Consider the following 56,768-nt stretch of genomic DNA (forward strand, 5'->3'; position numbering starts at 1 on the left):
GTTCACTGCCGCACAGGCAGCTTAGAAAACCTTCGAGACGGTATTTTTTACCCGTGCTTTGTTCACTGCCGCACAGGCAGCTTAGAAAATAACAGGCGCAACAAAAACAAAAATAACTTAGTTCACTGCCGCACAGGCAGCTTAGAAAACACAAAGCGGCGTTGAGCGCGAGCCCAAACGGTTCACTGCCGCACAGGCAGCTTAGAAAGCTAAGATCAATTCTTTAAACGGTATGTGGATTGTTCACTGCCGCACAGGCAGCTTAGAAATGATGAAAACTTCGCCGACCCGTTCCTAGCTTGTTCACTGCCGCACAGGCAGCTTAGAAATAATGTTTGCAGCAAATGCCGTGGCGATTTGCGTTCACTGCCGCACAGGCAGCTTAGAAACAAGACGGTATGGCAACCGGTTTGGCTTCAATGTTCACTGCCGCACAGGCAGCTTAGAAAAGTCGCGCTTACAACGCCAGCGGCGCGGGTTAGTTCACTGCCGCACAGGCAGCTTAGAAACTGAATCATCCCTGCCGGAGTATTTTTCAGGCGTTCACTGCCGCACAGGCAGCCTAGAAAGTTTGGATGCCAAGACACGCTAAGGCGGTTAAAGCACAAACTGTTTGCACTTCGTTGGGCAATAAAAAACCCGCTAAGCCTTACAGCTTGCGGGTTTTTGTACTGCTTTGCATCTTGGCGGATGCTTAATTGGCGGAGAAAGAGGGATTCGAACCCTCGATACGTTGCCGTATACACACTTTCCAGGCGTGCGCCTTCGACCGCTCGGCCATCTCTCCTACTATTAGTTCCGCTGGGCTGCGGAAAGCCGGTAAGGATAATAGACTTTGCCTTCTGTTGCAATGGATTTATCGGCTTGGCTTAAGGGTTGGCGGTTAATTTAGACCGTTTGGGGTCTGGGTTTTAGGCTTCCCTGCCCTTTTCCGCATCGCCTTTAAGCGTGCAAACCCAATGCTTATTGCAGGGCTTCCAGTTCGTCCCAGCGCAGGAAAACGGCTTCCAGACGTTCTTCGGTGGCTTGCAGGTCGGCTAGGGTTTTGCCGACCAGGTCTTGATCCTTTTTGTAAAAATCGGCGGCGCTGGCTTGTTTGTTCAAGTCCGCCAGTTTGGCTTCCAGTTCTTCGATCAGTTTGGGCAGGTTGTCGAGTTCTTGCTGTTCTTTGAAGCTGAGTTTTTTCTTTTTCGCCGGTGTAGGCGCAGTTGCAGCGGCTGATTTGTCATTTTTTGCGCTGGCTTTGGGGATTGCCGCCGCGACGGCTTTTTTCTGTTCGGCATAGGCCAGCCAATCGCTGTAGCCGCCGATAAATTCGTCCACTTCGCCTTTGCCGTCCAGTACAAAAACACTGGTGACGACGTTGTCCAAAAAGGCTCGGTCATGGCTGACCAACAACAAAGTGCCGTCGTAGTTGGCGAGTTTTTCTTCCAACATTTCCAAGGTTTCCAAATCCAAATCGTTGGTGGGTTCGTCCATCACCAACAAATTGGCGGGTTTGGTGAACAGACGCGCCAGCAACAGGCGGTTTTTTTCGCCACCCGACAAGCTTTTCACTGGCGAGCGGGCGCAGGCGGGTGCGAATAAGAAGTCGCCCAGATACGACATCACATGGCGTTTAACACCGGCAATTTCGATGAAATCGCTGCCATTGCCAACGGTGTCAACGACGCTCATTTCTGGGTCGAGCTGGTCGCGCAATTGGTCAAAATAAGCGATTTCCAGATTAGTACCTTGCTCTACCGTACCGCTGGTGGGGTGGATTTGTTTTAGCATCAGTTTCAGCAAAGTGGATTTGCCCGCACCGTTTTCGCCGATCAGGCCGATTTTGTCGCCGCGTTGGATCAGCGCGGAGAATTGCCGGATGATGGTGCGTTCGCCGTAGCTGAAGGCGATGTCTTTAATTTCGATGACTTTTTTGCCAGACGTTGCGCCTTTTTGCAGGCCCAGTTTGGCGGTGCCTTGTTGCGTGCGGCGTTGGGCGCGTTCTTCGCGCAGTTTTTCCAAAGCGCGGACGCGGCCTTCGTTGCGGGTGCGGCGGGCTTTCACGCCTTGGCGTATCCAAGCTTCTTCGTCGGCAAGTTTTTTGTCGAATTCGGCGTTTTGGTTGGCTTCGTCTTCTAGGGCGGCGGCTTTGCGGCGCAGGTAATCTTCGTAAGTGCCTTGCCATGACACCAAATTGCCGCGATCCAAATCAATAATGCGCGTCGCCAGTTTTTGGAGGAAAGCCCGGTCGTGGGTGACGAACAAGACCGCGCCTTGGAAGGCTAAGATTTGCTCTTCCAACCAGAGGATGCTTTCAAAATCCAGATGGTTGGTCGGCTCGTCCAACAGTAGCACTTCCGGTTCGATTACCAAGGCTTTTGCCAAGGCCACGCGGCGTTTCCAACCGCCCGACAAGCCGCTGATTTTCAGTTCGCCCGGTAAATTGAGTTTGCTCAGCGTGGTTTCTACGCGTTGCTGGAAATGCCAACCGTTTTGCGCTTCCAAGGCGTGTTGCAAATCGCCCAGCTCGGCTAAAGCCTTTTCGTCTTCGTAATCCATGGTGGTTGACAAGGCGTGGTAGCGGGTGATGATGGAACCCAAATCGCCCAAGCCGCTGGCAACGGCGTCGTAAATGGTCGCTTCGTCAGGCAGTTCCGGCGCTTGTTCCAGCCATGACAGGCGCAGTTCGGGCTGCCGCCAAATGTCGCCGTGGTCGGCGTGTATGTTACCGGCAATGATTTTCATCAACGTGGATTTGCCTTCGCCGTTACGGCCTAACAGGCCGACCCGCTCACCGGCATCGAGTTGAAAATCGGCATTTTTTAATAAAGCGTGGGTACCAAAAGCAATGGAGGTGTTGGTTAAGCGGATTAAGGGCATTAGTTTTTTCGTCAGTTAGCTGTGTATTGCCGCCATTATAACGGACTGCACGGCAAAGAAGGTGCAGAAGCTGCAAGACGACAGACGAAAGCCGAAATTTGTCGGGGGTTTTGTTTGGAAAATCGTCTAACAAATCAGATTGGCGGCAATTGCTGATTTAAAAAACACGATGAAACGCTTATTACAAGCGGGTTTTAATTTGGTACTATTCCACAATTGGTTTATTTACATTCACTCACCGAGGCTCAATAGTATGAAAAAAAAATCTGTAGAGATGGTCGATAGCGATTCAATAAAAATTATTGAAGCCAAACATCACGACCCTTTTTCTGTGTTGGGCCGGCATCCGTGTGAGGAAGGCGTTACGGTTAAGTTTTATCTTCCTTATGTAGAAAACTTGGCGTTTGCCGACAGCGGTGTCACCATTCCGCGCATTCCCGGAACGGATTTGTTCCAATACCTCGCCAAAGCCGACGAGCTGCCCAAGCATTATCAACTGATCTGGACAGATAAGGACGGCAACAACCACATCGGCTACGATCCTTACGATTTTGACGTGCAATTGCCCGAATTCGACCGGCATTTGTTCGCCGAAGGCAAGCATTGGCATGTTTATAAAAAATTGGGCGCGCATCCGCATACGGCGGATGGTATCGACGGGGTTTTGTTCACCGTCTGGGCGCCGAATGCCGGACGGGTCAGCGTGGTGGGCGATTTTAACCGCTGGGATGGGCGTTGCAACCCGATGCGCAACTTGGGCAGCAGCGGCTTATGGGAATTGTTTATGCCGGGCTTGGCGGCAGGCTGTTTGTACAAATTTGAGGTCATGAACCGGCAAAGCCAAGAAATCTTGGTAAAAACCGACCCATTCGGACAACAATTTGAATTGCGCCCCAGCACGTCGTCCATCGTTGTGGCGGATTCCACCTATGCGTGGCAGGATGATGCGTGGCTGCAAGCGCGCACCCACCACGATTGGTTGCACGAACCGATGTCCATTTACGAGGTGCATTTAGGTTCGTGGCGGCGCAACCCTCAGGGCGATTTTTTAACTTACCGCGAACTGGCAAGCGAGCTGGTCGCTTATGTGAAGGCTTTGGGCTTTACCCACATTGAGCTGATGCCCGTCACCGAACATCCGCTGGATGCTTCGTGGGGTTATCAAACCACCGGTTATTTTGCCCCCACCAGCCGTTTTGGTTCGCCAGATGATTTCCGCTTTTTTATCGATACCTGCCATCAGCACAACATTGGTGTGATTTTGGATTGGGTACCCGCGCATTTCCCCAAAGATGCCTTTGGTTTGGCACGTTTTGACGGCAGCGCGCTGTTCGAACACGAAGACCCGCGCAAAGGCGAACACCGCGATTGGGGTACGCTGATTTACAACTATGGACGTAACGAAGTCCGTAACTTCCTGCTGTCCAGCGCCATTTTCTGGATGCAGGAGTTCCATCTTGACGGCTTGCGCGTCGATGCCGTCGCTTCCATGTTGTATTTGGACTATTCGCGCGAAAAAGACGACTGGATTCCTAACCGCTACGGCGGCAATGAAAACTTGGAAGCCATCGACTTCTTCCGCGAGCTGAACACCGTCACCCACGAACAATTCCCCGGCACGGTGATGATGGCGGAAGAATCCACCGCCTGGCCTCAGGTGACACGCCCCACTTGGCTGGGCGGCCTAGGTTTCAGCATGAAGTGGAACATGGGCTGGATGCACGACATGTTGTCGTACATGCAGGAAAACCCCATCCACCGCCGCTATCACCACGACAAGCTGACCTTCGGCATGTTGTACGCCTTCACCGAAAACTTCGCCCTGCCCTTCTCGCACGATGAAGTGGTGCACGGCAAAGGCTCGCTGCTCAGCAAAATGCCGGGCGACGAGTGGCAACGCTTCGCCAACTTGCGTTTGCTGTACACCTTTATGTTCACCTATCCGGGCAAAAAGCTGCTGTTCATGGGCTGCGAATTTGGTCAGGGTACGCAATGGAACTTCAACCAAGCCTTGGATTGGTATGTGGTCGATTACCCGCTGCACCGTGGTATGCAGGTGTTGGTGAAAGATTTGAACCATCTGTACCAAAACTATCCGCCGCTTTACAAACACGAGTTTGATTACCAAGGCTTTGAATGGATTGATTGCCGCGATGTCGAGCAATCGGTCATCAGCTATCGCCGTAAAGACGGCGAAGGCAACGAGATGGTCATTGTGCTGAACTTTACACCCGTCGTGCGCCAAAATTACCGTATCGGTGTGCCACAAGCGGGTTGCTATCAAGAACTGCTCAACTCTGACGGCAACAACTACGGCGGCAGTGATGTGGTCAATGGCGAGGTTTGGACGAATGAAATCCCGTGGATGGGTTTGCCTTGCTCGATCAACTTGCACCTGCCACCGCTGGGTGGCATGGTGCTGAAGCTTAAATAAACAGGCACGGCAAGGGTACGCACGCCGTACCCTTGCCATCAGCCGATTCCTTAAAGCAACAACCCAACGCTTACATGAAAAAAATCCTGTTTGTTACTGCCGAAGCGCATCCGCTCATTAAAACCGGTGGTTTGGCTGATGTGTCCGGCAGCTTGCCGAAGGCACTGGCGGAACTGGGCGAAGATGTCCGCATTCTGATCCCGAATTACCAAGCCATAAAATGCGCCGAAGCGGTGTATTTTAAAAGCACTGTCCGCATTGCTGACGCGGGCCGTAGTGTGGATGTCAACCTGCTGGAAACCCGCCTGCCAGATTCCAATGTCATCGTTTGGCTGGTCGATTTTGCCGAATACTTCGGCTTGCCGGGCAACCCTTACGTGGATGCCAGCGGCGAAGCTTGGCCTAACAATGCCGAACGTTTTGCATTGCTGTGCCGCGTTGCCGTTGAGGTCGCCCAAAACCGCAGCTATTTGGACTGGCAAGCCGACATCGTCCATTGCAACGATTGGCAAACCGGCTTGGTGCCAGCCTTGCTGTCTTTGGAAAGCCGCCGCCCCGCTACCGTATTTACCATCCACAACATGGCCTATCAGGGCGTGTTCGAAAAATCCGCCTTCACCGCGCTCAATTTGCCGAACGCGCTTTGGCATATGGGCGGCGTGGAATACAACGGCTGGCTGTCGTTCCTAAAAGGCGGCCTTGCCTATGCCGACCGCATCACCACGGTCAGCCCCACTTATGCCGATGAAATTCAAACCGCCGACTATGGCTACGGCCTGGAAGGCTTGTTAAGTTACCGCAAGTCTGTGCTAAGCGGCATTATCAACGGCATTGATGCCGAACACTGGGACCCGGCTGCCGATGCCTATATTGCCCAAGCCTTTGACAGCAAAACTTTAGCCAAAAAGCTCGGCAACAAAACAGCGTTACAAGCACAATTTGCTTTGCCGGTGGATAAAAAAATCCCGTTGTTTGCGCTGATTAGCCGTTTGGTTGAGCAAAAAGGTATCGACCTGATTTTGGAAAGTCTGGAAGATTTATTGGCAGAACCGCTGCAATTTGTGCTGCTGGGCAGCGGCGATAAAAGTTTCGAACAGCAATTGCTCGCTTTTGCCGAGCGTTATCCCAACAAAATGGCGGTCAAAATCGGTTACGATGAAGGCTTGTCGCATTTGATAGAAGCCGGTGCCGATGTCTTCCTGATGCCCTCGCGCTTCGAACCTTGCGGCCTTAACCAAATCTACAGCCAACGCTACGGCACCATTCCCATCGTCAGGAACACCGGCGGTTTGGCAGACACCGTGACCGATACCTTGCCCGAATCCATCGCCAACCACACCGCCACCGGCTTTGTCTTTAACGATGCCAGCCCCGGCAGCTTCACCGAAGCCGTCAAACGCGCCTTGCTGGTCTACAGCCTGCCCAAAGTCTGGAAACAATTGCAGGTCAATGGCATGAAGAAAGATTATTCTTGGCAGGAAAGCGCCAAGCACTATCAAGCCTTGTATCAGGACATTTAACCCGACAGCCGCTAGAAAAAGCCCGTTGGCGCAACGGGCTATCGCTGTTTGCCCCAGCGGCGGTTGTGGCTTCCTCGCTGCCTTCCGCCCATTTGTTTCGCCTGCCGTTTTTGCCACCAACGGATCACACCCGTCACAAACAACACCGGACACGCGAGACCTGACAAAAACACCAAAATCCGCCCCGTCCAACCAAATGCCTGACCGGAATGCAAAGGCCATTGCCAGTGCGTGAACACTTCGCCCGCCGTGCCGATGGCGGGGTCGTCCACATCTAAGATTTTGCCGCTGTATTGGTCGATCACCACGCAACGGCGATGCAGCCAACTGCCCTGCTCTGCCACGCCGTCTTTGCAGACTGTGTAAGTGTCGGTCGGCTGGGTTGCGGCGTAAAGCCAATCGGGGCGGCCTGTGGGGTAACGTTGTTCGGCAATTGCCACCGCTTCCGGCAGAGTGATTGACTTGGGGTTAGCGAGTGGATGTGATTGAAACCAGTAACGGTAAGTGACAGGCGAGAACAATTCCAACACAGGTACAACGCGCTCTGGGATGTCCATGTACACGCCGGAAAACAAGACCGGAACCAGCACTACTGTGGTGTAAAAGCCGGACGTTTTATGCAGATCAAAATTCAGCCGTTCTGCGCTAGCCCTGCGTTTGATGGTCAGGGCTTGCCGCCATTTTCCGGTCAAAGGCCACCAGAGAATCAAGCCCGTCAGTACGGAAATAATCAGCAAAACGCCCATGATGCCGACCACCGTATAACCCAAATCCTCGCCCAGCAATAAAGCATAATGCAATTCAAAAACCAAACCGATGAAGGTCTTTGGGATAAGGCTGTCGGATGAGGTTTTCAGACGTTTGCCGATGACTTGCGCGGTGTAGGGGTTAACGTAAACCTCCCAGTGTTCGGTCACCGCGTCGGCTACGGGCAAGGCATACACCAGCTTGAAAGCGGCCGCGTCATTGCGAGGATAATTGGCGAAAGTATTAACCGCTGTTTCCGGCATCGCCGCCTGTCCGGCTTGGAAAATATCCGCTAAAGGGCGATAGGCTGGATGGGTTTTCGGCACAGTGACGGTCAACAATTGTGGGTTGAGCAGTTCGTTGATTTCGGCATGGAACACCAGAATGCTGCCAGTAATGCCGAAAATGGATAAGAACAAACCTAAGGCCAGACCCAACCAAAGATGGACATTTAGCCATAGCTTACGACGGCTTTTAAGTTCTCTAAGAGAATTGCGTTGGGTATCTGGCTTATTCACAAATTGACCTTCATTCAATTGCATGATTTTGTATTTTAAGTACAATGATAAGTACTTAAAATACTTGGAGGCTTAACAATGGACACCATCAGTTATTCAAATTTTCGTAGCCACTTGGCTAATACCCTAGATAAAGTCAATGATGACCATGTGCCTATCTTAATTACCCGCCAAAATGGCAAACCCGCCGTCATTATTTCGTTAGAAGATTTTAAATCCTACGAAGCAACCGCTTACCTTATGGCTAGCCCTAAAAACGCCACGCGTTTAAATCAAGCCATCGCCGAAATTGAGAGCGGGAGAAGCGTCCAGCATCCGCTGATTGACGAATGATGTTGTCTTGGGCGGAGACCGCTTGGGAAGACTATCTCTACTGGCAAGCAACCGACAAAAAAGTGTTAAAACGCATTAACCTCCTGATTGCCGATATTCAGCGCCAGCCTTTTTCAGGCCTAGGCGATCCCGAGCCCTTAAGGCATAACTGGACGGGCTACTGGTCGCGCCGCATCGACCGCGAACATCGGATTGTTTACAAAGCTACCGATGATGCCGTCATCATTGCCCAATGCCGTTACCATTATTGAACGGATCGGATCGCATCCCTTCCAGACCGGAAGGGATGACAAACGCTGTTCCGGTTTGAATAACTAAAACTCCAAACGCACCGACCCCATCGCCGTCAGTGGCGCACCAGGATAAATGCCGACACGCGGCGGCGCATTTTGGAACGGATCTGTGGATTCGTAATAGGTTTTATCCAGCAGATTGCGGATATTGAATTGCGTAATCAAACGGGCATCGCCGAGTTGGCAGGCATAGCTGGTAAACGCATCCAAGCGGGCATAACCGGGCAAGACGAAGGTATTGTCGTTATCGCCTTCCCGCTCTCCGGCGGCGAACACACCCAAGCCAAAACTTAAGCCATTCAACGGCATGTAATGACGGATTTCATACTTGAGCCACAAGCTGCCGGAATGCTCCGGCACGTTGTTCAGGCGATTGCCTTGCAGGCCAGAATAATCCTTGGTGATACGCGCATCGGTAAAGGCATAGTTGCCGATGACGCTGACTTCGTCGGTTATTTGACCGCTCATGTCCAGCTCAATGCCTTGGCTGCGGGCTTCGCCAATGGCGGCAACTGCGAGTGGATCGGCGCTTTTAAAATCGCGGGTCATCAGATTTGCCTTGGTCAAATGGTAGTAAGCCAAGGTGGTGGTCAAGCGTTTGGCAAACAATTCGGTTTTTAATCCCGCTTCAAATTGCTCGCCAATTTCTGGGTTTATGGTCGCGCCCGAATCCGTCACGCCATTGTTTGCGCCAAACGAAGTCGTCCAATTGCCGTAAAGGCTCGCCCATTGCCAAGGCTGGTAGAGAATCCCCACCCGTGGGCTAAAGCCTTCATCTTGGCGTGACGGCAAAGCCGCTTCGGCGCCAGTAAAATTAGTGCCTGTTCCCACCCCTGTCGTTGCCCAATCATAACGACCACCGCCCAGAATATGGACTTTCTCCCAAAGCGTTATGTGGTCTTGAAAATAAGCGCCATACCAGTTATCCCTAAAAATATAATGGTTGATTCCGCCATCAGACGGCGTTGCCAATGCGGTGGCGTAATAGGAAGGGTCGATGCCGTACGTTGGGTTATAGATGTCGATGTCCAGCCCGGTCACCGGATCCATATAGTTGCCATAGAAGTCATAATTACCGACCGCCCGTAAATAATCCATGCCGATCAAGGTTTGATGGCTGACCCCGCCCAATTTGAATTTTCCTGCCAAATCCAAATTGGTCGAATAGGTTTCATTGTCGGAGGTTTGCGAAAAAATATTCCGCGAATACGTGCGGTTACCCGTGCTGGGATCAAGAAATTGCTCGACGGTAAAGCCATTGGCGGGTTTCACCGACGTATTTTTGTCGTGAATAAACGAAGCCAAAAACCGATTCCGCAATGTCCAATTGTCATTGAAGGCATGGCTTAAATTAAAACCCAGATTAACCTTGGAATTGGTGTCAACCGGATCGTTAGGATCAATAAAAGAGCGGCTGACAGGAATCGGCGCCGGACGGTTGCCAATCGCAAACAAGCCCCTATCGACTTGATAATCTTCGTGCAAAGCATCCACTTCCAACGACATTTCCGTGGCATCGCTAGGCCGCCACGTTAAAGACGGATTCACCACAATCCGGTCATTAAAGTTGAAATCCCGAAACGATTTGTTGTTTTGATACGCCCCCGTAAAACGGTAACTGAGCGATTTATCTTTGTTGACCGCATTGGTCGCATCCCATTCGGTGCGATAAAAATCATAAGAACCAAAACGCTGTTCCACGGAATAAAACGGTTCAGTCCGGGGTTTTTTAGTCACCAAATTCACTAAACCGCCAGGCTCGATGCGACCAAACAACACCGCCGCCGGGCCTTTCAGCACCTCGATACGTTCCAAATTGGCAGAATCAAATTGCGCCCCTTCGCCAATCCCTAAACCATTCGCCACCAGTCCGTTACGGAAAACCCGACCATTCCTAAAGCCACGGGTAATAAACGCATTGCTAAGCCCTAACGACGATTGCGGACGTACACTACTGACGTTTTCCAACGCATCTTTAATGGTGGTGGTTTTTTGGTCGCTCATCACCGATTTAGGCACCACCTGAATGGACACTGGCGTTTCCATTATCGGCGTGTCGGTTTTCGTGGCGCTCATGCTATTGGCAATTTTATAGTCTTGGTTATATGGATCATTCGGGTCATCATTCGCCAAACTGCCCATCACCTTCACCGTCGGCAAAACCGTTGCCGATGGCGGCTGGGCTGGCGTTGTCGCCGCAACGGGTATCAACATTTTCTGCAAAGTGACGGTATTGCCTTTGCCCAACTGATAACCCAACCCAGAACCCGCCAACAATTTAGTTAACGCCGCCGACAGCGAATAATTGCCGCTCACCCCCGGCGAATCCAAGCCCTTGACCATCTCCGCGCTATAAACAAACTGCACCCCAGACTGCTCCGCCAAACGGTTGAGCGCAGAATACAAAGGTTGCGGAGCGATATTAAAACGCTGATTATGGCTAACGGCAGCGCTATCGGCTTGGCTGGCTAGCGGCAACGTTAAGGCAAGCAAGCCAACACATAAGGGTAAAACCAGCAACTCGGACGATGGCTTGTTTTTGGGCTTGCCTGTTTTGAAAGAGGTTTTCGATTTACGCATGAAGAGTTCCCAGTGATGAAGATAATCACAATGGGAACGGTTGGGATGGGGGAAAGCCGTAGTGGTTGGGAGTGTGGCAAATTGTCGCGGGTGGGTAAGCGGCTAAAACGGTGTTTGCTTTGCAGTGCAGGCAGTCGGCTATTCTTGCTTGTCTTTATACTGGATGAAGAATCGAATAATTATTTGGAAGTAATGATTCGGATGTGGAATTAGTCAAAAACCATCGATAATGAATAACCTTCATACCCTTTGATTATGAAAGAATCTGGCTTATAACGATGCTGTTTGCTATCGTACCGTTTAATTTTTTATGTTCTAACCCTGAGAAATTCATGGAAACACAAGAAAACTTTTATGACATCAATGAAGTGAATATCTCCGATGTAGAAAACAAGTTAGATGATGAGGATAAATCTGGTTCTGACCTGAAAATGAAGCCATGGAATCCAGATGATATTCGAATTACGACTAAGAACTTCACTATCCGAGAGATTTATACCCAAATTCAAGATAAAGCTCCTGACCAAGAAAAAGAACTAGATAAAGAACTAGAGCTTGCACCCGAATTTCAACGATCCTTTGTTTGGAATGTCAAGCAACAGATACGTCTTATTGAAACAATACTTCTAGGTATACCACTCCCTGCTTTTTACTTTAACCAAGACAAAGACGGCGCCCAACAGGTGATTGATGGCGTTCAGCGTCTCACGACAATTAAACGTTTTATGTCTGATCAATTAGAATTAAAAGCAGAATACCTAGAATATCTAAGCCCGCTAAAAGGCTCGACATTTTCAGCCCTTGATCCCGCTAACAAACGTCGATTTGCTAGTACTCAAATTGTAGCTCATGTAATTGAGCCACAGACACCGGATGACGTTAAATACGATATTTTTAATCGGGTAAATACAGGCGGAAGTCCACTTACTGCACAAGAAATTCGCCACTGCATGAGCAAGATGCGTTCTCGTGAATTCTTACGCAAGCTCGTTGAAAGCGAAAGCTTCGATAGTGCAATGGGTAAACTTTTTTGGGAAAATTCAGATGGTCAATGGGTTCGTGACAGCAAACGCATGACAGACAGGGAAATGGCACTGCGTTTCTGCGCTTTTTATTTTGAGTCTTTTTTAAAAGAATATGCAAAAGCTTCTAGTTTGGATGCGTTTCTTTTGGATTTTTCCCGTTGGATTGACAAGAAAGCTAAACTTGCGGAGTTAAATCAACTAGAAATAGCGTTTCAGCAAGCCATGCAAAATTGCTATCAAGTTTTTGGTAAAGGAGCGTTCCGTCGATGGCTTCCAACTAACCAATCTGCAAGAGGTAGTATTAACAAAGCAATTTTTGAATCACAAGCACTAGCTCTAGCGGACTATCATCCCGATATTGTTCTTGCCAATAAAGATGCTATTCAAAAAACGCTATGTGAGCTTTTTAATGATCCTGACTATGAAACTGCCGTGAGTTATGGCACTGGTTCTTATAAAAAAATAAAAGAACGGATTACTAAACCTCGTGAAGCCTTGGAGAAAATTCTTAAATGATAAATGAACTCCAAATTTATGGCTTCAAAATGTTTACAGAAGTCGTCTTTAAAATGGCACCGCTTACTATTTTAGCTGGTTTGAATGGCGCAGGAAAAACCTCCGTGATCCATGCTTTACTATTGATACGTGAAATTGCTCGCCGCAACGACAAAATTGCTAGGTTGAACGGCCCATATGGTTTGGATTTAGGCACTTTTGGGGATATTCAAAACTGGAAAACTCAAGACCCCGTGCGCTTTGTTCTTACCGACAAAACTAGCTATATATATTCGTGGGAACTGGGAGGAAATCCGACCTCGCTTTATGCTGATATACAAAAACATCCGCAGGAACTTCCACCAGTTTTCAAAGCTGGTGAGCGGATGTTTCAGTATCTTTGCGCCGAACGCTTTGGTCCCCGCAACATATTGGGTTCTGCCGCACTACCTTCTGAACAATTGGAGGTAGGATTTCGCGGTGAATACAGTGCGCAGGTTTTGTACGATCTTGGTAGCCTTTCCATTGATGCTTCCCGCAGATGTCCAGATGCAGGGGAAGCTGATGCGGCCTTAGTGAAATTTGAAACTGAGAGATGGCTATCGCGTATTGCTCGCCCTGTACAGATTGATACTGAGTCCATCCCGATTAAGACAGTAACTGCATTGCGTTTTCGAGTTCCTGGCGGAGAGTGGGTTCGTCCTCCTAACATGGGTTTCGGTGTCACCTATGCCCTCCCGGTGATTCTAGCCGGACTTACGGCTGGGAAAGATGGAATTTTGATTGTAGAGAATCCCGAAGCCCATCTGCATCCGGCAGGTCAATCTCAAATGGGCTATTTTCTTGCTTCTATTGCCTCAGCTGGTGTACAGGTAGTGGTAGAAACCCACTCTGATCATGTCTTGAATGGTATTCGTCGCGCTATTGGGGAGCATCGTATTTTGTCTGAGAATCAAGCAGTCATTCATTTTTTTGATGTTGATGGTGCCCCGCCTCAAACCCTAAGTTTTACCGAAACCGGAGGTATTGCTTCTTGGCCACGCGGATTTTTTGACCAATACCAACTTGATGTTACAGCTCTTACTCGTGTACGTAGACGAAAGGAGTAGTTCATGCGGTTTGTTATTGATGAAACAAGCTGGCGTTTCGATGGGCTTGACCAAAACGCCTGTATTGAAGCGTTAGAGATACTGCTGGATTTGCTTGATGATGCTAATGAGCAAGGTCATTTGGCTTGTTATTCAGAGGAGCTTTTTTCTAGGGTTGTTTGGCAAAATAAAAGCTTTTATGAGTTGTATGAACCAAATTTGCCAATTTCAATTCCTTGGGAAGTGCAAGAGCGTGTTGCAATTCTATTTGCGCGGCTTTCCAAATGGGAAGAGCTTGATTTTTCATTGCCTCCAGCCTTAGATGTGCAAATTGCTCAAGAAAATGATGAACATGCACCATCAATTGCATGGGCTTACGAACAAACAAAGCAAGACAAAACCAATGCCGTTGCTTGTCTGGTCTTTTCCAGCATTCGGTTAACAGGATTTATTGATGTCACAGTAAATGATATTACAGAAAAATTGTGGTTCATTACCGATCATAAACACTATTGTGGTTTTTTTCGTTGGCTCATAACAGATACAACCAAGAATCCCAGCGAGATGGAAGCGTTCGTGCGATCAGCTTTCCCCTCAATTGATTTCGTACCAGGAGTTTTCAACGGGATTAAGGATATGAGCAAACCATACCGAGAGATTATAAATCCTTTGACTGAACACCTTGGCACTTTATCTGATCACGGTAAACGAATTTTTTCAGCGGCATGGATTAATGCACCCGCAGAGTTTGGCTCACTTGGGATTGATCTTTCAGATGAGAATGGAAAGACCAAGAAAAATAGCACTGCAAAAAAAGAGCGATCCATCAATATTGAAGGTGAAGATATTATTTTCTGGTGGCATAGCAAACTTGAACCCGACAGAGATAGAATTCACTTTTATCCAGATAGGATAAAAGATGGTGGACGGCTACTCGTTGGAATATTTTGCCACCATCTTACAACTTGAAAAATCTCATCTATTTCCGATAAAAGTTGTCTGCAATATATTTGGCACAAACGGCTTTTGATAGTTTTTATTGTTTGATTTTTAAAGCTATCGATTGGCATAGCTTACAAGATTTTGAAATACAACAACTTAACCCCCATAGTTCTCTCCAAAGCCTCCAGCCAAGCGTCTATATGTTGAATATCAACAGCGATATTCACTTCCTTTTCGCCTAACTTATCGTCCAGCAAGCGGATTTGTCCGCGCCGATAGCGGTTGATTTCGGCGATGGCTTGTTTTAACGGTACAAAATTCATCAGCAAACGCCCGTGCCGCCAGGCTTCGGCGCTGTTTACGTCGGCTGTTTGCACGGTTCCTAAATCATCGGCATGAAAAGCAATTTGCTGGCCTGCGCTTAAGGTTGCTGTGGTGCTGGGCGCGGCAGTGCGGATTTTGCCTTGCAGCAAGGTGACGTTGCCGCCGCTGCCGTCGTAGCGGACGATGAAGCGTGTGCCTAGGGCTTCGGTGGTGGTGTGTCCGGCACTGACGCGGAACGGGCGAGTGCGGTCGTGGGCGACTTCAAATTCCGCTTCGCCGTCTAACAATTCGATGCGCCGCTCTTGGTCGCTTAGGCTGACGTTAACGGCGGTGTCGGTGTTCAGGTGGATAACGCTGCCGTCCGCCAGTTGGATGGAGGTCTGCTCGCCGATGTGGGTGCGGTAGTCAGCGAGCGGATGGCGGAGATAATCGGGGAATAGCACTGCCAGCACCAGCAATACCATCGACGCGGCAACGGCAAGCCCAAGCGTCCGGTTGCGGGTTTGACGGCGGTGTTGTTGCGAGGCGGCAAGGGCTAGCCTGCGCTGTCGGTCGGCTTGCAAAGGGCCGGACAGTTGTTGCCAAAGCTGGACGGCTTCTTGATAAGCCTGTTCATGCGCCGCGCTTTGTTGCCGCCAGTGGTCAAATTCGGCGCGGGTAGCATCGGACACGTCGCCGGAAGACAAGCGCACTTGCCAAGCGACGGCGGCTTGGCTGAGGCGTTCGCGGAATTGTTGGGGTGTTTCGGTCATTGGCGGCGTGGCGTGTGAGGAAGACTTATCACTATAACGAATCGGCGTAGCAGTCGCCACACTGTCCGTGCTTATACTTCAAACGGTCAAGTTGTCAGCTTTTGCCCATATCGGGCTAGAGCTGTAGAGACGTTGCATTGCAACGTCTCTACAAAAATTGACCGTTCACAGTATATCAAGGGATTGGCGGCAATGGTTTAAGGCGCGGGCGAGTTGTTTTTCCACCCAACTGGTGGAGATGCCCAACTGCGCGGCAATGTCGGCGTGGCTTAAGCCTTCGATGCGGCTTAAGTACAAAATGTCCGCGCACGCATCGGGCAATTCCGCTAAGGCGGCTTGGAGGTGGAACAGTTGCTCTTGGGCTTGGGTGATGCGCTCCGGTTCGGCGCGGTGGTCGGCTTCGGTTTTATCATCACCGTATTGGGCAAGCAATTCGCCATGTCGTTTTTGGCTACGCAGATAATCAATCGACAGGTTCGAAGCAACGGTGAACAACCAAGCGCGAATTTCCGTTTCGCTGCGCGGTGGCGGCGTCAACAAACGCAAGCGCAAATACACCTCTTGCAGCAAATCCGCCGTGGTGTCTTGGCAACGGATACGCTGGCTGACAAAGCGTTGGATTTGCGGACGGGTGTCTAAAAAAATCAGGTAAATATCGTCTTCGGTAAACGTCATCTGTAGAAAAGGGCAAGCGGCTAGCCAAGGTGTGGTTTTCTACAGGGCATGGATTGTGCCAATGCGGGTGAGTTGGTGTGCAGGGTACGGCTAGATTGGGGTTTGCAAAGAATGGCTAAAAATTTTGCCCTAGATACTGTTTAAAAAATATGGGAAATGCCTTAGTGGCCTGTGGCATATCCCTTGTTTTTGGTTAAACCCTGATGTTACGCACTCACTTTTTATGAGACGAAAAAATAATAATGAATCGCTATCGCGATGTTTTTTAAATCGGGTTCTCGCACCCGAAGGCGAGCTACTTTCTTTTGCGCCGCCAAAAGAAAGTAGCCAAAGAAAAGGCGGCCCGATTACCGCTCATATCTTGCGCTCCTCGCATTTGTCGGGGGACGGCAGAATGGGCTTCCTGCCCATCTGCCGCCGCGCGGCATCCATGCCGCACCCCTTCGGGCTATTCCCGACAAATACTCCGGTGCTCGACGCGGCAAACGGGAAAAAGCGCGTTACTGCGTAACGTAAGTTGAACCTTAAAACTAATCGATCCTAAGCATGTTGAAGGCATTGTTCAGCAAATCCTTAATTACCTACCCAAACTTAGCCTTACGCTTTTGCAACCACCGCATCACTCCCGTGACATACAACACACACGGCACAAAACCACTGAAAAACACCAACCAACGTCCGGTCAAACCCGCGATTTCGCCGCTGTGCAAGGGATGCAACCAAGTGATGAAGGTATCTCCAGTGCTTTGCAAGCTAGGGTCGCGGTTTGCCAACACTTTGCCGCTGTATTGGTCTACCCAAACCGTGGTTTTAGGGAAGCGCATGCTGGGTTCGCCTTGTTGGTAGAGCATGATCCGATAGGCGGCTTGGCTATCTTTGGGGGTTTCCAACCAGCGCAATTGGCTTTCTGGATACCTTTTCAAGGCGATTTGCGCGGCTTGATCCAGCGAAATTCTTGCCGCATTGGCAGACAAATCCGAGTGGTAACTGGGCATTTTATAAAGCGGTGACAGTTTATTGATGACAGGATTAAAAAAGTCCGGCAATTCCAGCAATACGCCGCTAATCACTAATATCAGCAACAAGGCAAAACTGTAAACGCCGTTGGTTTTGTGCAAATCGTAAATGAATCGGGCGGTGCTGGCATGACGTTTAAAACTCAAAGCGGTTTTGAATTTGCCGGTTTTCGGCCACCACAGGTAAATGCCCGTCAATAACGGTATCAGCAATATCCCGCCGATAATGCACATGACGGTTTTTCCGGTTGTGTCCAATAGCAGGCTGTAATGCAAATCGTACAGCCAAGTCATCAGATACTCGCCCCAAAAACGACTGCTAACCACTTCGGCGGTGTAGGGATTAACCCAAGCGATCAGCGGTGCGAAATGCAAATGCTCGGTTTCAGCAGGTTTGTAGTATCGCGCCATCAACATGGCTTGCTTATGGCGCGGTATTTCCAAACGCCACGCGCCGCCACGTTCAGGATGACGGGCGCGTAAGGCTTGGAAAATAGCTTCGTAAGATTGCGAGGCTTGCTGGCTTTGTGTGGCGCTAATCTGTAATTGCGGATTGATGAATTCGTCCAGCTCTACATAAAACACCAGCAAGCTGCCCGTCAGCCCTGCCAACACAAACACCAAGCCCAACGTCAAACCCAGATACAGATGCCAAGCCAGCCAAAATTGCCGCCAGCGGATTTTGCTAGGCAAAAGTTTTGGGAATCGCATGTGCTGATCTACAAGTCATATTTCACGTTGACCGCGCCGTAAAAGGCGATGCCGTCACCGGGTGAATGCAAGGTTTGGCTGCCGTCGTACCAAGCGTATTCCCAATAAGTATCGGTCAGGTTTTTGGTTTGGAATTGCACTTCCACTTGTTTGGTGACCTGATAACCTAAGTTGAGGTTTAACAGGGCATATTCACCAAAACCGCTTTGCGTGTTGGCTTGGTCAAGGTAGTAATTGCCCTGCCCTGTTGTCCATAACGACGCTTTAAACAACGGCGTTACGCGGTAATCGACACCGCCGGAGAAAATATAATCGGGGACATGATCGACCTTGTTGCCTGCTTTGACCCCAACAGCGCCTGGTGTTTTGATAATGGCTTCTTGCAAGGAATATGCAGCCCAGACTTCAAACGGCAAATCAGGCGTGTAGCGGACTTCGACATCCACACCTTGGCGATCTGTAGCGCCAACATTAATGGAATCGTTATTAGGATTATTCAAATCACGCCCCCATTCACTGGTTGCTGATTGTTGCCAATAGGCGATACGGCTGTTCAGCCACGGCGTTGGCTCGAGTTTGAAGCCAATTTCCCAACCGTCATTGATTGATGGTGCCAAACTGTTGACGCGTGGTGGCACTAAATACGAACCTGCTCCGACGGCGACTTGGAATGTCCGTCCCCAGTTGCCGTACAAGCTATAACCTTCGATAGGTGTAAGCACCGCACCAATTTTCGGTTGCCAAATGGTACCGTAATCGTTGATGGTGGCGTTGATGGCGGGAGTTGTTCCGATTGCACGCTGATAGAAGCTTCCATCCACTTGATCGGCGCGAAATCCTGGGGTAATACGTAGCCATTTGTAAGGTTGTATTTTGGCCTGCATATAACCACCCAATACCTGAAAATCGAAAACTTGATCACGGGTTTGCTCGGTTCTAACGCGATTTAATGTTCTGTAACGCGGACTTTTGTTGTCCTGTTGTTGGATGTCAAAACCGCCTTCCAAAGAAAAGTCATCCAACCAAGCGATTTTAGGGCGGTAGGTCATCGAGGTAATGCCGCCATATTGGACTTCTTCCACCTGCCGCTCTTGCTGGGAAGCGCCCGCACTGAATTTCACAAAACGCTCGTCATCAAAGGTATTGACGTAACTTTTAGTGGACCAGAACAAATCATCGCTCAATGCCACATCAAAATGCCCGCTGACTTGTCCGATTTGCCGATGTCCGCCATCAGTGGCGTTATAGGCATTGGTCATGGTCGGATTGGCACGGGAATCGGCAAAGGTCAGATAACCCGCTTCTTGTGCGTTACTTTCATTCCAGCGCGCACTCAGGCCGACCCGAAACTTTTCACTCTCTGGGGTATAAAACCATTTGCCGGAAAAGCTTTTTTTATCGGAATCGGAATGGTCACGATAACCTTCGGAACTGCGGTAACCCACCGAATAATTTTGCGAAAAACCGTTTTTTTCATAGCCCGCACCGGCTTGTACATCGTGGCTGTCAAAACTGCCATAACTGCTGCGCAGCTTTGCATAATTGCCGCCCGTTTGCGTGAGGATATTGGCGCTGCCGGCAATGGCATGCAAGCCATAACGTGGGTCATTGGTGCCGCGCACCACTTCAATGGAATCGATGTCCAACGGGAACAACGTATCAATAAACGGCATATTGCCGTCGTTGGTGTTGCTGGGGATGCCATCAATCAGCAACTTGACCGCATTGATATTGCCTTCGCCATTGAAACCACGGAACGACAGCTTTCCTGAAGTCGTACCTTGATTGAATTGGGTGATTTGTACACCGGGCATACGGTGGAACAACTCATAACTGTTTTGGACGTTTTGGTCTTCGATTTTGTCGGCGTACATCACATCAACGGAAGTGAGGATGTCTTTGCTTGCCAAGGCACTGAATTTGTTGTCACCCGTCACCGTAACGGCTCCTAATTCAAACACCGAATTGTCTGCCGCTTTGGCTTTTGATTTCTGTTTTTCCTCTTCAGTTTTTTCTTCAACCTTGTCTTTAGCGTAAATTGTGGTTGGCAAAACAGACATCGCCAAACCCGAAAGTATTAATGCACTGACGGCATTAAGATGAGGGTTACTACGCGGTTGTTTTTCCTGACTGCATTTTTTCATAAGCTCTCCAAGTGTCGTTATTATTAGTAGTCAAAATGGGTTTAATTGTGATTTTTCATTTCCCATTTTTTGACAGCTACCAACCATAGCAATACTTAGGCCAACTTAATTAACAAATAAAATCAGTGTATTAGCTAATTCCTTAAACGTTTTAATGTGGCATTTCACTTATTTACTAGGGGATTTAACACAGCTTAATTGACAGGATGACGGCAAAAACCACCCAGCCCAACCCGAATGCAAAAGGCCATTCGCCTGGTGATAGCCAGCAACTCGCCGGAATGTCGGTTCAATGGATAACAACGGTTTGCCAAGACGTATGAAATCCAGCAAACCACACCTGCCCTCGATTTTTTCTAGCCGAAAGCATCCAACGGGAGTGAAAAACATGTTTTTCACTCCAAAAGACCAAGCACACCATAAATTTTTTTAAAACATGGTGTGGTTTTTCAAAGTTCAAACGTCTTACTCCAAGAAGGTAAAAAACAATAACCCCAATACCGGATTGATCTGTGGATAAGCTCGGACATCACCTCATAATTGCGCCTAAACGGCGTCCGCCGAAATCTGGGGATGACAGCAACCCGGGGAAATTTCCGTCAGCCCGATATTTTCAAATTCATTTTCAACATATCGAAGCCCAGCTTGAGCAAACCAACCGCAGCCTTGAAGCCTTGCAACAACAAATCTCGATTTTGCAATGCCGACTTGCCCAAGTCGGTAGTGATTTTGAACAGCCCAACACCGAACAATGAATGTCTTTTTTGTTAAAGCCACCGCTGACGAACCCTTGAACTTACCATTTTATCAGATGGCAATGGCACCCAATTGGCAACGGCCTTTAGCGGTTGCTTTTGTTGCGGTATTAACCGCCTTGCTGCATGGCTTGCTGTTGGTTTGGTATTTAAACCGCCCTGCCCCGCCGGTGGTCACCGAAGCCATGCCGTTACCGATGATTGATATTGCCTTAGCAGCTCCTGCCAGTGCTCCTGCCAAACCCGTAACACCGCCAGAGCCACCTAAGCCCGTCATCAAACCCGCTGAGAAGAAAGCCAAGGCTAAACCAGTGGTTAAGCCAAAGGCCAAAAGCGAAATCAAAAAGAAAATCGTCAAACCGGAAACCAAACAAAAAGAAACGTCGCCACCTGCTGCACCTGCGCTTAGCCAATCTGCCCAGATTTCGCCAGCACCGCCCTCACCTGCCGCACCGACCGAAAACAAAACGCAAAGCACGCCCGTGGCTAAAGATGTTCCCGCCCACGCCAATGCCGCTTATCTCAATAACCCCAAGCCCAATTATCCTAGGATGGCAAGGCAACGGCATTGGGAAGGCCGCGTGGTGTTGCGGGTTTTTGTCACGGCAGACGGGCATTGTGGCGATTTATCGGTTCAGCGCAGTAGTGGTCATGAGGCTTTGGATGACGCGGCGATGGATGCAGTCAGGCAATGGCGGTTTGTGCCTGGCAAACATGGCGATAGCGCTGTTGCAAGTTGGGTAAATGTGCCGATTGAGTTTTCTTTGGAGTAATTGGGTGATGTTACAAAAGTAGGTGCGAATTTATTCGCATAGTGCGGATAAATCCGCACCTACATCATTCATCTCTACCAGATTGAATAGGATGTGCCGACGACAGGAGGCGCATCAATCGCGTAAAAACTCGACAGATGCGCTTCGTTCCTTTTATGCCCTTTGGGGACAGCACATCCTATGACTGATGCTTTATTCGCTAAGCGCAACCATCAACAAATACCAATAATAAAATGTAAGGAGAACACTTTGGATATGTCAGAAACCGGTATCGTTAACGGTACGCTTTGTTTATTGGGCTGTTTTTCGCTGTTGACGTGGAGTGTCATTTTGCTGAAAGCGGGGGAATTGGTTTGGAATGCGTTCCGAAACCATCGTTTTATCAAGCAATTTCGGGAACACGCCGCCGATGGTAACGTCGATTTGCAGTTAAATTCGCAAGCGACACGAGTTTATCAGGCAGGTTTGAATACCTTGAACCGTTTGCCGGAACAGCAAATATTGCCAGTTGACCAATATAAAGCCTGGCATGAGTTGTTGGAACGCACCATGCGCCAGCAATTGCAAAAGGAAAAAGCCAAAATGGAATCGGGTTTAGGTTGGCTAGCGAGTTTCGGCAGCACGTCGCCGTTTGTCGGCCTGTTCGGTACGGTCTGGGGCATTATGCACGCGCTGAAAGACATCGGCACGAAAGGCTCGGCGAGTTTGGACGTTGTTGCCGGCCCCATCGGCGAAGCCTTGATTGCCACGGGTTTGGGTATTGCGGTGGCGATTCCGGCGGTGTTGGCCTATAACTTTTTCCTGCGCCAAAACCGCGCAACCTTAGCGACGCTGGAACATTTTGCCAGCGATTTCCTGCACAACACCATGCAAAGCCATTTGCTCCAACACACGGTAAACGACTATGTCCATGAACGTATCTAATGACGAAGACGGTGAGTTGAGCGAGATCAACGTCACGCCTTTGGTGGACGTTATGCTGGTGTTGCTGGTGGTGTTCATCGTCACCGCGCCGTTGTTGACGCAAGTGGTGCGCGTCAAATTGCCGAAAACCGAACAAACCGAACCTGCGCCCGACCAACACGTCTCCATTTTAAGTGTGGCTGCCGATGGTCAAGCCTTGTTGGACGACAAGCCCGTGGCATTGGAAGCGTTGGAAGCGGAACTGAAAGCCCTGCAAGCCAAAGACCCTGAGATCAGCCTGCAACTGCAAGCCGACCGCACCGCCGTATTTGAGGCAGTGGCAAAAGTCATGGCGAGCGCCCAGCGTTCTGGCATTGGTAAATTGTCGTTTGTGACGGTGCAACAATAGCGTTTTTTGTAATATCCCTTCCGCCGCAGATTGATGAATTAGACCCTCATACTCACGGCAATACGGTTAAGGGCGTTCATATTGGCAATGCCAATAGTCAGGTCGGATATTTGTGCGTCCGTAAAAAATGCTTTTAACGCGTTAAACACCGCATCACTACCGCCATCGACAGTGATGGCGGTCAACGCTTCCGCCCAAGCCAGTGCGGCGCGTTCTGCATCAGAATAACAAGCCGCCACTTTCCAACCTGCCAGCATGTCAATGCGGGCATCGGTTTCGCCCGCTTCCCGCAAGGCTTTGGCATGCAGGCTTAGGCAATACGCGCAACCATTGATTTGTGACACCCGCAGGTAAACCAATTCCAGCAAGGTTATTTCTAAACCTGATTTTTCAACGGCACTTTTGCATTCGCGTAAGGCGGTTATTGCGGGCAATGACAAGTCAAAATATTTTAAACGGATGTTTTTCATAGAGATTCCTGATAGCGGGAAGAAACGGATTAGCTTGTGCCACTTTGTTGACCGGCATTGCCTGACCAATAATCCTGCATCAACTCTTGCGCCCACTTAGCTTGGCTGAACTGTTGGCGGGGCAGAAATTCTGTCATCACAGGCTTTAGGTCGATCACGGGCGTGCCGTCGATGGCATCCAATTCCGCCACGGTTAGCCGCCTGCCTGAAACTGAGATGATCCGGCAGATGGTGCTACCCAGCCGATTAGGCCGCGACTTTGCCCGTTGGGCAAAAATGCCGACAACAGGCCAATCGGGATTGTTTCTAGGATGACGGGCTGCGGTGATGATTTTCTCTTCGGCAACTTGGTGAAACAAAAACAGCACTTCAACATGCGAAAAATCGGTAAGGCCAAGGAGTGCTTCTTCTGGAAAAACGTCAGTCAATTCAATCACGGCAGTCGCACCGCCCCAGAAATCATCCTCTTCTGCAACTCTTGATCCGGCAACATAGGCGACCGGAATGATGGTGTATTGTGTGGTCATGGGCAAATTTCCGTCGGGTTAAGGCAAGGGTTATCCTGTTTAATTTCTGCTATTAACTGCTTGTGCAAAAGCAATTAAATAATGGCGATGGTTGTAGTTTTTGATCTGGAGTCCAAAACATGTTTTGGATTCCTAATTAGCGTTACGCCTTAACCTGTTTTCTTCCCGTTTACCTCGCCGATTATTTGTTTTTGTATCATAGAAAACGCTTAAGGAATCGCTGAATAAAGCCTTCGACAAGCTCAGACCGAAAGGTAACCCATTGATTCCGTTTGTGCTGAGCTTAAGGCGTGCGATCTACACCTAGCTTGGCTAGCGTTAAACATCATTCCGCGTCAAATACGGAGAAATATTTGCCATTGCAAGCTCGACGTATTTGTCTTTTTCACCCACAGGTGCAACATAGTGCAGTGCCGAACGGGCGGCCTCTTCGCCTTCAGCACGGGCAATGATCCAAGCCGCAAGGTACGGCGAAGCAAAACATCCCCCAGCGGTGGCAACATTGCCCCATGCGTAGAAAGCTTGGTTCAAAACCTCAACGCCAGCTTCTTGAACCCACGGCTTGGTTGTCAGGTCGGTGCAAGCCGGTACAGCGCCCAATATCCCAAGCTTGGCAAGAACCAGTGTCCCTGAACATTGTGCGCCTATAAGCTGACGCTGAGGATCCAAGCGCAATGCCGACATTAAAAGCGGATCTTCCACAATTTCCCGTGTTTTGCTGCCACTGCCGATAATCACCGCATCCGCTGAAGCCGCGTCCGCCAAGGTCGATTGGGCATGAATGACAACACCATTCATTGAGGTGACAGTCGGTTCCGGGCAGCAAAGCGTTACTCGCCACGATGGTTTTTTAATCCGATTGAGCAAACCGAAGGCAATCAGGGAATCAAGTTCATTAAAGCCTTGAAAAGTCAGGATGGTGATATGCATAGGAAAATAGCTCGTTTTTATACGGGGTTGATTTACAAGAGTATGGCATGCAAGATAATCTCGCTCTTACCAACATTCGCCACTGAAAGCGATGCTATCAAACGTGAGAGGCGGTTATCAGTTAAAAGTTTCCTGCCAAACCTTGCCTTTAAATTGACACAGCTTGACCTCAGCAACTGGACACGACTAATCGCCGTCCACCTCCGCTTCCAATTCCCGCTGCAACGTAAGAATGGCATCCAGCAGCGGCAGCAAGCGTTCGCCATAGCGGGTCAGGTGATATTCCACCCTTGGCGGTACTTCGGCAAATACGACCCGCTCCAAAATCCCTAAAGCAATCATGCGGCGAAAATAATAACTTTGCACTTTTGGGGTTAAACCTACCAAGGCACGTTCGATTGCGGTTGGTCGGTTAATACCCTCACGGATAAGCGCCAGGATACGCAACGACCATTTACAGCCGAATATGGCTTCTATGGTTTCCGCGACATTCAGAACCGTTTTTGCCTTAAATTCGACATTTTCTCTGGTCTTAGAAGCCGCTAATTTTGCCGTTTCTTTCATAAAAGATAGTCACCTTTCAAATTTGTACATTATTTTCAATTACTTAAATAACCCGTAAAGTGCTTACCAACGGTAGCTTAACCCAAGATGCCGTGTATGCCTTCATTGGCTTTATATTTACTTTACGGGAGAAAACAATGAGTTTGCAAAACAAAGTGGTAGTGATTACCGGAGCGGGCAGTGGCATGGGCAAAGATGCGGCGATCGGTTTTTTTGCGGCTGGCGCAACAGTGGTGCTTAATGGCAGACGCGAACAGCCTTTAGCTGAGTTGGCGAAACATCTCGACCCCAGCGGCGAACGGGTGGCTTGGCTGGCTGGCGATATAGGCCAAATGGCGATAAGCCAACAAGTTATTGCTTTAGCCATGCAACGGTTTGGACAGGTTGATGTACTGGTTAACAATGCTGGTATTTTCCGCACTTTGCCATTTTTAGAACATACCGAAGCCGATTTTGATGGCTATTTTCATGTCCTAAAAGGCTATTTTTTTATCTCCCAAGCCGCGGTTCAGGCGATGCGCAAAGGTGGGCGCGGCGGAGCCATTATTAATGTCGGCTCTATGTGGTCAGAACATGCCATCGCCGCGACCCCATGCAGCGCCGCCGCCACTGCCAAAGGCGGGGTACATGCCCTAACCCGCAGTTTGGCGATTGAATTTGCCGCCGATAGCATCCGCGTCAATGCCATAGCCCCTGCTGTGGTTGAAACACCGCTGTTTGATCCTTTGCTGACCCCAGAACAATTAGCAAGATTTAATTGTTTCCATCCACTAGGGCGTAACGGTCAAGTCCACGATACCACCGCCGCCTTTCTGTTTTTGGCTGATAACGACAAATCTGGTTGGATAACAGGTGCGGTATTGCCTTTAGATGGCGGCGTTACTGCTGGGCGGCATTGAAAGGTTTCTTAGCCATACCAATTCCGGCATCCGATACATTGCTTCGGGAATTTCTGCTATTAGCGGAGCTTTGAGCCTGTTGGCAAAACCCCGCATACACCGCCAGCCGAGCCACGAACCGCCAATAATTGTTGCCGGATTTGTGCTATAGATTGCTCTTTTTGTGTGTCACTCAATAGCAATTCACAGGACGCTATCTGTTGACTTATTGCCAGCAAAGTTGCGCTTTGCTTTGCGAAAATCCCGCCTGGCGTAAGTCGGCGAGACTAGGTTCTGTTTCGGCTGTGCCCAGCAAGGACGGCAATATACACCTGTGGTTTTAACCGAATAGTAAAACCTGCCATCGGCAGTTATATCGCGGGCCAGTCCGGCTTGCCAACGGGGATCGTCCTTAGTCGGCAAGATAATTGTGGTAGCAGGGTTTGACATATTCAATCCTAAGTAATCATGAATGCCATCAATTTACGCCCATCTAAAAACCAAGCACTCTCGGTCTTGCTTTCAAATTGGAGGCAACATGGAGGCGCATACTTCAACTTCGCTCAACCACTATCTGCAAGCATTGGGAAAAGGACACATGAACTTTGCCTTAGCGCCCCAGTCACAGGAACAGTATTTTTTAAGAGGCTTATACCCATGCCTTTTCCATTGGCACTATCGATGTGTTGGTAGTAAAGCTACACATAAGGCGCACCGGAACAACAACTTACACCAATAGTTTGGAGAGATGAGATAAAAAAAACGCGTCTTTTCAATGGCAGCCGTCCGGAACGACAGGGTCGTTCATTGATTAATATTTTCGTACAATGGACAACTATTATTTAAATCTTAGCCTCTACGTAAAAATACTCTTAAATTTGCTGTAAATAGAGTATCCAGCAAGCTTTTTTTGTGATATTTTTCACTAAACTTTTGTGAGAATACTCACATTTTTCTTGGTTAACTGAGAGGTGACGTAAAATTTATGGAACGCCGAAGGGTAAAAATTTTTAATGGTATGGAATTTGATGTGCCAAGGCACATCGTTAGGATAGATATTATTGGCCCCAAAACCACGCACGGTTGGCAAGTCCGTTACGGCAAGCCGTGGAAATTTTTTTCTGACCGTTCATCAAATGGTACGGGGGCTCAACAGGCGTTAAACAACGCTATAACCGAACTTAACCACCGTATTGACACCTTGCCGGCACCGACGGGCATACGCCAGCAAATCTCCACCAACAAATCCTCGAACTTGCCTTCAGGCATTTCGGGTCCGTTCCAGCGCCTACGCAAAGGCCGCAACACGCCTAGCCATTATCTGCAAGTCACTTTGCCGATACACGGCGGCAAATCCAAAAATACCCAAGTGTATATTGGCTCGGACAACACACTGACCGAAGAACGTATACAGCAAGCGGTTTTAAAATCGGTTGAGTTGCGTAAAGAATATATCGCAAAATTCCAAGAATCCGCGACGGAATTAAAACGCGAAAAAATGCGTTCAACACTGATCTGATCCTATCTCACTGGCGTAAAAACTTGCTTTTTTACGCCAGTCCAAATACCGCACTTTCGATAGAGTTTTGCTTTCATCTCGAAGGCACGCCCTTGCCTGCCCGCTTTTAATCAATCCCAACAACCCGCAAACCCACACAGGCAATGGGCTTTTGTCAGGTTTACTACATTTTTTATTTCCATAAGTTCTTTTAATTCAATAGCATAATTTTTGGCATCATGTTTGCTTTAGTGACAATAAGCCCTGTTTAGCAGGAATTGTTGACTCACGCCCACGCCGCTAGGTGGCAACATGACCGAAATCCTCAAACGCAATAAAGCCTTATCGGTAAACCCGCTTAAAGCCAGCCAACCCACAGGTGGCACGTTGGCGACGCTAGGCTTCAACCGCGCCATGCCCATGTTGCACGGCTCGCAAGGCTGCACAGCGTTTGCCAAAGTATTCTTCGTCCGCCATTTCCGCGAACCGATTCCACTGCAAAGTACCGCGATGGATCAGGCTAGTTCGGTGTTGGGTGCGGATGAAAATGTCCGCGAAGGCATCCGCGTGATTGCCGAAAAATCCCGCCCTGCCTTGATTACCATTTTGACCACCGGACTCGCCGAAACCCAAGGCGCGGACGTGCACCGCAATGTGCGTGAATTTCGCGAAGCCAATCCCGAATATGCTGATGTTGCCGTCGTTGCTGTCAACACGCCGGATTTTACCGGCAGTGTCGAAACGGGTTATGCCGCGACTTTGACCGAAATCATCCGCGCCTTAGTGCCTGATGCCAAAGAAGCGGGAACGTTTCCGGGTAAACGCAAACGGCAAGTGAATGTCTTGGTCAGCTACATGCTCACCCCCGGCGATTTGGAAGCTTTGCGGGATTTGTTTGAACAATTCCAACTACGCCCCGTGTTCGTACCAGATTTGTCGGATTCGTTAGACGGATGTCTGACCGATGACGATTTCAGCCCTGTCACCATCGGCGGTACGCTCATTTCCGAAATGGCGACTTTGGGTGATTCCTTAGCCACCGTGGTTATCGGCTCTTCGCTACAAAAACCCGCCGAATTGCTGGAGCAAAAAACGGGCGTAAAAACCTTTTCCCTCGACCATCTTTACGGCTTAAAAGCCAATGATGAGCTGATTTGCGCCTTGTCGGAAATCAGCGGCAACGATGTACCCGAACGCATCGAACGCCAGCGTCGGCAATTGCAAGATGCCATGCTCGACACTCATTTTATGCTCGGACAGTTGCGTGTCGCCATCGCTGCGGATGCTGATTTGCTCGCTGCCTTTGTTGATCTGTTACAAGAAATGGGCGCAGACATCGTCGCGGCAGTCACTTCCTGCAACACACCATCACTCGCCAATATCCCCGTCGCCAGCATCAAAATCGGCGATTTGGAAGATATGGAAATCATCGGCAAGGCTAACAAAGCGCAATTGGTGATCGGCAATTCCCACGCCGTCGATACCGCCGAACGCTTGGGTACGCCGATTTTACGGGCGGGTTTTCCTTTGTACGACATCATCGGCGGCTACCAAAAAACCTGGATTGGTTATCGCGGTACACGCCAAACGCTGTTCGATTTGGCGAATCTGGTCATCAATTATTCGCACGAAGAAATCCCCGTTTACCATTCGATTTACGGGCAAAAACCCGCTAACGAGCAGACCAAATCATGTCATTGACCCGCCGCCTAAACCTCGTACCCGATTCCGATGAGGAAAAATTTATGCAAACCGCCTTAAAAATCGCCTTTGCCACCACCGATATGGAAACCGTCAACCAGCATTTTGGCTCGGCAAAATCCTTCGCGGTCTATGCCGTTGATATGGAAGAAGCGCACATGCTGGAAGCTGCTGAATTTGGCGTGCTGAACCAAGACGGTAATGAAGACAAATTATCGGTGAAGATGGATTTGCTCGACGGCTGCGCGGCGGTGTATTGCCAAGCCGTAGGCGGATCGGCGATTAACCAATTGATTGCGCGTGGTATTCAGCCCGTGAAAGTGCATGAAGGCAGCAAAATTAAGGATTTGATCTTCGATTTGCAGAATGAGATGAAAGCCGGGCCATCCAGTTGGCTGGCGAAGGCGATTAACCAAAACAAAGGCTCTGATCCTGACCGTTTTAACAAAATGGCGGATGAGGGTTGGGATGAGTAAATCCATAGTTCCCACGCTCTGCGTGGGAATTCATCCCGAAACGCTCTAGCGTTGAGCGACGCGGAGCGTCACGGGCGGCATTCCCACGCAGAGCGTGGGAACGATAAGGTTAAGAAATATAAGATGTGCCGACGTAAGGAGGCGCATCGGTCGGGTTACGCGAGTGATGCGCTTCGTACCTCAGCACATCCTATAGATTCGTATAGTTCCCACGCTCTGCGTGGGAATTCATCTTGCAACGCTCCGGCGTTGCGTGACGCGGAGCGTCACAGGCGGCATTCCCACGCAGAGCGTGGGAACGATAACAAATTAAAAAATCTAAACGGAGAAACCCATGACCACAGCCACCCTAGTCGTACCTGAAAACGATGCCAATTTATCAACCGACATCGTTAAAGATTACATCAAACAATTACGCGCCATCGACACTTACGACACCTACGCAGGTTGGTCGGAAGCGAAAATCATCGACCCCGTGGTGTTAACGAAAGAGCGTAAACAGAAAATCCCCGTGGTCGGTGATCCTGATGAAATCACCATCGCCCGCCTGAAAGCCTATTACAACTCGGTCGCCACCTTATTGGAGAAAAAAACCGGATTAATGGCGGCACCGATTGTGCATTTAAGCCACGAAGGTTTCGGACGCGCCTTAATCATGGTCGGCAGATTGGTGGTAGTCGATAAAATCTTGCGCGACACCCACCGTTTTGGCTTTGCCAGCTTGGAAGATTTGGTCGAAAAAACCGATAAAGTCATCGAAAAAGCCGTGGGCTTGATTGAAAAATATAACGCTGCTGCAACAGACTGAGGACTGCCGTGATGACCGAAGAAGACATCAGACTATTGGAAAAAGAAGTCAAAAAAACCAAACGCTTAGCGAGTGAGCAAGCGATGGAGTTGCATGACTTGATCGAAGATCGCTTGCCGGATGCTTACGGCGAATTGCTCGGTATTGCCAACGCGACTTACGTTGCTTGCAAAAACTGGGACGAGGCCAACAAAAAACTGCAAGCCGCACAAGCGGCAGCCGCTTAAGGAGCGTGTCATGGCTGATTTTGTCACAGGCGTTACCTTCGGCGGCTCGGAATGGACGCCCGCTTATGTCACCGACATCAACGCGAAAACCTGTATAGGCTGCGGACGCTGCTTTAAGGTCTGTCCGCGCGATGTGTTTGATTTGGTAGAAAAATCGTCGGTTCTGGAAGACGACAATTTTGAAGATGAATACGCCGATTTTGAGGATGATGACGAGAACATGGTCATGACCATCAAAAATGCTTTGGATTGCATTGGTTGTGAAGCCTGCTCGAAAGTCTGCCCAAAAGACTGCTTCACCCACGAGCATAAAGTCGCTGCGTAAATTGTAGGATGGGCTGACGTAAGGAAGCCCATCAATATCCGTGATTTTAAAGATGGGCTTCCCTTCGTTCAGCCCATCCTACATTTAAAGGAATTCACCATGCCCAGACCCGAAAAACACGTTTTTGTCTGCACCCAAAACCGTCCGCAAGGCCATCCGCGTGGTTCCTGCGCCAGTTCGGGTTGTGCCGAAGTCATGAATGAATTCATGAACGAAATCCAAGCCCGTAACTTGTTTGAAACCATCGCCCTAACCAATACCGGTTGCATGGGGCCGTGCAATATGGGACCGACGGTGTTGGTTTACCCAGAAGGCGTGATGTACGGCAGCCTGAAAAAAGAGGATGTCAAAACCATCATTGAACAGCATTTGATTGGCGGCACGCCGGTTGCTGATTTGCAGATGCCTGCCGAGGTTTGGTAGTCGTGACCGTCAGTTCGCTTGAAGAACGGGTGCTGTTTAGCCCCAACATCCCTGATGCCGTCAACCAACTGCTACAAGCGGCGGTTGCCGCCAGCCATGCCGATCCGGTGCGGGCGGAAACTCTGTTTTTGCAAGCGCAAGCTTTGGATTCTCAATGTCTGCAAGCTTATTTCGCCTTGTACAAATTCTATTTCCACTACAAACGCTTTGCCGATGCCGAAAACGTGGTGTTGGCAGGGCTGGCAGAAGCCGCGCAACAAGGCGGTTTCCCGAATAACCCTCAGCAATTGGCAGCAACGCCCAACGCTTGGGATTTATACGCCAGCGAAACGACTTTGTTTTATCTGTACACCTTGAAAGCCTTGGCGTTTATCAAACTCCGTCAAGGTAACGAGATAGACGCGCACCACGTTTTGGCGAATCTAAAAACGCTAGACCTGAAAGATTTGTCCGGCGCATCGGTGATTATGGATTTGGCGGCAGGAGTCGCGGCATGAGCCGTTTAGCCGAACAAATCGACGCCAAGCGCGACGTGGGTTCAGCCGTTTGCCAACGTTTGCGTGCAGAAATCGACAAATTGGGTTTTGCACAGGGCGAAATTACCCATTACCCGCACTATGACCAAGCGCAATACGCGTTAATCAAAGACCCCTACACCGGCGAAGAAAACTTGGCTTGCTATTGGTTTAACGACAGCCGCAACCAACGCTTAGGTCGTTTGCAGTTTAACAGCGACGGCAGTTTTTACGCCGAATACGACGTAGTCAAACCCCACCCCACCAAAAAACAATGGTTTGTTGAAGGTGTCAGCGCCTGGGGTAAAGCCAATGCCATGAAGGCCGAAGCCAAGTTACTGCCGCAGTTGTAAATGCTAGACCTTTAGGGGTTTTAAAAACCAGAAAGGCTCATTGTAAGTAACTGTTCAAAATTTTTTACTAATGACCCTATAGGAATACAAAACATGTTTTGTATTCCTATTAAACCCAATCCACACCCGACTCTAACCCGAAAGCCGCTAACCGCATAATCATTGTAAAATAGCCAAACATCCAAAATTCAAAAGGTTGGCAATGATGAGTAAGGCGATTAAGACAGCAATGATTAGCAGCACGGCGTTGGATTTGCCGGAACACCGACAACAAGCTATTGATGCTTGTTTACGCCAAGGTGTTTTTCCCAAAGCGATGGAACATCTACCTGCCCGTGATGCCGACGCGATACGGGTATCACTGGAAATGGTTGATGCCGCTGACATTTACATCGGCATTTATGCGTGGCGCTACGGGCATGTTCCCGACGGTTACGACATTTCCGTCACTGAAATGGAATTCGACCATGCGGTAAATCGCGGCATACCGATACTGGTGTTTCTCATCCACAAAGACCATGCCTTAACCATCGACATGGTGCAAGTTAGCGACGAAGCCAAAGAAAAACTCGCCGCCCTCAAAGACAAAGCCAGCAAAGGCCGAGGCCGCGCCGAGTTCAAATCACCCGAAGATTTACGCGCCCAAATCGTCCATGCCCTTGGCGAAGAACTCAAACGCCAACAATCCGAATCCGGCGAAACCCCAGCTCCACAATTCCACCCCACCAGCCACATCCCCCAAGCCCCCGAAACCTACACCGCCCACCCTTACACCTTACTGCAAAGCAAAAACGTGGTTGGGCGGCAAGCCGAACTCAATTTGCTCACCGATTGGGTGACCCGCAACCAGCAAGTGCCAGCCGATGTGCGTCTGTTTAATGTTGTCGCCATCGGCGGCATGGGCAAAAGCGCGTTGACGTGGAAATGGTTTAACGACATCGCCCCGCTGGAACTGCCCAATCTGGCAGGTCGCTTGTGGTGGAGCTTTTACGAAAGCGATGCCCATTACGAAAACTTCATCATCCGCGCCTTGGCTTACACGGCTGGCTTATCAGAACAAGATAGCCGTAGCTTGCCGCCGCCGGAACGCGAAGAACGCTTGTTCCGTTGCTTGGATGAACAACCGTTTTTGCTGGTGCTGGATGGCTTGGAGCGCATCCTGCTCGCCTATTCACGCATGGATGCGGCTTATTTGGATGATGACAGCTTGGACGAAGGATTAACCGTTCGTCCTGAGCTTGCCCCACAGGGACTTCCTTTGGTCGTCGAAGGGCGAACGGTTAATCCGTCCATGCCCTTCGGCTGCGCTCAGGAGAGCGTTCGACAAGCTCACCACGAACGGATTAACCTTAACATCAAACACCGTCTGCGCCGCTGTGCTGATCCTCGAGCCGGACGCTTCCTACGTCGCCTCGCCCAAATCCGAGCTAGCCGTATTTTAATTTCCACTCGTTTATATCCAGCGGATTTAGAAACTCAAATCCAAACCGAAATAGCTAAGTATATAAATGGATGCTATGAGATGCCTTTAAAAGGCCTGAAAGATGACGACGCACTCAACCTATGGCAGGAATTCGGTGTCAGTATGAATTGCTGCCTGTGTTCAACGCCTTCGGCAATTACCCATTATTACTACGCGCCTTGGCGGGTGAAATAGCCGATTACCGCCCCGCGCCGGGCGATTTTAGCCGCTGGCGTAAGGCCAATCCTAAATTCGACCCAACGCGTTTGGATTTGAAAAACACCAAAACCCATGTGCTGCAATACGCCTTGCAAGGTTTGGGCGAGGTGCAAAAACGGGTGCTGCATACCTTGGCGGCGTTTCGGATGCCTGCGGGTTGGGAGACGTTAGAGGCATTATTCAACAATGCCCAAGCAAGCGTAAACCATCAAACTAGCGGCGCAGCCACCTTAAACCCTCTCCCCCAGGGAGAGGGCAGGGTGAGGGAATCAAAACCAACACCCGTCCTTGAAAATACTGACGACGAAATTCAAGAACAAACGCTAAAGAATGAAGCCAGTTTAAATCACCCTCACCCCAACCCTCTCCCACGGGGAGAGGGAGCTAAAGCGCCAGAAGATAAAGCAGAAAGCCTCGACCAAATCCTCACCGAACTGGAAGACCGTGGCCTAGTCGGTTGGGACAGACGCGCCAACCGCTACGACCTGCACCCCATCGTGCGCGGCGTGGTGTGGGCGGCACTGGCAGACAACGCCCGCCAAGAAGTTTTCAGCCAATTGCACGACTATTTTGATGCAGCGCCTAGACCTCCTCATTACTCAGAAGTTGAAAGTTTGGAAGACCTGACCCCAGCCATTGAGCTATACCACATACTTGTTAGCTTGGGGCGTTATAACGATGCCTTTTGGGTGTTTCACGATCATCTTAGTGATGCCACGCTCTACCGTTTAAATGCCAGCCGAAAACGAGTTGAGTGGCTAGAACGCTTGTTTCCCAATGGTTTGGAGGTTTTGCCGAGTTTAAAAAATGCCCTGAATTGTTCTGCTGCGCTAAATCCTCTGGCTTTGGCTTATAAGATCAGTGGTGAGCCAAAACGCGCCGTGCCGTTCTATCGCCGTAGTGTGGTCATTCATGAAGCTGAACAATATGAGATCAATGCCGCAGTCGTCCGTTGTAACCTATCGGATGCGCTACGGCAATCAGGGCAACTTCTGGGTGCCGAAGCATCTGTTACGCATGCATTAGGAGTAAGCAGGAGAAATTTGACAGTCAACAGAAAAAATGAATACCGTTATGCAGAAGGTATGGCTGAAAACCTTCGGGGCTTGGCTCTTGCCTCACGAGGACAAGCTACCTCTGCCGAAGTCGTGCTGCGCCGTGCCTTGGTGATCTGGCTGGACGACCAAGATCAACAAGGTGAAGGTGTGGTCAACACATTTCTCGCCCAACATCAACTTTGGCAAAACCAACACACTTTCGCAATGCAACTAGCTTGTCACGCTTGGAAATTGGCTAAAGTCTATCGACTCGAAAACGACTTTATCCGCGCCGCCCGTCTACAAGGCCAAGCCGCATTAGGCTTAAACGATCTAGCCACCGCCGAAGAACGCCTACACCACGCCCTCAACCGCGCCCGTGCCGTCAACCTCGTCGAAGAAGAACTCCCCGCCCTGACCGCATTAGCCGAACTGCACCGCCGCCGCGAAGACTACGCCACAGCCCGCGATTTATTGGATCAAGTCTGGGATGCCGCCGAACACGGCCCGTATCCGCTGCTGCACGCCGATGCCCGCAACGTCCTCGCGCAAATCGAACGCGACCAAAGCAACACACCAGCCGCAATTGCCGCCGCCACCCGCGCCTACCAACTCGCTTGGTGTGACGGCCCGCCTTACGCCTACCACTTCGGCCTAAGCAACGCCCGCCGCCATCTGCAAGAGCTAGGCGCACCCGAACCCGACCTGCCGCCGTTTGATGAATCGAAATATGAACCGATGCCGGAGGTGGAACTGAATCCGCGTGATGAATTTTATGTGGATTTGGATAAATTGGGGGCTGGTCTGTAGGCTTGTTTGTTCAGGTCGGCAATGCTTTTCTGCCGACCGTTTTTATCGCTAAAGGGTTATGAAAGATCGCCTCTAAAACTCACCCGCACTTCCAAACCGCCACCCTCGCGCGGCAAGAAATCTATCTTAGCCTGATGCGCTTCGATAATATTATCGACAATCGCCAAACCTAAACCATAACCCACCGAACCCCGTGCGGTATCGGCGCGGGCGAAGGGGCGGCGCAGCTTTTCAATGTCACTTTCTGACATGCCTTCGCCTCGGTCTAATACGCTTAAATGCAATTGTCCGTTGTCATGGCGGGTGGCGATGGTGATGTCTTTATTGGCGTATTTGATGGCATTGTCCAATAGGTTTTTCAGTAAACGTTCGATACCAAACGGGCGTATTTCCGCTTCCGCTTCTTCGCATAAATCCAAGCTAATGTGATAGCCGTTGGTTTTATAGCTGGCGGCGCACAGCCTTGCCAAATCATTCAAGTCGGCGATTTGGCAGGGTTCGTCGGCACTGTCTCTGGCAAAATCCAAACATTGCCGTAATCCGCCTTCAATTTCGGCAAGATTGGCGACGATGCGATTTTTTAAGTCTTTATCAAAATCTCCACCAATCATTTCCAACGCCAGTTGGATACGGGTGATGGGGGTGCGTAAATCGTGGGAAATACCCGCCAACATTAAGGTGCGGTCGGCTTCCATTTGTTTTAAATCAGCGTTCATATGATTTAGGGCATGGATAAAAGTGACAATTTCTTTCGGGCCTTCTTCCTTAATCGCTTCGGTACGCTCGCCTTTACCGATTCGGCTGACGGCAGCCGCCAAACGTTGCAAAGGCCGATTTAAGCTGCGATGGATGATGAATCCGCCCAAAAACGCCAACATTACCATCAATAGCAATAAGCCTAGCCAATGGTCGTCAATGTCGGTGCTGAACGGCGTGGCGGAGAATTTCACCCAATAAGCTTGTTGGTCGATAAAGATTTGTACCCAGATGGCCTGATCGGGTGCAGCTTGGTAACGGATTTGTTCATGCGGATGCAGTTTGTTGGCAAAGGCTTCGATAAATTTGCGGATAACAAACGGCGGCTCCGGCGCAGACGGGTCTAAGATGGGCGGCTGTTCTTGCAAATGCACACCAAAATCGTGTCCGGCTTGGCTGAGATATTGCCCGCGCTTTTCAGGCGGCAACAAGACCATCGCCACCCGCACGGTATGCAAATGCCCATCCGCTAATTCCACCATCACTTGCAAACGCGGACGTTGCACCAGAAACACAAACAACACAGCGGTAATCAATTGTCCGGTAATGATTAAGCCCGCAATCAGCAAAGTGCTGCGGGTCAGCAATGACTGGGGCATAAGCCTCATCGTTTCTCCCCGCTCGGCACAAACACATAGCCAAAGCCCCATACGGTTTGGATAAATTTAGGATCGGCGGGATTTTCTTCGAGAATTTTCCGCAAGCGCCGCACTTGCACGTCAATGCTCCGGTCGGACACTTCGCTGTCGCGGCTACGAGATAGCTCCAACAAGCGTTCCCGCGATAAGGCTTTTAACGGATGGCTGACCAACGCGTTGAGCAGGGCAAATTCGCCCGTGGTCAACACCACGGTGGTGTCGGCATTGTTTAAGCTGCGCTGTTGGCAATCCAGCTGGAAATTACCAATGGTGATTAATTCGGCTTGCTCCGGGCTACCTGGAATTTTTGCATACGCTTGCCGACGCATTAGGCTTTTGATGCGCGCGTACAATTCGCGCGGGTTAAACGGTTTGGATAAATAATCATCCGCACCGACTTCAATACCGATAATCCGATCAATATCTTGGCCTTTGGCGGTCAGCATCAGAATTGGCAAATAAAAACCATCCGCCCGTAGTTTGGCGCATAAGCTGAGGCCATCTTCGCCCGGCAGCATAATGTCCAAAATCAACACGTCAAAACTTTCCCGCTCCAACAAGCGGCGCATCGCCACGCCATTTTCTACCGCCCGCACCGTTAAGCCTTGCTCGGTCAAATAGCGGGTCAGCAGGGTGCGTATTTCTAAATCATCATCAACAATCAATATCCGGTCAGCCATGGTTTTTCTTGTGTGTGTAGTGGAATTTGGAATCAGCTTACCAGCAAGAAAATGCAGGGAGTCGCTATTTTTGCGAAAGATTGCTTCGGCCTCCGTGCCGGTCAATCAGCAAAAATCACGCGACCGCTCTTGCCTTCGGCTGCCCCAGCCGTCCTGCTTCTCTCGTCTGCCTACCCAACAAGGGGATAGGCGACATCGTTACCGCAATGACTCGACGCGATTTCGGACAGCCTGCATTTTCACTACGCAAAAAACGCTTCGTGAAAACACAAGCACTATCGCTTCTGGGGACTACTCGACTCCTGTCTCGCAGCGGCTGTTTGTAGCGCGTTTGTTACAAATTATGACAAAAATCCCTGGTTGTCACATTTGCTCATAAAAGCCTGATTTTGGCTCATTCTTTTGCCACACCTTAGCGGCAAACTAGCACCATGAAAACAACATAGGGTTTTCATAACAATTCGGCAAATCAGTCCTATTGCCCTTCTACCCGATCATTTTTACCTAATTTATTTGTTGGAGAACTCTCATGAAACTGCAAAACACTTTATTGATGTCCGGTTTGTTAGTGTCTGGCTTGTTAAATGTCGCCCACGCCGCCGATGCCAAACCTTGTGTCCAATACGCTTTAAGCGCGTGGCTAATTGATGGAAAAAGCCCTTATCAGGCTTTTAGCAAATGTGCATCCGCATCGGTGGTCTCCGATCCGCACATCACCACCTTTAAAGGTTTGGCTTATGACCATAACTTCCCTGGCGATTACACGTTAATGGAGTTGCAAGATAACAGCGGCTTTTCCGTGGTAGGCCGTTTTATTGTCGACAAAGCGAATAAAGTGAGTGCTTACACCATCCCCGAAGCCATTAAATTTACTTGGCCTAGCCACACTGCGGAATTGCACCGTGGCGATGAAGGCGCGGTGTTATTGATTGACGGCAAAGTGACTGTCCTGCAAAGCAATAAAACCGTAAAAATTGGCGATGTTGGTTATGTCAGCCGCAAAGGCGCATCGTATTTTGTCGCCAATAACGTTTCCGACATAGCCGCAGTCATCAATTCCAGCACGTTTTATCTGGATCTGAACGTTACCGTACCTAGAGAAGCTGATACCCAAGGTTTGTTAGGCAATCCGCTGAACTTTTCTTTATTTGACCGTGATGGCGCGGATTTGCCTGTTCTGACCGATACCTCAGACGCTGAATTGAACAAAGTCTCCCGTGCTGATTTTAGCAATTACTTGGAAAGCTGGCGTATAGCTAACGGCAATGTTTTCAGTTCCGAAATCGCGCCAGCCATTCCCGATTACAACGCCAAAATTTATACCTTGGCCGATATTGGCAAAAAACGTTTGGAACGTGCGCAAATTCAATGTGAAGCCTTGGAAGCCGCCCAAGAAGATCGCTTTAATTTAAACAATTGCTTGTTTGATATGAGTTTAGGCGGCAATAAATTCGCCCGCTCTGCCCATCATAACCAACCTGCTATTTCGCGTATGGAAGTCAGCAATTAATCCCTTAACAAACCCATTACCAATTTCGCTTTAGGAGCATCATCATGACCCGTCAATTTTTTAAATACACTTTTCTTATCATAGCGTTTTTTATCGCCAACCCTTTTACCGCCGCCCATGCCGAATCGATTAACGGCGGTTGGTTGGGTGACAATGGTGATCTGATCTTTATGGTGAAATCCAGCAAAGGCCAAGTGATGGCCTTGGATGTCACCGCCGATAAAAAATTGCGTTATGTGTTTACCGGCACGATGACCGGCAACGTGCTTAATTTAAAAACGCCTGATGGCGCCACCACGTTTGACGCAACCGTCAGCAGCAATACGCTCACCGGTGTTATCACCCCCACGTCGTCAGCCGCGCAAAATCTGACTGCCAAGCTTTATATGGCTTATGCCGGCAGCACTTATGACGGTATTTGGAAAACCGATGGCGTTGAAGATTATTTCATGTATGCCAGCCTGACGATAAAAGGCTCGCCAAACGTGATGGTGCCTTATTTTTCATTCCACAGCGATAAGACCGTCACCTTCAACCTGTTCATGGGTTCACCTGCCAGTGCGGACAGCAACGGCAACCTAAGCTACGCGGGCATTTCGATATTGGATTACTCGGCGCTTAAACTGGCCTTCACCAGCACGTCGATTGCCAACGCCACTTTAGTTAAAGATTTTAATAAGCCGATAAAATTCACCATCAACAAAGTTTACGGTGTCACTAAAAAATCGGGTGAGTTCTAACGCTAAACCCGACGCTGACTGTCTGCATCAAACCTTAACCATCCCCCAGATTATCGGTGGGGTGGTTAAGCCCTATGACCCCCTACCCTTCAGAGAATCATCATGGAACCCAACCGCGAAACCCTATTGCTGGCCTTCCCTTTATTAGTGCTGGTTGCCGTCGCCGAAGCGGGCATTATTGTGTCCGTTAAAAAACAAACTTACGATTGGCGCGAAAGCCTGGCTTCTTTAGGTGTGGCGATAGGCGGGCGTTTGTTGCGGTTTGCCACGGTCGGGCTGGTGAGCAGCGCGGCATATTGGGCTTGGCAATGGCGGCTGTTTACTTTGCCACCGGCACATATTGGCTACTGGCCTGCGCTGATTGTGCTTGAGGAGTTTTTGTATTACTGGTTTCATCGGCTTAACCATACTTGCCGCTGGTTTTGGGCCAGCCACGCGGTGCATCATTCCCCTAACCATTTTTATTTGTCAGGGGCTTACCGTTTGGGTTGGACAGGCGCGGTCACTGGTGGTTTTTTATTCTTCACACCCTTGTTTTTAATCGGCTTTCATCCTAAAGATGTATTTATGGTGATCGGCATTAACTTGCTGTACCAATATTGGCTGCATACCGAATTGGTAGGACGCTTACCGGGCTTTGATTGGCTGTTTAATTCGCCCGCCAACCACCGCGTCCATCATGCCAGCGACGCCCGTTATCTGGACAAAAATTTTGGCGGCGTTTTGATGGTGTTCGACCATTGCTTTGGCACTTACCAAACCGAAGACCGCAAAAACCCGATCCAACAGTACGGCGTTGCGCCGGTACTTAATACTTACAACCCGATTAGGATTGCCTTGCACGAATGGCTGCGCATAGGCGCTGACCTTAAACGCCAAAACAGCTGGCTGGGCTATTTAAAAGTATTGTTTGGCAAACCTTAAACGCTTTCCAAACCCTCGATAAATTCACTGACCCACGCCTCCACGCGCGGCAAACACCGGTTTAAAGCCGCGCGTTTTTCGGGAATGGCAAAATAATCCGGTTCGTGCAGATAAGGGTTATCCATCTTGCCGACATCCAAAGCATCGTGGCTTAAATCGACAATACGCCCACCGATATGGTTGTACTGGTGTTGGTAATGCCCACGGATACAGCCGCCAAAGACTTGGGCGACAAACAGACTGCCGTATTTGCACGCGCCGGACAAATCATCAGGCCGTGCAATGCCGCGCTCGTTGGCCTGTTCGCACCATTTTCCAAACACAAACACCTTGCTTTGTGAGAAGCGTTCGTAGGAATAAGCCAAACGCGCATCTTGTTCAAGCGTCCAATCAATCATCAGGATTCGCCTTGTAGGTGGCTATAAGGCGGCAAGGTCTGCAAGCGGCGGTCTTCCAAAGGTTTGCCAACGGTGAAATGGTACAAGCTTTGGAATGTGTCATCTTCAATCCCCAAAATTTCATGGACACTGTCGTCGAAATAACAACCAATGCCGGTTCCACGCACGCCTGCCGCTTCGGCTTCCAAATACAACACCTGCCCAATCAGGCCGCATTCCCAAAATAAACGCCGATATTGCCACGGTGCGTTGCCAATGACAGCAGCAAAATTGCCGACCATCGCCAAACTAAACGCGCTATCGCTGGCGATAGGCTGATGGCAAGACAAGGTTTTGGCAACTTGCTTTAAGTCGCCGCTGTACAAATGATAAAACGGCAAAAGCGCATGTTGTTTTTGCCAATCAAATTGGGAAGAAGTCGCCATTTGTAAGGCGGGCATCATGCTTTCATCGCGCAGCAAGGCGTATAAACCCGGCGTCAAGCCTTCAACACGGTGGACAAAAATAAACAAATGCACTTGCGGCGGTGCTTGCCAACAAGCCAACGCCGCCGAACTGGGCAAGACGGCGCTGAGCATCCGGTAAAAGTCGGCAGCGGGCAAAGGCTGCATCTTGCCGTCGAATTGCTGCGCGCTGCGGCGTTGGCGGATAATCTGCGTGGCAGGTTGCGGACAAGACGACGGCAACACGGGCTGAGTGGCTTCTCGCCAAGGCAATTCGAAAGTATGGGGTTTTGCTGCCGCCTCGGCAACGTCATCAATCACCGACCAATGGTATAAATGGTAAGCCTTCAAACTTTCTGCCCTACCAAACCACGTGGCTGCCGGTAATAAGTCCAAGATTTGTTGGCAGGCGATAGGTGCTTGTCCGCTAACTGTAATGCGGCATAACACATCAGGCGATTCTTGCTCGCGCGGCTTAAAGTCATCTTGCCGGCCCAGCCCCAGCAGACTAGCTAGTTCGGCATCGGCGACATCGTTCAAAATATCAATCGACCACCCCAATACCGCCGCCGCATACCGCAAAGCACCCAAGGCATGGCCTATATCGTGTTGGCAGTAACGGAAGGCGCGTTCGCCATATTTCCATGCCTCGCGCCAATGAATCGACGACAAGCCGATGAACAGGCCGTTGGCAACCGTCGGTTTGGCAAACAATGCCCGTTGCTCCAGCGCATGGTCGTGGCTGACGTAATGGTAAACGCCTGCCGGTATCAGAACGTTGTTGCTGGCAATCAAATAAGCTTCCGTCGGATGCAGATTGCCACTGGAAGGGTTGCAACGCAACGCCCAGCGGCTAGGGCCAAATTGCTTCCACGCCGAAAGTCCAAACGCCAATTCCAACAGCAGACCGACATTGTCCAATGTAAAGGGCTGCGCGGCGATGGCTTCGGGTTGGTCAAGGTCGGTAAACAACACCGGCAAATCGCGCCCAGGTTTCGGTAAAGGCTGCTGCAAACAGCCTATAAAACGCCGGAAGGGTTCAGGTTGATCTTCCCAATCAATGGTTTCAGGGCCTTTGGCATAGGCTTGTAAGCTGTGTTTTGTGCGCTGGTGGTAGGTATGGATGCTGGCGATGGCTGGCTTCATAGGAATAATCATCTATCTAGGCTATAGGGTTATCGGTTCAAGCATAGATGTTTCAAGCCTATAAAACCAGAAAACAAAGCCATTCAATTCACCAACCTGGGTTCAATCATCAAATCTTCTACCCAACAACCAATCGGATTGCCAAGATTCAGCTGCCGATCTTCAAATCTGACCAAAAACACGCTGCGTTCCGGTTGTTCTTCCACGTGGCCTATCATGGTAATCACGCCGCGCGTGCCTGCTTCTGCCAGCACTTCGCCCTCAATGCCATCGGGAATGGAACCGTCATCGGTGATGGTGTGGGCGGCGTAAACGGTGTCGCCGATGTCCAAATCTTCTACTCTCATAATCACTCCTGGTTGGCGGTGGTTTTGTAGCAAACCTAACAAAACCTTGAAAATTGTTGCTTTGTTTGCGTCATCAATCACAGCAACATCTAATATTGTTTTAATTTATCAATCACTTATAAACATATTTTACACTGGCACACTGGTTGCATTATTGGATTACAAGAACAATGCCACTTTTAGGAGCCTCCCATGATTACCTTGACAGAAAAAGCCATTAGCGCGGTCGGTCGCTTTATCGCTGGTTCAGAAACGCCTAACGCCGGGCTTCGTATTGAAGTCACCGATGGCGGCTGTTCCGGCTACCAATACGGCCTGAAACTGGAGGCCGAAAATACCGTAGAAGACACCGTGATTGATTGCGGCACGGTGAAAGTGTTTGTCGATCCGGTTTCCATGCCGATGCTGGATGGCATGTCGATTGATTTTCTCGACAGCATTGACGGGTCGGGATTTAAGTTCAGCAACCCAAACGCGGCGAAAAGTTGCGCGTGTGGTTCGTCGTTTAATCCGAATCCTAGCGGCACAGGCACAAAGACCTGTTCATAACGTAGGGTGGGCACGCTTTTTTGCCCACCAAATCCGAATATAAAAAGGTGGGCAGAACAGCGTGCCCACTCTACCAAAACCAGAGGACACCACCATGTGGGACTATTCAGACAAAGTAAAAGAACATTTTTTTAATCCCAAAAACGCAGGTGCGGTGGCAGATGCCAATGCGATTGGTGAAGTGGGGTCTATCAGTTGCGGTGATGCCTTACGTTTGACTTTAAAAGTCGATGACGACAGCGAAGTGATTTTAGATGCTGGCTTCCAAACCTTCGGTTGCGGTTCAGCGATTGCCTCGTCTTCGGTGCTGACTGAAATCATCAAAGGCATGACCATCGACGAAGCTTTGAAAGTCACCAACCAAGATATTGCTGACCATTTGGAAGGTTTGCCGCCGGAAAAAATGCACTGTTCGGTGATGGGGCGCGAAGCCTTACAAGCGGCGATTGCCAATTATCGCGGCGAAGAATGGGTCGATGACCACGAAGAAGGCGCGTTGATTTGTAAATGTTTTGCCATTGATGCGGTGATGATTGAAGAAATGGTCTGGGCGAACAAGCTCCATACCGTTGAAGACGTCACTAACTTCACCAAAGCAGGCGGCGGTTGCGCCTCTTGCCATGAAGACATTGAAGCGATTTTGGAAAAAGTTTTGGCGGAAAAAGGCGAAAAATTCGATCCTGAAGCGCCAGCAATCACTAAAAAACCCGTGGTTGCGGAAGTGAAAGGCCCGTTGACTAATTTACAACGCATCAAAAAGATTGAAGAAGTGCTGGAATCGTTACGGCCTGCGTTGATGGCGGACGGCGGTGATGTTGAGCTGGTCGAAGTGATCGGCAACACCGCTTATGTGAATATGAGCGGCGCATGTAACGGATGCCAAATGGCAGCGATGACCATTGCGGGTATCCAACAACGGTTGATGGAAGTCATGGGCGAGTTTATTAAAGTCGTCCCCGCTTCGGAAATGTCCAAATTGGTCAATATTGCCGCCGCTTAAGTAGGGTACGCATTGCGTACCTTTGTGTCCCTAAACTTTTGAAAAGGTACGCAATGCGTACCCTACAAGGATCAGCCATGACCGACATTTATCTCGATAACAACGCCACCACCAAAGTTGACCGTGCCGTGGTTGATACCATGATTCCGTATTTCCTCGAACAATACGGCAACCCGTCATCCATCCACAAATTCGCCGACGGGGTCGCGCGCGGCATCAAACAAGCCCGCCAACAAGTGCAAAACTTGATCGGTGCGGAACACGATTCGGAAATTATTTTCACTTCTTGCGGTACGGAATCCAATTCCACAGCGATTTTATCGGCGTTGAAAACCCAACCCAACCGCAAAGAAATCATCACCACCACGGTTGAGCATCCGGCGATTTTAAGCCTGTGCGAATCTTTAGAAAAAGACGGCTACACCATCCACCGGATGCCCGTGGACAAGGTTGGGCGTTTGAATATCGAAGCTTACAAAAAACTGCTGTCCGACCAAGTCGCCATCGTTTCGGTGATGTGGGCGAACAACGAAACCGGCACGATTTTTCCGGTCGTGGAAATGGCGCAGATGGCGCACGATGCGGGTGTGATGTTCCACACTGATGCCGTGCAAGCGGTCGGCAAAATCCCGATGATGTTGCAAGACACTAAAATCGACATGCTGTCGCTGTCAGGCCACAAACTACACGCGCCTAAAGGTATCGGTGTGTTGTACCTGCGCCGTGGCACGCGCTACCGCCCCTTGTTACGCGGCGGTCATCAAGAACGCGGACGACGCGCAGGTACGGAAAACACCGCGTCCATCGTCGGTTTGGGCAAAGCTTGCGAATTGGCGATGGAACATCTGGAATACGAAAATACCCACGTTAAAGCCATGCGCGACCGTTTGGAACGCGGCATTACCGAACAAATCCCGCATTGTTTCGTGACGGGCGATATGTACAACCGCTTGCCCAACACCACCGACATTGCGTTTGAATACATCGAAGGCGAAGCGATTTTGATGTTGCTGAACAAGGCGGGCATTGCCGCTTCGAGCGGTTCGGCGTGTACGTCCGGTTCGTTGGAACCGTCGCACGTCATGCGGGCGATGGATATTCCTTACACCGCCGCGCACGGCACGATTCGGTTTTCGTTCTCGCGTTATAACGCCATGCACGAAGTCGATGAAGTCTTGAAAGTGATGCCAGGCGTGGTGGCGACATTGCGGAAACTGTCGCCGTATTGGCAAGGTGATGGTCCGGTGGCGAATCCTGAACAGGCGTTTAAACCAACCTATGCCTGATTAGAAATATTTGGGTGGAAATGAACTTGGAGTCCAAAAACATGTTTTGGGCTCTGGGCATACGATCGCGTAGGCGTATAGACGATGTGTCCGTAGCAACGGATACCATCTAAGCGAAACTGATGGTATGGGCAAACGATACCACTTTATTACGGCCTGCCCCTTTGGCTTGATAAAGCGCAGTATCGGCTGATTTGAGCAATGCCGCTGCGTCTGAGCCGTCATTAGGATAGGCGGCAACCCCAAATGAAGCGGTAACACCCGCTTGGGTTTTCCCCTTAAAAGTAAATTGATGGCTTTCTATAGTAGAGCGCACTAGCTCTGCCCTATCTTCAGCAATTTCTTTAGACGCCCCCACAAGAATCATAACCAACTCTTCTCCACCGTAACGGCAGGCCACATCACCATCGCGTAATTTAGAGCGGACGATACTGGCAATTTCTATCAAAACATAATCACCCACATCATGCCCATAAGTATCGTTATAGGTTTTAAAATGGTCTATATCGATCATAATCACCGCCAATGGTTTGCCTGATCGCTGGCAAATGGCTAGCTCATAAGTCAAGCTTTCGTCCAAATAGCGCCGGTTAAACAATTGCGTCATCGGATCGTGTAGGGATCGGTTACGCAGTGCTTCACGAAGTTTCAAGCTAACTAACGCCATCGCCAAGTTATCGGCAGCCAATGAAATCAGGCGCGTCCTTGACTCTACCGACGTCCAATTCAGGCTCTTGTCCCGGCGGGTATCTTCTAAGGTCACACACAAAAAGCCAATCATTTCACCTTGGGCTATGGCAGGGGCGCAAACATAACCTTGGTTGGCGTGTTCAGAAACATGGCTGCATAAGATGGCGTGTTCGGGTTCTTCAACCACATGAAGCCGTCCCTGACGCAAAGCCCAGCAACCATCGGAAGAAATAATATGTGAACTAAAGAAATTGCTGTCTCCCCAAGTGACCACCGTTTCAACAAGTGTGTGGGATTCATCCAACAAATATAATGCACCCGACTGATCGGAAAATATTTTTTGCGCATAATATTTAATAATAGGATGGGTTTCTTGCAAGGAACGGCATACCTGTAAATAAGAATTTAGTTGGTTAATAAGCGCCATTTCCCGATTATGTTGGGTCAATTCCATTTGCGAAAGCCGTAGTTGGTTTTCGTAATTTTTGCGGTCGGTAATATCGGTTGAAGAACCAATAAATCCGGAAAATTTACCTCCTTTATTTATATAAGGTTCTCCAGTATCTAAAATATAACGGTATTGTCCATCAAAACGGCGTAAACGATATTCCATTTCAAAGGCTTGTTGGGAAATAAAAGCTTCCTTAAAAACAGCCAAACAATTGGTACGATCTTCAGGGTGTAATGCCATTAACCAAGCATTGCCATTGATATGGAAGTTGTCGATTAAGCCAATAAATTTTTTCCATTTTGAATTTGTGAAAACAATTTTGGCTTCTGCATTAGTTAGCCACAACATAACGGGGGCATCTTCTGCAACAACCCTAAAATCAGTTTCATCATCGAATAAAGCTTTCTCAGCATTAATGGCGTCATTAATTAAATATTTTACGTTCATATTCGCCTTTTTAATTGTTTTTTATAATATGGCTTTTTTAAAAAAACAGATAACCATTCACAATTATTGCCCATATTAATAATTATTTAGGTAAAAACCGATTAATGAGGATTATTCTGTAATGTATAGAAGCCAGCATCATCAATTTCTGTCGGGTTAAAACAGGACTCTCAATTATTCCACCCAAAAGCCATCGCACAGTGATTCTTGGCTTTCATCTTTATAAACAAAACACGGCGTTAAAGTAGTCTAGCCACTTAAAGATTCAAAACCAAAAATGCTTACGAGTACGCATTTTGGAAAAATTCCTATTATTAAAAGATTTATTTATCTATTTGCTTGGTAATACCAGAAAAATGACGGCAAACCTGCTACTCCTGCCCGCCGTTTAGCCAAGCATGTTTTGTCAGGTTCCCGACAATTTCGCCATCCGCCCTCGCCTTTGTCTTATCCAAAACCTTCTAACATTTATAATATTTTGATTTTTAAATACTTATTAATTGGCAAGAGTTTTGCTTTATCTCCATTAAAGTCTACTTATACGACCCCAATCACCTTTATTACCCCACACGAATGGAGAACCTCATGCTATTAGCCGATTACCAAGCCAAAGGCTTACTTACTGTCACCCTCGTCAACGGCGAAACCGGCACCCAAGGCGTGTACGCGTATCGCGGCGATTTAGTCCTGAAAGAAGGTGAAAAATGCGAAAGCTCATCCAACCCTAACGACCGTAAACCACCCGAAGCCTTGTTGGTGCATTCGGCATTCATTATTGCCAACGACAAAATTGTTTTCCTGAATGGCTTGTTGCCGAAACTGGCCTTATTGCCGATGTTTGTCGAAAAATACGGCGCGGATTTAGCGGATGGCTGCATTGCCATCCTTTACATTGAAAACATCGCCAAAGCCCTGCAAGTGGAATTGGCTGGCGTGACTTACCAATTGCTGCCGTACAAAGAAGGTTTGGTTTGGAATGAGTTCTTGGAAGAGCTGTACATTGAAAAACACGAACTGAAAAATCAATCTCCTGAAGACAAAGTAATGGTGGCTTACGATGCTGCCAAATCTTACAAAGCTAAAGGCGCGTTGGTGACTTATGAAGAAGCTGAAGCGAATACGATTGTGGTGGTAAAAGATATGGCGGTTGGGGCGATTTAATTTGGATTGTTGGCGTAAAAAACATGTTTTTTATTCCTTGCTGATTAAAGCCTCACCTCATTAAAAGTAGGATGGGCTGACGACAGGAAGCCCATCAAAAAATATCCCCCAAATGATGGGCTTCCTAACGTCAGCCCATCCTACCGCTACGTTGTGTTGCGTTTTTTCGTAGACATTAAGGCACTACCATGAAACTACAAATCCAACGCCAGCATGTGGAAGCCTTGGTCAGTGAATTTCCTAGGCTGGCAAATTTACAAGACCAACTGCGATTTGGCAACAAGGCCGAAGTGCCATTCCGCAACCTGTCTACCAGCGAAATCAATTACCTGCAACTGCTTTACCAAAAAGATAGCAGTTTGCAAGGCCAAGCCGCGCAGTTGTCGACTTTGCAACAAGCAATGAACGATGACACCGTGCGTTTTGAAGAAGATGATTTGGAAATGCTCTTGCCAGCGATTGCCCGTTATCTGACCCATAACGCGCTACGCGGCTGGTTGTTCCACGCTAATGTGCAAGGCAAACCCATGGCTTATTTGGTCACACGTTTGGATTTCACACCAGCAGGCGAGGAAGAAACCGGACGCGTCACGCTGGAGCTAAAAGCCAACGCCAAAGGCAAAATCGCCATCAACACGGTGGCGATCCGAGCCCGTGATATTGTCGGCAAAACCGTCACCGAAATCTTCATGGACAAGGGTTATCTGAAAGAAACACCTGAAATGATCGCCAGTTACGATGAAGCCGCCGCGCGTTATTTTGATTGGTGCGGACAATCCGGTGCGCAGTTTTTAGGCAAAGGTACAGGCTTTTTCGCCGAAGACCCGACCGCCACGCACCGTAACACCGATTGGGCGAAAAAAGACGTGGTGGTGCTGTCTACCGAAGGCGGCAACGCCCGTCTGGTCTGTGATGAAAGCATTTTGAGCGACCGAGTCTTGACCGTTGATACTACGGGCGACATCCTCGCCAAATATTTGCGAAAAGCCGCGAAAAGCACCCGCTACGACAGCAAAATTGAATTGGAAGCCGAGGCTTCGCAAGCGGAAATCCCCAAAGGCTTGTTCACCGACTTGCCTGTTCATGGCTATTTACTGATGTTCCATTTGGAGTTGCACCACCATTTGTGGGTGCATGTGAATGACATCCAGCCTTACCAGTACCAGCCTGAACTCAAGCAAAAACTGATTTTGCGCGAAGAGCAGATTGATTTGATCGACATTTTGACTGCCGAAATGGATGTGCTGATGGATGACATTGTCGCTGGCAAATCCGGCGGCACGACGGTGCTGTGTGCGGGGCCAGCGGGGGTCGGGAAAACGCTCACCGCCGAAGTGTATTCCGAAATCATCCGTCGGCCTTTATACCGCGTACATTCCGGACAATTAGGTTTGAACGTCAGCGAAATGGAAAAAGCCCTAAAAGACGTGCTGACCCGCGCCCAACGCTGGGGCGCGGTGATGCTAATCGACGAAGCCGATGTCTACATCAAACGCCGCGACAACAACATCACCATGAACGCCGTCGTTGGCGTGTTTTTGCGGGTGTTGGAATATTTCAACGGCTTGCTGTTTCTCACCACCAACCGCGTCGATGACATCGACGAAGCCATCGTGTCCCGCTGCATCGCCTTAATCAAATACTACCCGCCCGATAGCGAAGCGCGGGGCAAAATCTGGCAAGTGATGGTCGAGCAATTTGGTTTGGCGATTGATGCGGATTTGATCGCGCAATTGGTCGAGCTTTTCCCCGAAGCCACGGGGCGCGATATTAAAGGCTTATCAAAACTCGTCGCCAAATATTGCCAACATAAAAATACCTTGCCGACTTTGGAAGTGTTTAAGCGGTGTTCGGTGTTTCGGGGGATGGAGTTGGTGGGGTGAAATGTAATTGATGCGGGGTGGGCAAAAAAAGCGCTGCCCACCCTACCAGGCTTAGTACCTCAGCACAGCCTATTTGGCTATTTGGCTATTTGGCTATTTGGCGCATCTTATCGGGTTTGCGAACACTGTGGTTTCGATATGGTGGATTGCTAACGCGAATCCACCTTACGGGTTGGCGATTGATGCCGATTTGATCGCGCAATTGGTGGAAGTATTTCCCGAAGCTACCGGACGAGATATTAAAGGCTTATCCAAACTGGTCGCCAAATATTGCCAACATAAAAATACCTTGCCGACGTTAGAGGTGTTTAAAAGGTGTTCGGTGTTTCGGGGGATGGAGTTGGTGGGTTGAGTGTGAGTTTAATGTGGGGAGGGCAACGCTGTTCTGCCTTTATGCCCTTTGGGTACACCTTTTTCGATATATTCGGTGGGAAAAAAAGCGTTGCCGACCCCACCAGGCTGAAGCGTTGGGCGTGCCGAGCGATTCCGATGTGGTGTATGGCGCTTCGCTTATACACCCTACGAGCTTTATGCCCTTTGGGTACACCTTTTTCGATATATTCGATGGGCAAAAAAAGCGTTGCCGACCCTACCAGACTGTTTAACACCATATCCTGATTGCCCAACGTTTGAATTCACCGGCCTTGCGCGGCCTTATGCGCAAGGTCCGGTGGAATGATGGGTTGAGCCTTGGGATCATTCAGTACAAGTACGACTTTCCCAATAACATGATCTTCTGGAACTTGCCCCCAATATCGACTGTCGTTTGAGTTATCACGATTGTCTCCAAGCACAAATAAATGGCCAGGTTCAACTGTTACATCAAAGTCTTGTGTTGCCGCAGTGCGATCGGTTGCAATTTGGTAAGTTGATTCCTGAGCAATCTCGAATGCTTCATAAGAACCAAGGGGTTTTGTTGCGAGTGGTGTGCCGTTCAAATAAAGGTGCTTTTTTTTGTATTCGATGTGGTCTCCGGGAAGGCCTACAAGCCGTTTAACGTAGCTAATGCTACGATCAGGAGGGAACTCGAACACGATAACATCGCCTCGATTCAAAGACGCTGTGATGGGCCCACGATGAAAGCGAATTCCATAACTCGCGTAATTTCCATACCCGTATTTGTGAACGACGACGTATGCTCCTTTCGGTATTGAAGGAAACATCGACTGGGCAGGAAGATGAAATGGCTCAAACAAAAACGCACGAAAATTGGCGGCTACGATGAAGAATGAAAGTGCGATACCAAGTAAGCCATACCATCGACTAAACCAAGGCCTTGCGATGCTTTCTTTGGCTTTTACTGCAACTCGATAGCAATGTGTCACAGCAACAACAGCTAAGGCTAGAGTAAGAGGTATTTTGACTCCTGTAGCATTCAACCAATACTCGCTTAATCCGACTACTAGCAATGCCACAAAGTATATGCCAGCAAGCCTTGCTCGGTTGACATATAGCATACCCAAGGGTGGTGCCAGAAATGAAAGCGCAGCAGCTCCCCACTTATTCGGTTTCCAATTCATATTTTCGCCATGTGGTAAGAGTCCCAACGTTAATTAAACACCTCTTCAGGTGTGATAGAAAACTCAAAAAACGGCGTATATTTTTTACCCACAATTTTTTGAAGCAAGAAAATAACAGCTTAGTTCTCTGTTAACAACCTTTTTACCCAAAACGCTATACACCTAAAAAATGTTGCGCTAACAATACGATCATAATTTCCAAAAAATGACATAGTTCCCACGCTCCGGTGTCAATACCATTAAATTCAGGAAAAATATATGATCCAAAGACTTAAACCGTTCGTGCTGAGCTTGTCGAAGCATGAATGGTTTAAGTCTTTGCTCACGGATTTTTCCGTTCATCCTTCGACGACCAAAGGAAGTCCCTGTGGGACAAGCTCAGGACGAACGGAAAAACCCAGCCACATCCAGCCTATGCTATTGATAGGTAAAGTTAACTCTTAACTTAATGGCGGTAACGCTCCGGCGTGGGAACGATAGCTCCATAGAACGGAACAAGGGCTTTCAAGCAGGGCAAGAAAGCCATTTCCGCCATAAAGCACACAACAGAGTGCGCTAACGCACAGTGCTTGGGTGGACTATCAGGCATGCTCCCAGCGAAGATTAATCCATCAATTAACCAAGCAAATGGATATAGAAAAGCTTATTCGTGATGATTCTTCCTTGGCTGTTCAACAACTTGCTGATGAATCGCTTGAAACCACCGAGGAAATTGCCTCGCTTTATGAAATTGAAATGTCACGGTTAAGCATAAAAGCCCGTATTAAAAGCTATCTTTCGATTTTAACTATGCACAATGTCCGCAAATTGCTCCATAAACGGCGTGATAAAACCTAGTCTTTGGCGAGAGTTGCAGAGTTTAGATGTTGGCGTACAAAACATGTTTTGTACGCCCAGAACTTGCGTTTTCATGCACTTGAAATTTAAACATTCACCAGAAGGTCATCATGCAAAAAGCTCAAGTAGTGGCTGCTTTAGGCCAACAACGATTGATGTTACCGATTTGGGTCAAGGCGGCGCTGGCTGCCAATGATCGGCTTAAGTTATATCTGACTGTGTTACAGGCTGCATCGGATCACGCCGCGCATCCTAAACGCGAGATTCCTGATTTTTCTGGTGATATGGCTGCCACAAAGTTAACTATCTCTTGGCTGCATGAGTTGATCGCCAGCTCCACGCGCATCGATGATGAGTTGTTCTCACCTGATTTAGCCAAACTTAACCAGTGTTTAGCCGAAGAGCTAAGCATCATGGCGAAACCGATTTTGGAGACAAACGACAGCGAGCAGGGAGTCGCTATTTTTGCGAAAGATTGCTTCGGCCTCCGTGCCGGTCAATCAGCAAAAATCACGCGACCGCTCTTGCCTTCGGCTGCCCCAGCCGTCCTGCTTCTCTCGTCTGCCTACCCAACAAGGGGATAGGCGACATCGTTACCGCAATGACTCGACGCGATTTCGGACAGCCTGCATTTTCACTACGCAAAAAACGCTTCGTGAAAACACAAGCACTATCGCTTCTGGGGACTACTCGACTCCTGTCTCGCAGCGAGAGCAGCACCTGCGCGTCCAACATTGGCTAGATTTCTTAGCAGCATTGCCGACAGATCGTTTGAGTGATAAGCAAATTGAGCTACTTACCCAAGGTCGCCGTGGCAAATCCGATAGCCTGCATTTGCTGATTATGGATTTGCACAAGCAAATCAACCACCTTTCCGGTGAGTTGGCAAGTGAAGTGATTGATGGTGCGAATGTTTGGGATTTGCTGGATTCTGATCGTGGGCGGGTTGTCGCTTTTATGCGCGGCTTAAACCGGACGGCTTATCTTAAATTCGACCATCCCGGTTTGGAAACCGCCGCCACGCGCGACGGCGAGCATCTTTTGCTGCAAAACGACATTGGCACCAACGACGCGCATGTCTTGGTCATTCAAGTGACGGGGTTTGAAATCTCGCTGACTTATTCGGATTTACATCGCCAGCGTTTGGCATTTTTCCAAGCCATGCTCACGCCCTTGGGTGCGGTGTGGTCGGATTTAACTTCACAAACCAGCGCCAGCCTGAATGCGGGTGAAGCCTATTCGGTCGCCACCGCGAAGTTCGTTTGCACAGATGAAGACAGCCTGGATAAAGCCTTGGAAGGCATCGCTTCGCGGATTGTGTTTCTGATTGATTGGAATCATGCCCGCAAACGCCTGAAAGCTTTTGTGAAAAAAACCGAAGCCACCGCCATTTTGTCAGAAGTTGCTAACTTGGACGTGGGTCATCGGGCTTGGGTGCAAGTGGGCGGAGAGAGAATCATTTTTGCCGCCATGCAAGCGGCAGGCGAAGGTGCATTTCGGATTGGCGACCGCCTTGATGAAGTGATCGGCGTTGAAGATGCTCATGCTTTCTTGGTGGCGGTGATGCAACTGTCTTGTGATGCTTTGCGTACAGGGCAACCGGCGGCCTTGGTCGCGGATGAAACCCGCATGTTATTGGCGCAGTACGTCCGCCACCGGACTAGCGAATTTGATTTGCTGACCGAACATTCATCATACTGCCATGCTTTGGCGCAAGCCATTAGTGATAGTCTGGCTCATGGTGCCGAAACCTCCAACAAAGCAGCGCAAGAACTGGCCGCACGGGCAAAAACTTGGGAGCGGAAGGCCGATCATTTGGTGATTCAAGCCCGCGAAAAAGCCGACCGCCAACCGCGCTGGCGACCTATCGCCAGACTGGTGGAACAATCGGACAATGTCGCCGATTCCCTGGAAGAAGCGGCGTTTCTCATCAGCCTGATTGCCGATCATCAAAAAGGTTGGAACGATGATGTCACCAAAGCCTTGTCGCACTTGGCGGCAACGGTGTTACAGGCAACCCAAGATTATGTGAAAGCCTTGGCAATCGCCCGGACTTTGGGTTCAGACAGCGAGGCGGTTGATAATGAAGATTTTCTTGCCGCGACTTGGCAAGTCTTGCAAGCCGAACGCCATTGCGATGGCTTATTGCGCGAAGCACGGCGGGTTATTCTAAAGAAATTGAAAGACGCACCTTCTTTGATGTTAGCGAATGATTTGGCTATCGCATTGGAAACCGCTTCGGATTATTTGCTCACAGCGGCTTACACTTTGCGGGATGTGGCTTTCGACAAGACTGGGGTGAAGGAATGAAAGCACACTCCCATCACGGCAAAAAATCGAAGCCAGAAAAAAGCCATCCGCCTGAACTCGCCACAGAGCTTACACCCAAACCAGCCAAAATCAGTCAAACCGACTTAGTCTTGCCGCTCCACGTTTATCTAGTTGGTTGCGGCAACATCCCCACACCCGCCGACGCTAGCGCACAAACTATGGGCTTTAAAGCTTGGAACTTACAACGCATGGCGCAAATGTCCTTGCCTGTTCCGCCCGCTTTTGTCCTTGGCACTTACTATTGCAGCGATCCCGAAGGACAAGCAAAAGCTAAAGACCAAAGCCTTTGGCAAGCGGGTTTGCAGGCATTGGAAAGCACAACCCGCTTAGGTTTAGGCGACGCCCGAAAGCCGTTGCTCTTATCTGTGCGCTCCGGTGCGGCGGTGTCTATGCCGGGCATGATGGAAACCATTTTAAATATCGGGCTTTGCGACAGCACCGTCGGCGGCTTGCTGCGTCAAACGGGCAATCCGCGTTTAGTCTGGGATGCTTACCGCCGCTTAATC

General features: G+C 49.3%; 55 protein-coding genes, 1 tRNA gene and 1 CRISPR repeat array (1 of these 57 running past the window's edge). Of the genes, 36 read left to right on the plus strand and 20 right to left on the minus strand.

The window, feature by feature from the left end; genetic code table 11:
- A CRISPR array of direct repeats spans positions 1 to 569; the repeat unit is 28 nt; unit sequence GTTCACTGCCGCACAGGCAGCTTAGAAA.
- A 130-nt stretch (positions 570 to 699) separates the two neighbouring features.
- A tRNA-Ser gene (locus ACYQ1O_RS11615) sits at positions 700 to 787 on the minus strand.
- Positions 788 to 963: 176 nt separating this feature from the next.
- Positions 964 to 2,865, minus strand: coding sequence for an ATP-binding cassette domain-containing protein (locus tag ACYQ1O_RS11620; RefSeq protein WP_459991860.1), 1,902 nt, complete (start codon positions 2,863 to 2,865; stop codon positions 964 to 966).
- A 253-nt stretch (positions 2,866 to 3,118) separates the two neighbouring features.
- Here ACYQ1O_RS11620 and glgB point away from each other — a divergent pair, with 253 nt between their 5' ends.
- Positions 3,119 to 5,299, plus strand: a complete 2,181-nt coding sequence (glgB, locus tag ACYQ1O_RS11625; protein ID WP_459991863.1) for a 1,4-alpha-glucan branching protein GlgB — start codon at positions 3,119 to 3,121, stop codon at positions 5,297 to 5,299.
- Positions 5,300 to 5,373: 74 nt separating this feature from the next.
- Positions 5,374 to 6,819, plus strand: a complete 1,446-nt coding sequence (gene glgA / locus ACYQ1O_RS11630) for a glycogen synthase GlgA (RefSeq protein ID WP_459991865.1) — start codon at positions 5,374 to 5,376, stop codon at positions 6,817 to 6,819.
- Positions 6,820 to 6,857: 38 nt separating this feature from the next.
- On the opposite strand, the gene ACYQ1O_RS11635 is transcribed toward glgA, so the two are convergent.
- Entirely contained in the window at positions 6,858 to 8,084 is a 1,227-nt protein-coding gene (locus tag ACYQ1O_RS11635) for a PepSY-associated TM helix domain-containing protein (RefSeq protein WP_459991866.1), read from the minus strand.
- Between the two features lie 78 nt (positions 8,085 to 8,162).
- Here ACYQ1O_RS11635 and ACYQ1O_RS11640 point away from each other — a divergent pair, with 78 nt between their 5' ends.
- Together ACYQ1O_RS11640 and ACYQ1O_RS11645 are read left to right on the plus strand one after the other, a co-directional pair.
- Positions 8,163 to 8,417, plus strand: a complete 255-nt coding sequence (locus ACYQ1O_RS11640; RefSeq protein ID WP_459991868.1) for a type II toxin-antitoxin system Phd/YefM family antitoxin — start codon at positions 8,163 to 8,165, stop codon at positions 8,415 to 8,417.
- A complete protein-coding gene (locus tag ACYQ1O_RS11645; protein WP_459991869.1) occupies positions 8,414 to 8,668 on the plus strand; it encodes a Txe/YoeB family addiction module toxin in 255 nt (84 codons plus the stop codon). The genes ACYQ1O_RS11640 and ACYQ1O_RS11645 overlap by 4 nt, the downstream gene beginning before the upstream one ends.
- A gap of 63 nt (positions 8,669 to 8,731) precedes the next feature.
- Here the strand turns inward: ACYQ1O_RS11645 and ACYQ1O_RS11650 are convergent, their stop codons facing one another.
- A complete protein-coding gene (locus tag ACYQ1O_RS11650) occupies positions 8,732 to 11,290 on the minus strand; it encodes a TonB-dependent siderophore receptor (protein ID WP_459991871.1) in 2,559 nt (852 codons plus the stop codon).
- A 332-nt stretch (positions 11,291 to 11,622) separates the two neighbouring features.
- Between ACYQ1O_RS11650 and ACYQ1O_RS11655 the strand changes: the two genes are divergently transcribed.
- The 3 genes from ACYQ1O_RS11655 to ACYQ1O_RS11665 are packed head-to-tail and all read left to right on the plus strand — an operon-like array spanning position 11,623 to position 14,867.
- Positions 11,623 to 12,831, plus strand: coding sequence for a GmrSD restriction endonuclease domain-containing protein (locus ACYQ1O_RS11655; RefSeq protein WP_459991873.1), 1,209 nt, complete (start codon positions 11,623 to 11,625; stop codon positions 12,829 to 12,831).
- Positions 12,828 to 13,919, plus strand: coding sequence for an AAA family ATPase (locus tag ACYQ1O_RS11660; protein ID WP_459991875.1), 1,092 nt, complete (start codon positions 12,828 to 12,830; stop codon positions 13,917 to 13,919). The genes ACYQ1O_RS11655 and ACYQ1O_RS11660 overlap by 4 nt, the downstream gene beginning before the upstream one ends.
- 3 nt (positions 13,920 to 13,922) lie before the next feature.
- Positions 13,923 to 14,867 (plus strand): hypothetical protein, encoded by a 945-nt coding sequence (locus ACYQ1O_RS11665; protein ID WP_459991877.1) that lies wholly within the window; start codon positions 13,923 to 13,925, stop codon positions 14,865 to 14,867.
- 104 nt (positions 14,868 to 14,971) lie between these two features.
- Here ACYQ1O_RS11665 and ACYQ1O_RS11670 read toward each other — a convergent pair whose 3' ends face one another.
- The 4 genes from ACYQ1O_RS11670 to ACYQ1O_RS11685 all read right to left on the minus strand — a co-directional run bounded on the left by ACYQ1O_RS11670 (position 14,972) and on the right by ACYQ1O_RS11685 (position 20,462).
- The gene (locus ACYQ1O_RS11670; RefSeq protein WP_459991878.1) at positions 14,972 to 15,916 is read right to left on the minus strand and encodes a FecR family protein; all 945 of its coding nucleotides are present in this window, start codon (positions 15,914 to 15,916) and stop codon (positions 14,972 to 14,974) included.
- Positions 15,917 to 16,081: 165 nt separating this feature from the next.
- On the minus strand, positions 16,082 to 16,591 hold the full coding sequence (locus ACYQ1O_RS11675; RefSeq protein WP_459991881.1) for an RNA polymerase sigma factor: 510 nt from the start codon (positions 16,589 to 16,591) through the stop codon (positions 16,082 to 16,084).
- Between the two features lie 581 nt (positions 16,592 to 17,172).
- A complete protein-coding gene (locus ACYQ1O_RS11680; RefSeq protein WP_459991882.1) occupies positions 17,173 to 18,318 on the minus strand; it encodes a PepSY-associated TM helix domain-containing protein in 1,146 nt (381 codons plus the stop codon).
- A gap of 8 nt (positions 18,319 to 18,326) precedes the next feature.
- The gene (locus ACYQ1O_RS11685; protein ID WP_459991884.1) at positions 18,327 to 20,462 is read right to left on the minus strand and encodes a TonB-dependent receptor; all 2,136 of its coding nucleotides are present in this window, start codon (positions 20,460 to 20,462) and stop codon (positions 18,327 to 18,329) included.
- Positions 20,463 to 20,974: 512 nt separating this feature from the next.
- On the opposite strand from ACYQ1O_RS11685, the gene ACYQ1O_RS11690 reads away from it, so the two are divergent.
- The 4 genes from ACYQ1O_RS11690 to ACYQ1O_RS11705 all read left to right on the plus strand — a co-directional run bounded on the left by ACYQ1O_RS11690 (position 20,975) and on the right by ACYQ1O_RS11705 (position 23,302).
- Complete coding sequence (locus ACYQ1O_RS11690; RefSeq protein ID WP_459991885.1) at positions 20,975 to 21,217, plus strand: hypothetical protein; 243 nt, start codon at positions 20,975 to 20,977, stop codon at positions 21,215 to 21,217.
- The gene (locus ACYQ1O_RS11695) at positions 21,214 to 21,990 is read left to right on the plus strand and encodes an energy transducer TonB (RefSeq protein WP_459991886.1); all 777 of its coding nucleotides are present in this window, start codon (positions 21,214 to 21,216) and stop codon (positions 21,988 to 21,990) included. The genes ACYQ1O_RS11690 and ACYQ1O_RS11695 overlap by 4 nt, the downstream gene beginning before the upstream one ends.
- A gap of 255 nt (positions 21,991 to 22,245) precedes the next feature.
- Complete coding sequence (locus ACYQ1O_RS11700) at positions 22,246 to 22,914, plus strand: MotA/TolQ/ExbB proton channel family protein (protein ID WP_459992367.1); 669 nt, start codon at positions 22,246 to 22,248, stop codon at positions 22,912 to 22,914.
- Entirely contained in the window at positions 22,895 to 23,302 is a 408-nt protein-coding gene (locus ACYQ1O_RS11705) for an ExbD/TolR family protein (RefSeq protein ID WP_459991887.1), read from the plus strand. The genes ACYQ1O_RS11700 and ACYQ1O_RS11705 overlap by 20 nt, the downstream gene beginning before the upstream one ends.
- A gap of 38 nt (positions 23,303 to 23,340) precedes the next feature.
- On the opposite strand, the gene ACYQ1O_RS11710 is transcribed toward ACYQ1O_RS11705, so the two are convergent.
- The 4 genes from ACYQ1O_RS11710 to ACYQ1O_RS11725 form a co-directional block, all read right to left on the minus strand.
- Positions 23,341 to 23,772: a carboxymuconolactone decarboxylase family protein gene (locus tag ACYQ1O_RS11710; RefSeq protein ID WP_459991889.1), complete on the minus strand. Its 432-nt coding sequence runs from the start codon at positions 23,770 to 23,772 to the stop codon at positions 23,341 to 23,343.
- Positions 23,773 to 23,801: 29 nt separating this feature from the next.
- Positions 23,802 to 24,299: an SAM-dependent methyltransferase gene (locus ACYQ1O_RS11715; RefSeq protein WP_459991890.1), complete on the minus strand. Its 498-nt coding sequence runs from the start codon at positions 24,297 to 24,299 to the stop codon at positions 23,802 to 23,804.
- Between the two features lie 318 nt (positions 24,300 to 24,617).
- Positions 24,618 to 25,229, minus strand: coding sequence for a DJ-1/PfpI family protein (locus ACYQ1O_RS11720; protein WP_459991893.1), 612 nt, complete (start codon positions 25,227 to 25,229; stop codon positions 24,618 to 24,620).
- A 186-nt stretch (positions 25,230 to 25,415) separates the two neighbouring features.
- On the minus strand, positions 25,416 to 25,793 hold the full coding sequence (locus tag ACYQ1O_RS11725; protein WP_459991894.1) for a winged helix-turn-helix transcriptional regulator: 378 nt from the start codon (positions 25,791 to 25,793) through the stop codon (positions 25,416 to 25,418).
- Positions 25,794 to 25,930: 137 nt separating this feature from the next.
- On the opposite strand from ACYQ1O_RS11725, the gene ACYQ1O_RS11730 reads away from it, so the two are divergent.
- A complete protein-coding gene (locus tag ACYQ1O_RS11730) occupies positions 25,931 to 26,692 on the plus strand; it encodes an SDR family NAD(P)-dependent oxidoreductase (RefSeq protein ID WP_459991895.1) in 762 nt (253 codons plus the stop codon).
- Positions 26,693 to 26,875: 183 nt separating this feature from the next.
- Here the strand turns inward: ACYQ1O_RS11730 and ACYQ1O_RS11735 are convergent, their stop codons facing one another.
- Complete coding sequence (locus ACYQ1O_RS11735; RefSeq protein WP_459991896.1) at positions 26,876 to 27,121, minus strand: Ada metal-binding domain-containing protein; 246 nt, start codon at positions 27,119 to 27,121, stop codon at positions 26,876 to 26,878.
- A gap of 535 nt (positions 27,122 to 27,656) precedes the next feature.
- On the opposite strand from ACYQ1O_RS11735, the gene ACYQ1O_RS11740 reads away from it, so the two are divergent.
- From ACYQ1O_RS11740 to ACYQ1O_RS11790, 11 genes are all read left to right on the plus strand, one after another.
- Complete coding sequence (locus tag ACYQ1O_RS11740; protein WP_459991897.1) at positions 27,657 to 28,190, plus strand: hypothetical protein; 534 nt, start codon at positions 27,657 to 27,659, stop codon at positions 28,188 to 28,190.
- A gap of 291 nt (positions 28,191 to 28,481) precedes the next feature.
- Positions 28,482 to 29,870, plus strand: coding sequence for a nitrogenase iron-molybdenum cofactor biosynthesis protein NifN (gene nifN / locus ACYQ1O_RS11745; protein WP_459991899.1), 1,389 nt, complete (start codon positions 28,482 to 28,484; stop codon positions 29,868 to 29,870).
- Positions 29,861 to 30,346, plus strand: a complete 486-nt coding sequence (nifX, locus tag ACYQ1O_RS11750) for a nitrogen fixation protein NifX (protein ID WP_459991901.1) — start codon at positions 29,861 to 29,863, stop codon at positions 30,344 to 30,346. Before nifN ends, nifX begins: the two co-directional genes overlap by 10 nt.
- A gap of 334 nt (positions 30,347 to 30,680) precedes the next feature.
- Positions 30,681 to 31,154, plus strand: a complete 474-nt coding sequence (locus tag ACYQ1O_RS11755; protein WP_459991902.1) for a NifX-associated nitrogen fixation protein — start codon at positions 30,681 to 30,683, stop codon at positions 31,152 to 31,154.
- An 11-nt stretch (positions 31,155 to 31,165) separates the two neighbouring features.
- Positions 31,166 to 31,381 (plus strand): CCE_0567 family metalloprotein, encoded by a 216-nt coding sequence (locus ACYQ1O_RS11760; RefSeq protein ID WP_459991903.1) that lies wholly within the window; start codon positions 31,166 to 31,168, stop codon positions 31,379 to 31,381.
- A 10-nt stretch (positions 31,382 to 31,391) separates the two neighbouring features.
- Positions 31,392 to 31,706 (plus strand): ferredoxin III, nif-specific, encoded by a 315-nt coding sequence (gene fdxB / locus ACYQ1O_RS11765; RefSeq protein ID WP_459991904.1) that lies wholly within the window; start codon positions 31,392 to 31,394, stop codon positions 31,704 to 31,706.
- A 99-nt stretch (positions 31,707 to 31,805) separates the two neighbouring features.
- Entirely contained in the window at positions 31,806 to 32,129 is a 324-nt protein-coding gene (locus ACYQ1O_RS11770) for a (2Fe-2S) ferredoxin domain-containing protein (protein WP_459991905.1), read from the plus strand.
- Between the two features lie 2 nt (positions 32,130 to 32,131).
- The gene (locus ACYQ1O_RS11775; protein WP_459991906.1) at positions 32,132 to 32,626 is read left to right on the plus strand and encodes a hypothetical protein; all 495 of its coding nucleotides are present in this window, start codon (positions 32,132 to 32,134) and stop codon (positions 32,624 to 32,626) included.
- Positions 32,623 to 32,997, plus strand: a complete 375-nt coding sequence (locus ACYQ1O_RS11780) for a hypothetical protein (protein ID WP_459991908.1) — start codon at positions 32,623 to 32,625, stop codon at positions 32,995 to 32,997. The genes ACYQ1O_RS11775 and ACYQ1O_RS11780 overlap by 4 nt, the downstream gene beginning before the upstream one ends.
- Before the next feature lie 202 nt (positions 32,998 to 33,199).
- Positions 33,200 to 34,654 carry a DUF4062 domain-containing protein gene (locus tag ACYQ1O_RS11785; protein WP_459991909.1) on the plus strand — a complete coding sequence of 485 codons (1,455 nt, stop codon included), beginning with the start codon at positions 33,200 to 33,202 and terminating at the stop codon, positions 34,652 to 34,654.
- Entirely contained in the window at positions 34,561 to 36,525 is a 1,965-nt protein-coding gene (locus ACYQ1O_RS11790; RefSeq protein ID WP_459991911.1) for an ATP-binding protein, read from the plus strand. Before ACYQ1O_RS11785 ends, ACYQ1O_RS11790 begins: the two co-directional genes overlap by 94 nt.
- Positions 36,526 to 36,581: 56 nt before the next feature.
- Here ACYQ1O_RS11790 and ACYQ1O_RS11795 read toward each other — a convergent pair whose 3' ends face one another.
- Both ACYQ1O_RS11795 and ompR read right to left on the minus strand, forming a co-directional pair.
- On the minus strand, positions 36,582 to 37,880 hold the full coding sequence (locus tag ACYQ1O_RS11795; protein WP_459991912.1) for an ATP-binding protein: 1,299 nt from the start codon (positions 37,878 to 37,880) through the stop codon (positions 36,582 to 36,584).
- A gap of 5 nt (positions 37,881 to 37,885) precedes the next feature.
- The gene (ompR, locus tag ACYQ1O_RS11800) at positions 37,886 to 38,599 is read right to left on the minus strand and encodes an osmolarity response regulator transcription factor OmpR (protein WP_459991913.1); all 714 of its coding nucleotides are present in this window, start codon (positions 38,597 to 38,599) and stop codon (positions 37,886 to 37,888) included.
- A 529-nt stretch (positions 38,600 to 39,128) separates the two neighbouring features.
- Between ompR and ACYQ1O_RS11805 the strand changes: the two genes are divergently transcribed.
- The 3 genes from ACYQ1O_RS11805 (at position 39,129) to ACYQ1O_RS11815 (ending at position 41,773) form a co-directional block, all read left to right on the plus strand.
- A complete protein-coding gene (locus ACYQ1O_RS11805) occupies positions 39,129 to 40,109 on the plus strand; it encodes a VWD domain-containing protein (RefSeq protein ID WP_459991915.1) in 981 nt (326 codons plus the stop codon).
- A gap of 44 nt (positions 40,110 to 40,153) precedes the next feature.
- Entirely contained in the window at positions 40,154 to 40,849 is a 696-nt protein-coding gene (locus ACYQ1O_RS11810; protein WP_459991917.1) for a hypothetical protein, read from the plus strand.
- 102 nt (positions 40,850 to 40,951) lie between these two features.
- Complete coding sequence (locus ACYQ1O_RS11815; protein WP_459991918.1) at positions 40,952 to 41,773, plus strand: sterol desaturase family protein; 822 nt, start codon at positions 40,952 to 40,954, stop codon at positions 41,771 to 41,773.
- Here ACYQ1O_RS11815 and ACYQ1O_RS11820 read toward each other — a convergent pair.
- The 3 genes from ACYQ1O_RS11820 to ACYQ1O_RS11830 form a co-directional block, all read right to left on the minus strand.
- Positions 41,770 to 42,171 (minus strand): transcriptional regulator, encoded by a 402-nt coding sequence (locus ACYQ1O_RS11820; protein ID WP_459991919.1) that lies wholly within the window; start codon positions 42,169 to 42,171, stop codon positions 41,770 to 41,772. The two genes, ACYQ1O_RS11815 and ACYQ1O_RS11820, sit on opposite strands and share 4 nt — an antisense overlap.
- Positions 42,171 to 43,772, minus strand: a complete 1,602-nt coding sequence (locus ACYQ1O_RS11825) for a SagB/ThcOx family dehydrogenase (protein ID WP_459991920.1) — start codon at positions 43,770 to 43,772, stop codon at positions 42,171 to 42,173. Before ACYQ1O_RS11825 ends, ACYQ1O_RS11820 begins: the two co-directional genes overlap by 1 nt.
- A 71-nt stretch (positions 43,773 to 43,843) precedes the next feature.
- Positions 43,844 to 44,107 carry a nitrogen fixation protein NifZ gene (locus ACYQ1O_RS11830; protein WP_459991921.1) on the minus strand — a complete coding sequence of 88 codons (264 nt, stop codon included), beginning with the start codon at positions 44,105 to 44,107 and terminating at the stop codon, positions 43,844 to 43,846.
- 192 nt (positions 44,108 to 44,299) lie between these two features.
- Between ACYQ1O_RS11830 and ACYQ1O_RS11835 the strand changes: the two genes are divergently transcribed.
- The 3 genes from ACYQ1O_RS11835 (at position 44,300) to nifS (ending at position 46,942) form a co-directional block, all read left to right on the plus strand.
- A complete protein-coding gene (locus ACYQ1O_RS11835; protein WP_459991922.1) occupies positions 44,300 to 44,656 on the plus strand; it encodes a HesB/IscA family protein in 357 nt (118 codons plus the stop codon).
- A gap of 94 nt (positions 44,657 to 44,750) precedes the next feature.
- A complete protein-coding gene (nifU, locus tag ACYQ1O_RS11840) occupies positions 44,751 to 45,656 on the plus strand; it encodes a Fe-S cluster assembly protein NifU (RefSeq protein ID WP_459991924.1) in 906 nt (301 codons plus the stop codon).
- Positions 45,657 to 45,733: 77 nt separating this feature from the next.
- Entirely contained in the window at positions 45,734 to 46,942 is a 1,209-nt protein-coding gene (gene nifS / locus ACYQ1O_RS11845) for a cysteine desulfurase NifS (RefSeq protein WP_459991925.1), read from the plus strand.
- A 109-nt stretch (positions 46,943 to 47,051) separates the two neighbouring features.
- Here the strand turns inward: nifS and ACYQ1O_RS11850 are convergent, their stop codons facing one another.
- Positions 47,052 to 48,530, minus strand: coding sequence for a sensor domain-containing diguanylate cyclase (locus tag ACYQ1O_RS11850; RefSeq protein WP_459991927.1), 1,479 nt, complete (start codon positions 48,528 to 48,530; stop codon positions 47,052 to 47,054).
- A gap of 585 nt (positions 48,531 to 49,115) precedes the next feature.
- Between ACYQ1O_RS11850 and ACYQ1O_RS11855 the strand changes: the two genes are divergently transcribed.
- The 3 genes from ACYQ1O_RS11855 to ACYQ1O_RS11865 all read left to right on the plus strand — a co-directional run bounded on the left by ACYQ1O_RS11855 (position 49,116) and on the right by ACYQ1O_RS11865 (position 51,926).
- The gene (locus ACYQ1O_RS11855; RefSeq protein WP_459991928.1) at positions 49,116 to 49,691 is read left to right on the plus strand and encodes a hypothetical protein; all 576 of its coding nucleotides are present in this window, start codon (positions 49,116 to 49,118) and stop codon (positions 49,689 to 49,691) included.
- A 188-nt stretch (positions 49,692 to 49,879) separates the two neighbouring features.
- Positions 49,880 to 51,574 (plus strand): ATP-binding protein, encoded by a 1,695-nt coding sequence (locus tag ACYQ1O_RS11860; protein ID WP_459991929.1) that lies wholly within the window; start codon positions 49,880 to 49,882, stop codon positions 51,572 to 51,574.
- A 73-nt stretch (positions 51,575 to 51,647) separates the two neighbouring features.
- Positions 51,648 to 51,926, plus strand: a complete 279-nt coding sequence (locus ACYQ1O_RS11865; RefSeq protein WP_459991930.1) for a hypothetical protein — start codon at positions 51,648 to 51,650, stop codon at positions 51,924 to 51,926.
- Between the two features lie 283 nt (positions 51,927 to 52,209).
- Here the strand turns inward: ACYQ1O_RS11865 and lepB are convergent, their stop codons facing one another.
- Entirely contained in the window at positions 52,210 to 53,094 is an 885-nt protein-coding gene (gene lepB, locus ACYQ1O_RS11870; protein ID WP_459991932.1) for a signal peptidase I, read from the minus strand.
- A 627-nt stretch (positions 53,095 to 53,721) separates the two neighbouring features.
- Between lepB and ACYQ1O_RS11875 the strand changes: the two genes are divergently transcribed.
- The 4 genes from ACYQ1O_RS11875 to ACYQ1O_RS11890 all read left to right on the plus strand — a co-directional run.
- On the plus strand, positions 53,722 to 53,931 hold the full coding sequence (locus ACYQ1O_RS11875; protein WP_459991933.1) for a DUF3562 domain-containing protein: 210 nt from the start codon (positions 53,722 to 53,724) through the stop codon (positions 53,929 to 53,931).
- Between the two features lie 110 nt (positions 53,932 to 54,041).
- Positions 54,042 to 54,515: a hypothetical protein gene (locus ACYQ1O_RS11880; RefSeq protein WP_459991936.1), complete on the plus strand. Its 474-nt coding sequence runs from the start codon at positions 54,042 to 54,044 to the stop codon at positions 54,513 to 54,515.
- 187 nt (positions 54,516 to 54,702) lie between these two features.
- Positions 54,703 to 56,241, plus strand: coding sequence for a DUF47 domain-containing protein (locus ACYQ1O_RS11885; RefSeq protein ID WP_459991937.1), 1,539 nt, complete (start codon positions 54,703 to 54,705; stop codon positions 56,239 to 56,241).
- Positions 56,238 to 56,768 carry the 5' portion of a PEP/pyruvate-binding domain-containing protein gene (locus ACYQ1O_RS11890; protein ID WP_459991938.1) on the plus strand. It continues 1,167 nt past the right edge of the window, so 531 of the gene's 1,698 nt are visible here — the first part of the coding sequence; its start codon is at positions 56,238 to 56,240; its stop codon lies off the right edge, out of view. The genes ACYQ1O_RS11885 and ACYQ1O_RS11890 overlap by 4 nt, the downstream gene beginning before the upstream one ends.

The organism is Methylosoma difficile, from assembly GCF_054657615.1.

Coding starts and splice junctions, on each gene's coding strand:
- ACYQ1O_RS11620 (WP_459991860.1), bottom strand. CDS start 2,865: ATGCCCTTAATCCGCTTAACCAACACCTCCATTGCTTTTGGTACCCAC.
- glgB (WP_459991863.1), top strand. CDS start 3,119: ATGAAAAAAAAATCTGTAGAGATGGTCGATAGCGATTCAATAAAAATT.
- glgA (WP_459991865.1), top strand. CDS start 5,374: ATGAAAAAAATCCTGTTTGTTACTGCCGAAGCGCATCCGCTCATTAAA.
- ACYQ1O_RS11640 (WP_459991868.1), top strand. CDS start 8,163: ATGGACACCATCAGTTATTCAAATTTTCGTAGCCACTTGGCTAATACC.
- ACYQ1O_RS11645 (WP_459991869.1), top strand. CDS start 8,414: ATGATGTTGTCTTGGGCGGAGACCGCTTGGGAAGACTATCTCTACTGG.
- ACYQ1O_RS11650 (WP_459991871.1), bottom strand. CDS start 11,290: ATGCGTAAATCGAAAACCTCTTTCAAAACAGGCAAGCCCAAAAACAAG.
- ACYQ1O_RS11655 (WP_459991873.1), top strand. CDS start 11,623: ATGGAAACACAAGAAAACTTTTATGACATCAATGAAGTGAATATCTCC.
- ACYQ1O_RS11660 (WP_459991875.1), top strand. CDS start 12,828: ATGATAAATGAACTCCAAATTTATGGCTTCAAAATGTTTACAGAAGTC.
- ACYQ1O_RS11665 (WP_459991877.1), top strand. CDS start 13,923: ATGCGGTTTGTTATTGATGAAACAAGCTGGCGTTTCGATGGGCTTGAC.
- ACYQ1O_RS11670 (WP_459991878.1), bottom strand. CDS start 15,916: ATGACCGAAACACCCCAACAATTCCGCGAACGCCTCAGCCAAGCCGCC.
- ACYQ1O_RS11675 (WP_459991881.1), bottom strand. CDS start 16,591: ATGACGTTTACCGAAGACGATATTTACCTGATTTTTTTAGACACCCGT.
- ACYQ1O_RS11680 (WP_459991882.1), bottom strand. CDS start 18,318: ATGCGATTCCCAAAACTTTTGCCTAGCAAAATCCGCTGGCGGCAATTT.
- ACYQ1O_RS11685 (WP_459991884.1), bottom strand. CDS start 20,462: ATGAAAAAATGCAGTCAGGAAAAACAACCGCGTAGTAACCCTCATCTT.
- ACYQ1O_RS11695 (WP_459991886.1), top strand. CDS start 21,214: ATGAATGTCTTTTTTGTTAAAGCCACCGCTGACGAACCCTTGAACTTA.
- ACYQ1O_RS11700 (WP_459992367.1), top strand. CDS start 22,246: ATGTCAGAAACCGGTATCGTTAACGGTACGCTTTGTTTATTGGGCTGT.
- ACYQ1O_RS11705 (WP_459991887.1), top strand. CDS start 22,895: ATGTCCATGAACGTATCTAATGACGAAGACGGTGAGTTGAGCGAGATC.
- ACYQ1O_RS11710 (WP_459991889.1), bottom strand. CDS start 23,772: ATGAAAAACATCCGTTTAAAATATTTTGACTTGTCATTGCCCGCAATA.
- ACYQ1O_RS11715 (WP_459991890.1), bottom strand. CDS start 24,299: ATGACCACACAATACACCATCATTCCGGTCGCCTATGTTGCCGGATCA.
- ACYQ1O_RS11720 (WP_459991893.1), bottom strand. CDS start 25,229: ATGCATATCACCATCCTGACTTTTCAAGGCTTTAATGAACTTGATTCC.
- ACYQ1O_RS11725 (WP_459991894.1), bottom strand. CDS start 25,793: ATGAAAGAAACGGCAAAATTAGCGGCTTCTAAGACCAGAGAAAATGTC.
- ACYQ1O_RS11730 (WP_459991895.1), top strand. CDS start 25,931: ATGAGTTTGCAAAACAAAGTGGTAGTGATTACCGGAGCGGGCAGTGGC.
- ACYQ1O_RS11735 (WP_459991896.1), bottom strand. CDS start 27,121: ATGTCAAACCCTGCTACCACAATTATCTTGCCGACTAAGGACGATCCC.
- ACYQ1O_RS11740 (WP_459991897.1), top strand. CDS start 27,657: ATGGAACGCCGAAGGGTAAAAATTTTTAATGGTATGGAATTTGATGTG.
- nifN (WP_459991899.1), top strand. CDS start 28,482: ATGACCGAAATCCTCAAACGCAATAAAGCCTTATCGGTAAACCCGCTT.
- nifX (WP_459991901.1), top strand. CDS start 29,861: ATGTCATTGACCCGCCGCCTAAACCTCGTACCCGATTCCGATGAGGAA.
- ACYQ1O_RS11755 (WP_459991902.1), top strand. CDS start 30,681: ATGACCACAGCCACCCTAGTCGTACCTGAAAACGATGCCAATTTATCA.
- ACYQ1O_RS11760 (WP_459991903.1), top strand. CDS start 31,166: ATGACCGAAGAAGACATCAGACTATTGGAAAAAGAAGTCAAAAAAACC.
- fdxB (WP_459991904.1), top strand. CDS start 31,392: ATGGCTGATTTTGTCACAGGCGTTACCTTCGGCGGCTCGGAATGGACG.
- ACYQ1O_RS11770 (WP_459991905.1), top strand. CDS start 31,806: ATGCCCAGACCCGAAAAACACGTTTTTGTCTGCACCCAAAACCGTCCG.
- ACYQ1O_RS11780 (WP_459991908.1), top strand. CDS start 32,623: ATGAGCCGTTTAGCCGAACAAATCGACGCCAAGCGCGACGTGGGTTCA.
- ACYQ1O_RS11785 (WP_459991909.1), top strand. CDS start 33,200: ATGATGAGTAAGGCGATTAAGACAGCAATGATTAGCAGCACGGCGTTG.
- ACYQ1O_RS11790 (WP_459991911.1), top strand. CDS start 34,561: ATGGCAGGAATTCGGTGTCAGTATGAATTGCTGCCTGTGTTCAACGCC.
- ACYQ1O_RS11795 (WP_459991912.1), bottom strand. CDS start 37,880: ATGCCCCAGTCATTGCTGACCCGCAGCACTTTGCTGATTGCGGGCTTA.
- ompR (WP_459991913.1), bottom strand. CDS start 38,599: ATGGCTGACCGGATATTGATTGTTGATGATGATTTAGAAATACGCACC.
- ACYQ1O_RS11805 (WP_459991915.1), top strand. CDS start 39,129: ATGAAACTGCAAAACACTTTATTGATGTCCGGTTTGTTAGTGTCTGGC.
- ACYQ1O_RS11810 (WP_459991917.1), top strand. CDS start 40,154: ATGACCCGTCAATTTTTTAAATACACTTTTCTTATCATAGCGTTTTTT.
- ACYQ1O_RS11815 (WP_459991918.1), top strand. CDS start 40,952: ATGGAACCCAACCGCGAAACCCTATTGCTGGCCTTCCCTTTATTAGTG.
- ACYQ1O_RS11820 (WP_459991919.1), bottom strand. CDS start 42,171: ATGATTGATTGGACGCTTGAACAAGATGCGCGTTTGGCTTATTCCTAC.
- ACYQ1O_RS11825 (WP_459991920.1), bottom strand. CDS start 43,772: ATGATTATTCCTATGAAGCCAGCCATCGCCAGCATCCATACCTACCAC.
- ACYQ1O_RS11830 (WP_459991921.1), bottom strand. CDS start 44,107: ATGAGAGTAGAAGATTTGGACATCGGCGACACCGTTTACGCCGCCCAC.
- ACYQ1O_RS11835 (WP_459991922.1), top strand. CDS start 44,300: ATGATTACCTTGACAGAAAAAGCCATTAGCGCGGTCGGTCGCTTTATC.
- nifU (WP_459991924.1), top strand. CDS start 44,751: ATGTGGGACTATTCAGACAAAGTAAAAGAACATTTTTTTAATCCCAAA.
- nifS (WP_459991925.1), top strand. CDS start 45,734: ATGACCGACATTTATCTCGATAACAACGCCACCACCAAAGTTGACCGT.
- ACYQ1O_RS11850 (WP_459991927.1), bottom strand. CDS start 48,530: ATGAACGTAAAATATTTAATTAATGACGCCATTAATGCTGAGAAAGCT.
- ACYQ1O_RS11855 (WP_459991928.1), top strand. CDS start 49,116: ATGCTATTAGCCGATTACCAAGCCAAAGGCTTACTTACTGTCACCCTC.
- ACYQ1O_RS11860 (WP_459991929.1), top strand. CDS start 49,880: ATGAAACTACAAATCCAACGCCAGCATGTGGAAGCCTTGGTCAGTGAA.
- lepB (WP_459991932.1), bottom strand. CDS start 53,094: ATGAATTGGAAACCGAATAAGTGGGGAGCTGCTGCGCTTTCATTTCTG.
- ACYQ1O_RS11875 (WP_459991933.1), top strand. CDS start 53,722: ATGGATATAGAAAAGCTTATTCGTGATGATTCTTCCTTGGCTGTTCAA.
- ACYQ1O_RS11880 (WP_459991936.1), top strand. CDS start 54,042: ATGCAAAAAGCTCAAGTAGTGGCTGCTTTAGGCCAACAACGATTGATG.